Here is a 57,579-nt window from a genome sequence, read left to right on the forward strand (position 1 = left end):
TTCTTAAAAATTAACATTCTAAAATTATGAACTGCAAAGTATTAAATCACATGATCAGCGACATGGATGTCGCTCGTTGGATTGAGGTACAGGATGTACCTTCAATCCAACAAAAGATTTTTGTTACTTTTGATCTTTCAAAAGTAAAAGCTCACGTTAAATACTAAAATTTAAAAACTCAAATTTTATTCCACAAACAGCAAGGCCAAACGTACCTGATCATAACCCATACGCGGACTGGTCAATTCCACAATCGGACGTAATTTAATACTGCCATCATCATTAAAATGATCTGAGTTTTGACGTTTGGTTAGACGTTTATAAATCTTGCGGACTTGTTCAACGACTTCTTCACCCGGATGAGCCACTGAGATATCCAGCCCTTGCTCCTTATGCAAACGCCCCAGATGGTTAATGATGGTTGCCGGCGTTAAACCACGTTCAGTGGCAATATCGGAAATCTCATAACCTTCTTCAAACAGTTCACGGGTTTCATCCAAGGTTGCAGTCGCGTAGTTTTGCTTGCCACCATTTTTGGCAATTTTCTTCTCATTGCGCTGGATCTCGACTTCGTTCAAAGTGCCACCACAATGACGGATAAAGGCCTTATGCTGTACAGTCAAATCCACGTTTTCAAAATTCGCTTCTGCTTCATCTGACAGTTCCTGAAAACGGCGATCAGCCTTAATGGCAAGACTATCAAGTTCCAGAGCCTGTTCATTAAAGCCTTTTAGACGTAATCCATTTAAGCTTTTCAAACGGGATAATGCTACATAACCTTGACCTTTTTCAAAGGTATGGCTCAGGTCAATCTCAGCAGCTTCTAGCGTCATGCCTTGAGACTTATGAATGGTAATCGCCCAAGCCAGACGTAGTGGAATCTGCTGGAAACTGGCAATGGTTTTGCCTGCTTCATTATCCACTGACCAGGTTTCAGGCTCTACAATTAATGTAGTTCCATCTGTCAGTTTGACCTTTGGCAGCACGCCATGCTCATCATCATCTTCAAAGCCAATTACTTCGCCCAAGCTGCCATTGATATAGCCCATATCAAAGTTATTTTTCACGAACATGACCTTGGCATGTTTTTTCAGGGTTAAGGCTTCGGGTGCACGGACTGAAGACTTTAAGGTTTCAATCAGTTTTTCATTACCATCACATTGCGCATCAAACTGGCGGGGATCCTGATCAATTTCATTCAGATGCTTAAAGTTAATGCTGTCGACATCCATATTGTGGGTATAGAGACGTGTATAGGTATCGCCAATATCCTGCTGACGTGTACCCTGTAGCGCTGAACGATGTTCAGGTGAAATGGCCTGCGCACGAATGGCATTCAGAATATCATTCAGGTAGTCATTACCCTGACGATGCTGCTCAGTCAAGTAACAGACGCGGAACTTGGCTTCAACCCAGGCATCCGACATAAAACAGAATTTATCGCGGTTACGTTCATCATTTTTTCCAACAGGCGGTAACTGGAAAAAGTCTCCTGCAACAATGACTTGAATCCCGCCAAAAGCTTCATCGCTTTCCTTGAAATATTTTAGCACCTGATTGACTAGATTGAGCTGCTTGGCATGCAGCATGGAAATTTCATCAATAATCAGAACTTGCGCATTTTCCAAGTGTTCTTTCAGGTATTTACGCTCTTTCATCCGCTTCAGGTCTTCTTCAGACAAAAAGTCTTTGATCCCGATCCCTGCCCAAGTATGAATGGTCATACCATTCATATGCGTTGCCGCAATACCAGTCGATGCAGTAATCGCGACCGATACCTTACGGGCTTTCAGATAATTAATATATTGATTGAGCGTATAAGTTTTCCCTGCACCCGCAGAACCGGTTAAAAAGACATTTTCCCCTGCTTTTAAGAGCTTAAGTGCAGTTTCCTGTTTCATAAAAGAGATACCGTAAAAGAACGGCTATAGCCTAACGATTTTTGCCGGAAAAGTTAAGCTTCACGGACAGAAAAGCATTGAATCAGGTCAAGCCTGCAGGTTTAACCAGTTAATAAAATGCTGGGCAATATTGATATATTCAACTTCCGCTTTTTGATTATTTGGATACTCAAGCTGGTCAAAGATGACTTGGTCATTCTGCAACTGACAGCCTAAAATCAGAGGTAACTTGATGGCAGGATGTGACATGCGAAAAGCCACATATTCACCTTCGACTATACGCTGTGCATAACTTGCAGCCAGACAGTTCCGGAATATTCTGGCCTCTTCAATAATCCGCTCTAGTGTTTTCAACTCCTCAAAACGCCAATTAAAATACAGTAGAAAATGTGCTTGTGTGAGCGGCCTCCAGCTGGCAAGCGCAAAGTCTTTTTTGAGCTTGGCAATAATTTCCTGCTTCTGAATCTGCTCATGCCAGGCAACTGCCTGCATAAATAAACTGGTCCAGCTTAAATTCTTAGGCACTTCTGTTTGAGTAGAAAAATACTCCGGCAGATAATCGCGGATATAACCGTCAAAACAGGATTCCCGCACATGCCGGGCGTGTAAATAAAAACGCTTCCTGAACTCTACAAATGGAATCTGGTTACGTTGTAGCACGTTATAAAAATTACGGTCTTGCTGAGTTTGAGGCCGAATATAAGCCAGCACATCCTCAGGCAAATCACAGGTAATCTTATACAGATACTGCATATAAGCCTGTATCACCCGACTTAAGTTAGCATAGACCCTTTTAGTCATCTGATCATCCATTGCCACTACATCCCGCAATAATCCGATCCATTCATCCAGATATAGAATCGATGGACTAATCGCAATGCGATGATCCTCAATAGCCTGACGCGTTCCTTTGAGAACAACTGTTCGATTCAGCTCATGCTCAAACCAGTGATGCTGAAGGGCATATTGATGAACATCATCAATAAATAGACGTGCTGCGATATATTGAAAATATTGCAAGGTAGCTAAAACAATCTGCGGATGAATATGATGCGTATCGATAAAGCTTAAGGCTGTTGCTGCCACCCGCACACTGCTATGTTGAATACTGCCGCTCAGCCAATCTAAGATTTCCGCAGGCTGTTTAAATAACCAGTTCACTACCCGATGACAGTCAAATAAAGGAAGTTTGGCGACTTTTTTCTGCCATAAATAAGGATTATTTTCCAGAAAATTGCGTTTGGATAGCAGATCACTCCGATGCCAGCTATCACGATTCATCAGCCGGACAAAGCCCAGTAGATGACTTTGCTCTTCGGCATGCCGATACAGCAAACGGATATCGTCAATATGGTCATTCAGTTCATGCAGATTGAACCGGTTTTCAAAGGATAAAGAGATAATCCGGTAGGTCGCTGGGTGCAGAAACTCAGGCGCACTGAAACAGAATGCATCCAGACTGTCCATCACTGACTGAATCGATAGAAACTCATCTGGCTGCAAATATTGCAAGGAAAAGATTTGCTGTAGCTGTTTTAAAACATGCGCCGGAATCTCATGTCCACTTTGAAGACAATTACTGATACAAGGCTGAGTATAAACTTCGGCTTTAATCATAAAGGAGTCGATGATTTCAGCCTGCACAAGCGACATCTGTTTTAAGCAATTAGCAACTCGGTCAGGCGCATTAACCCATATATAGACTTGATCAATAATAAGTTGACGGAGCTGTTTGGCTTTATCACGTAAAAACAGGGAATGCTGGGGCTTTAAATCGCCAGTCAGAAAGTAAATATCCTGAAAGAAAAACTCTTCCAAAGCCTCTGCTTTAGCCAGCCTGGAATCAATCTGCATTTCTGCTAAGGCATGGGGACTTTCCAGATTTAAATCTTGAGGTGTATATAGCTGTATATTTAATAAGCCATTAAGCAGATCAATTCGATGCTCATCCTGATGAATCCTGAACAAATTCTGGGCATTCACATGACCAATAAGCGCCATTTGATCCAGATACAGCTGATTTAACTCAGGAAAAATAATGAGGCATTGTTCAGCGAGCTGTCTGAATGGCAGTAACAAACCCTCCTGTTCCATATTTCCCCCTTCGTTTTAACCCTATTGAGTTACAGACCTACTGAATTTCAATCCTTTAAAATCGCTTTTTCCTTTCTATTACAGAAATTGAAGCATGGTGATTTTTTAGACGATTCGATCTCAATGTAAAGCAAAGCAGGAATGATGAAAAGACCTAGACTTCATCTTGCCGACGTCTGTCAGCCAACAGTTCTAGCCCCTGATAAATCTTGTGTTGTAAATACTCACGAAAATCAATCAGATCATTCTCGTGCTGCACATGATGAATTGGCTGCCGCGGCATAAACTGAAAATAAAAAGGCAAGCGTTTGGGAAACAGATTTTTAGGTAAGGAAGGAATCACGTCACCATGACGTAATAATTTATTGAGTTGGGGAATTTTTAATAATTTTTGAAAATACTTATGTTGAATGATCTTATTGGCATCAAATCCAATCTCATAGATTTCATCACCGCCCAGTGCAGCAAAAGGGACTATATCGTATTGAAACTCTTGAGCCAGCTTAAGGAAGCCATAACGCTCTTTCCAAATCAGCTGATACTGCTCACCTTCCCGTTTCAGCACTTCACGGCCACCCCCCGGAAAGACCAGAATCGAGTAGCCTTGCTGCATGGCCGAGCGGACATAGTCCTGTATGCCATCAATAGCACCAAATTTCTTCACTGCTTCACGCCATAGCGGCACATAAAAATGGCTATGATCAGCAATACTGACCACAGCCACTTGATGTTCATTGTACAGGTAATCAATCAGCATTGGCGCATCAAAGATGCCATACATGGAATGATTACCGACATACATTGCAGGTCGACTGGCATCAATATTTTCAGCCCCTAAAAAAGTAGGCGTGAAATACAGTTTGGATAAGGCACTTAAGCGCCTGATCCATGCTCCGTCATGCTTGACCTGCAAAATATGCTCCCGGCTTATGCCACGCGTTTTTGTACCAGGATTGAACCCACTGAATAGCCTGCACCAAATGAACACAGTACGCCATATTCGCCGTCTTCAACTTCATTTGCAGTACGATGTAAGGCAATAATGACACCTGCGGAAGAAGTATTGGCAAACTCATTCAGAATGATAGGTACCAGACCTGGTTTGGCATTTTCTTTACCCACTACCAGTTTCAGAATCAATTCATTCATGCTGGCATTGGCTTGGTGCAACCAGAAGCGTTTTACATCTGTAGGTGCAATATGATTTTTCTCAAGTTGAGCAGTAATCATCTTGGCAACCAGTGGACACACTTCTTTAAATACCTTACGACCGTCCTGACGGAAACGTTTGTCGTCAATATCTGCATTTTCAGACGTATTCAGGAAGCCGAAGTTATTACGGATATTGTTTGAGAACTGGGTAAATAATGATGTATCCAGAATCTCGAAACCGGTTTTAGTTTCAGTATCTTCAATGATCGATGCAGTTGCGACATCACCAAAAATAAAGTGACAGTCACGTGAACGGAAATCGGTATGTGCAGAGGTAATTTCGACATTTACCAGCAATACACGACGTGCACCTGCTTTGATGGCATCGGCAGCCTGTTTTAAACCAAAAGTTGCTGCTGAACATGCGACGTTCATGTCATACGCATAACCTTGAATACCCAGAGCAGTCTGGATTTCAATCGCAACCGCAGGATAAGCACGTTGCAGATTTGAACATGACAGGATCACAACATCGATATCTTCAGCAGTGACACCAGCATTTTCCATCGCCTGTTTTGCTGCGATCACGCCCCATTCTGCCTGAAGGGAAATTTCATCATCTGAACGTTCACGTAGATTTGGACGTAAACGTTTTGGATCGAGGATGCCAGTTTTTTCTGACACATAACGGCGTTGTACGCCTGACGCTTTTTCAATAAATTCTGCGCTAGAACCACGACGCGCATCTAATTCGCCTGCAGCGATTTTATCTGCATTTTCGTGATTATACAGTTCCACATAAGCATTTAAACTTTCAACTAACTCTTCATTGGTAATGACATCTTCCGGATGGAACAAGCCAGTACCCGTAATACGGATGCCCATGTAAAACTCCTTCTCAAAATGACCTATATCTTAACTGATTCCAAGACGTTCCCATACTTTTTGCAGGCGAGTTGGAGAAATGGGTGTTTTCGTTTTCATCGGTTGAGAAAACAATGAGATCCTTAACTCCTCAACCATAAAATACAATTCTTTAAGGCGAGCGTCATTTTTAAACTTAAATAATTTTTCCATCCACGGATCAATTTGGTCAATGGCGGAATCATCCCTCTGTAGGTTATTTGGCAAGCGCTCTAAACGCAAGATCAGGGCTTTCAAATAACGTGGAAATTCTGACCATACGTCGGAAGGTTTCCGATAAACGAAGTCAGAAAGACTCATCAAATCAAGCTGATCCTCAATATCATCAATATTTTTTCCAAATATAGATGGGTCTAAAACCAGTAATTTACGACGAATTTCCTGCCACTGGATATAAATATCCGTGATTTCTTTCAGTGCAGTCTGGCCATGAGTCAGGAAAGATTTTTTTACATCCTCTACCAACTTTTGGAACTCTTGCATATTGACAGGCAGCTCATTAATTGACAGGTGCAGTGTGGCATAAACTAACATTTGCTCCAGTTGGGCCTTATCGCCAAGCGGTGAATATGCCAGTGCCAGCGGTTTGGAAATCTGTTTTTTCAGCTGACGCACCAGATCTCCGAGCTGCATATGCACCAGCCGAATGATCCCTTCACGATGCTGTTTGACGGCTTCAGCCTGATCATTAAAGGTCTGAATCACGACACCAGATTCATCTTTCTGTTCCAGTGCAGCAAAGTCTTTGGTCGGAACCAGTGCCTGATATTGCTTAACGACTACACCCGTCACTTTCTGCGATGCTTCAAAGACAAAGTTTTCCGGGAAGGTTTTAAATTCACCTTTTAACTGTTTCACCGGGCTATGAGTTTCAGTACGGCAACGGGCTTTTAGCTCGGCCAGATCACGGCCTTGTTCAATCACGTGACCTTTTTCATCTATCACCTTGATCAAAGGCAAGAGATATTGCTCAACCCGATCCAGACTAAAATCTTTTTCTGTAATCTGCTCGCCACGCAACTGGAAAGCCAGAAAACTGAAAATATGCTCACGTAAATTTACCGCATCAATACGGGCTGCTAGCTTTTTCGCAGTATCTGGAATCGGCACCAGACTACGGCGTTTATCTTTAGGCAAAGTCTTTAATAAAGCTTCGATCAGCTCCAGACGCCAGCCCGGAATCCCCCATGACCAGATATTTTCATCGACCTGCGGCAAAGCCTGCAGCGGAATTTTAACCGTTGCACCATCTTCATCATGACTTGGGTCAAAACGATAGCTGGTCGCCAGACGCAATTCACCATTACGTAAATAATCCGGAAACTGTTGTGTGGTTGGACGATCATTCAGCCACAGCGCATCATCATCAATAAACAGATAACGTGGATCATGTGGCTCTACTGTGGCACGCCAGTCCTCAAAACTGCGGCGACTAGCTACTTCAGGTGGCACTTTGGAGGCATAGAACTGGTAAATGGTTTCTTCATCCACCACCAGATCACGACGGCGCAGTTTATCTTCTACCCGTTCCACTTCTTCCAGTTTCAGCAAATTATGCTTCAGGAAGGGTGGATTAATACCGAGATTGCCAGTAGTCAGTGCATCACGCAGGAAGATTTCATGCGCAGCCGGCTGATCCACTTTTTCATAATTGACCGGACGTTTCGGCTCGATGATCAGGCCGAATAATGAAATCTGATCGTATGCATTTACGACACCCGCTTTTTTCGACCAGTGCGGTTCGAAATAATGATGTTTCAGTAAGTCTCGCGCAGCCAGCAGAATCCATTCCGGCTCAATTTTCGCTAGAGTCCGTAAATACACCTGCGAGGTTTCAACCATTTCAAAAGCCATCACCCATGGGGTATTGGTTTTGTGCAGCGTTGATGCCGGGAAAATCCGTGCTTTCTGCTGACGGACTGCCATAAACACATTACGTTCATCAGTCTTGTTGGCAATAAAAGATAGCAAGCCAGTTAACAAGGCACGGTGCAGGTTTTCATAACTGGCTTTCTTTTCATTAAAGGATAATTTTAAGCCTTTAGCCAGATCCACCAGCTGCTCATGAGTTTTCTTCCATTCACGCAGACGTAACCAGCTCAGGAAATGATTCCGTGCAAAAGTACGACGTTTGTTTTCGCTCATACTTTCACGGTTATTATGCAAGGTATCCCAAAGCTTGATATAAAACAGGAAATCTGAATCTGCTTCACGGAACAAGGCATGTTTCTGATCAGCCTGCATCTGCTTATCCGCAGGACGTTCACGTGGGTCTTGTACTGCCAGCGCCGCGACAATCACCAAAGCTTCATTCAGCGCACCAAAATGGGCACCGCCAAGAATCATTCGCGCCAGACGTGGATCAATTGGCATTTTTGCCATTTGCTGACCGATTTTAGTTAGAGAATCTCCCTTGCCTTGAAGTCCTCCTTTCGTAAAGGAGGATTTAGGAGGATTAGTAGAATCTCCCCCAACCCCTCTTTCAGAAAGAGGGGCTTTACTCTTCTCCACCATTGCCCCAAGCTCAATCAAGAGCTTGCGACCATCATTGACCAGACGGTGATCTGGCGGTTCAATGAAATCAAAATCTTCCAGTGAACCTAGGCCCAGACTTTGCATCTGTAAAATGACGGATGCCAGATTGGTCCGTTTAATCTCAGGTTCGGTAAATTCAGGACGACTTAAAAAGTCCTCTTCACTATACAGACGAACACAGACACCTGGCGCAATACGACCACAACGACCTTTACGCTGATTGGCAGCAGCTTGAGAAACTGCTTCGATCGGTAAGCGCTGCACCCGTGAACGATAGTTATAACGGGAAATACGGGCAAAACCGCTATCAATCACATAACGGATATTCGGCACAGTCAGTGCAGTTTCTGCTACGTTGGTGGCGATAATAATCCGCCGACCGCCACCGGATGGATTAAAGATCTTTTGCTGTTCTGCTAATGCTAATCGTGCGTAAAGTGGTAACACTTCAGTATGGCGTGGACCATGCTTGATCAGGGTTTCCTGCAGTTCACGAATTTCCTGTTCGGTACTGGCAAAAATCAGGATATCGGCATGTTCTGGATGGCCTCTCTCTTGTGCATCCTGAAAACATTCTTCTACTGCTGCAACCACTGCGCGTGGCAGATTTTCTTCAAAATCATCAAACTCGTCGTCATCACTGCCGACAATGCTCATTTCAGAAATTGGACGATAACGCACTTCTACCGGATAGCTACGTCCTTCCACTTCATAGATCGGCGCACCATTGAAGTAGTTACTAAAACGGTTTACGTCCAGCGTTGCCGAGGTAATGATCACTTTTAAATCTTTACGACGCGGCAACAGCTGCTTGAGATAACCCATGATGAAATCGATATTCAGCGAGCGTTCATGGGCTTCATCAATAATGATGGTGTCGTATTTGGTCAGGAACCGGTCATTGGCCAACTCTGCCAATAAAATACCATCCGTCATCAAACGGACGATCGAATCCTGTGAGCCCTGTTCATTAAAACGGACTTTAAAGGAAATTGATTCACCCAGTTTCTCGCCAACTTCTTCTGCAATACGCTGTGAGACGCTACGCGCAGCTAGACGACGTGGCTGGGTATGGCCAATCAGACCAGTCAGGCCTCGACCTGCCAGCATGGCGATTTGTGGTAATTGCGTAGTTTTACCGGAACCGGTTTCACCAGCCACAATAATGACCTGATGTTGCTGGATCGCTTCAATCAGCTTGTCTGCATACTGGGTAACAGGCAGATCCTGATTCAGCTTGATATTGGGAATGCGTTCGATACGCTGCATGACTTTGGCATGCGATTTTTCAAATAATTCTTGATATTGCTTTTGGTTGGCATCTTTACCTTTTTGGAGTCGATTTAAACGATGACGGTCACGCGCCATAACGAGCTGATCTACATTTAAAGGACTCTGCACTGAGAAAACACCTGATATAAAAAAAGACAATAGGCAGCTATTTTACGCTGTATTGCCCCTAAGCGAAAGAACGGCCATTTTGAATATTTTTATAATTTTTTAATTTTTGCCCTTGAATTTTACTGCTTGCGGCATCATGTCTGAAGAGGCATTAAATCGGGGTGAGTCTTGTCATGATGTATTCACCATTCTACGGTTGAATCATTTATATCAAGAGCAATGCTGTTTGTGCTGATGGTGTTTTATTTTTAGCTTAATTCGGTTTTTCCGATGTATGTTATGTAAAAATACTGTTTCAGCAAGAAAAATAATTTCTGTACCCTATTGGATATTAAATACAAACCTCAATCATGGAGACAATGATGAGCTTAATTAATACTGAAGTTAAACCGTTCAAAACAACTGCGTTCCAAAATGGTAAATTCATCGAAGTGACAGAAGCTGATCTTAAAGGTAAATGGTCTGTAGTATTCTTCTACCCAGCTGACTTCACTTTCGTTTGCCCAACTGAACTTGGCGACCTTGCTGACAACTACGAAGAATTCAAAAAATTAGGCGTTGAAATCTACTCAGTTTCTACTGACACTCACTTCACTCACAAAGCTTGGCACGATTCTTCTGAAGAAATCAAAAAAATCCAATACGTAATGGTTGGCGATCCTACTTGGACTCTTGCTAAAAACTTCGACGTACTAATCGAAGCTGACGGCCTTGCTGACCGTGGTACTTTCGTGATCGATCCAGAAGGTAAAATCCAAATCGTTGAAATCAACGCTGGCGGTATCGGTCGTGATGCTCAAGAACTTCTTCGTAAAGTTAAAGCAGCTCAATACGTACACGCTCACCCAGGCGAAGTTTGCCCAGCTAAATGGAAAGAAGGCGACGCAACTCTTGCTCCTTCAATCGACCTAGTTGGTAAAATCTAATCTGCATTAGATTGAACTGATTCAAAAAAACCACGCTTTTAGCGTGGTTTTTTTATTTGAACATTTATTTGATTGCTCTATTGGCCAAACATTTTAATTTCCCTTTTCTTCTATCTAAAGCTATCCTACCAAATCTTTATTTTTCACTTTAAAGATCATATAAAAATCAGGCATGCATATTGCATCCTCTTCATAACAATCCCCTACTTATGCTTACAATTCAGTTATACATCTTCAATGTCAGTTGGCATAAGTTCAAGACATAAGATAATAATATTCAGTGGAGGAAAACGTATGCAAAAACTGCTAACCGTGATCTCATGGGCTTATAGTCCTTCTAGCCGCCACCTGAAAATCATTTATAGCAATGGCGATATAGAACTCTACCATCCTGTTCCCGAATTTGTTTATGACAACCTGTTAAGACGACAAGATAAAATGGCCTTTGTACAGAAATATCTTGAATACAACTTACATTTCGACCGAGTTTGCCTGTTTTAATTTAACTAATTTCTGCTTAACGATAAGTCACCATGAGTAAGCCAGCTCCAATCGGCAACGTACTCATGATAAAACGTGAATCCTGCTGGATCAGCTGAATAAATTCTTCTACTTCCGCAGCATGTGAAATCACATTATCCACCAGTAATACTCCACCTTTTGGCTTGAGTAATCGGGCCAAATGGGTCCAATAATCCACATAAGCATCACGTTCCGCATCTAACAATATAAAATCAAATACGTCCTGCTCAGCGTGTAGATAATGCAATGCATCTGTCACTTTAAAATCAATCAAATTATCCAGACCTAGCAGATTTGCATACTGCTTGGCTTGATTAACTCTTTCTGCATCTATTTCTAATGTTGTAATCGTCGCTTGAGTCTGCCGGGCAGCTTCGGCCAACCATAAAGTGGAATAACCCGTAGAAGTCCCGATTTCCAGAATACGTTTGGACTGCTGGGCACGAATGAGTAATGATAAAAATCGACCTGATTCAGGCTCAATATTTCGATAGCGTTGCAGACGTTCAGTTTGCTGAAGATCATGCGCATGCAAGGTCTTATACAGCTCCTGCATGAAACTTTCAAAATGTTGTAATTGATTCATTGCTCTTCCCTGAGGTGATCTAAATAAATTTTTTATGGATTGATTAAAGTGCCTGAACCAATTTAAAGCGTTCTACTTCACGATCATCACTGGTGATAATACGTTCAGTAAACATGGATAGTGGTCGTACCCAAATTGAATAGTCCCCATAAAGGCATTGATAAACCACTAGTTTTTCTTCTGTTTCACTATGCCTTGCCATATGCAGGACCTGATAAAGCTTGCCTTTATAATGTTGATAAATACCGCGTTGTAATTCCATCGTTCAACTCTCAAATGCAGAATTCCAATCTTAACCGAAAAAGAGCAATATCATTCTAAACTACTTGAAAATTCATGCTAAGCACCCAGATATAAGCTTGAAATTAATCATGAATTTTTCAATACATTTGCAAAACCGATTAAATTTATAAAAACAAACTGTTTTATCTATTTATCGATTTAGCTTAGTATCTACTTATCGAATGAATTCTTACTCCTTTGGAGACGTTAGCAATGTTAGATCAAAATACTTTAGCTCAATTAAAAACACTACTTGAACGTTTGGAAGGCCCGATTGAATTAGTGGCAACTCTGGATGGCTCTGACAAATCAGCCAAAATCAAAGAACTGGTTGAGGAAATCGCCCAGCTTTCTGATCTAGTGACTGCCCGTTTTGACGGTACCAACAAACGTGCACCAAGCTTTGGTGTGGCAAAAGCCGGTGAACAGCCTCGTGTGTTCTTTGCAGGCTTGCCGATGGGTCATGAGTTTACTTCCCTGATTCTGGCATTGTTACAAACTTCAGGCTATGCACCAAAAGTCTCTGCCGAAGTTCTGGAATCAATTAAAGGTTTGGGCATCAAATCTGACTTTGATGTATTCGTATCACTCAGCTGTCATAACTGTCCGGATGTCGTTCAGGCATTGAACCTGATTGCCATCTATAACCCGGGTACCACAGCAACCATGATCGATGGTGCTTTCTTTCAGGACGAAGTGGAAGAACGCAAAATCATGGCCGTACCAATGGTCTTCCAGGACAATGAACATATCGGTCAGGGTCGTATGACACTGGAAGAAATCATTGCCAAATTGGATACCAATGCCGCAGCCAAAGCTGCTGAAAAACTGAATGCCAAAGATGCATTTGATATCCTAGTGATTGGTGGTGGACCTGCAGGGAATACTGCAGCGATCTATGCAGCACGTAAAGGCATCAAAACTGGCATCGTGGCTGAACGCATGGGCGGTCAGGTGATGGATACCATGGACATCGAAAACTATACCTCAGTGCAAAAAACCCAAGGTCCGAAATTTGCCGCTGAAATGGAAGCACACGTGCGTGAATACGGTGTTGACATCATGAATCTGCAACGCGTGTCTGACATCAAAGGTGCAGATAGCACAGCCAATGGTCTGGTAGAAGTGACTTTAGAAAATGGTGCGAAACTTGAATCTAAAACAGTCATTCTGTCTACCGGTGCACGCTGGAGAGAAATGAATGTTCCAGGTGAGGCAGAATACAAAACTCGTGGCGTTGCATACTGCCCACACTGTGATGGTCCATTATTCAAAGGTAAACGTGTTGCGGTAATTGGTGGTGGTAACTCCGGTGTAGAAGCTGCGATTGACCTTGCGGGTATTGTTGAGCATGTAACCTTGGTTGAATTTGATACCAAACTGCGTGCGGACCAGGTATTGCAGGACAAACTGAACAGCTTGCCAAACACCACTGTAATCAAAAATGCACTTTCTACCGAAGTGATCGGTGACGGTTCACAAGTCACAGCGTTGAAATACAAAGACCGTGCAACTGATGAAGAGCACACAGTAGAACTTGCAGGGATCTTCGTTCAGATCGGCTTGTTACCAAACACTGATTTCTTGAAATCAACCAAAGTGGAATTAACTCCACGTGGCGAGATTGTGATTAACGAGCGCAATGAAACCAATGTGAAAGGTGTGTTTGCTGCAGGTGACTGTACCACTGTTCCTTACAAACAGATCATCATCGCGACTGGTGAAGGTGCCAAAGCATCATTATCTGCCTTCGACTACATCATCCGTTCTGGTCAGTAATCCTTAAAATTCATGAATTAAAAAAGCCCGCGTAATGCGGGCTTTTTTATATCTTAAAGCTGATTTATTCCTGTAGTAATTGAGCAGCCAGTTTTTCAATATTTCCCATTTCAGGATGTACAGCAGCAACATTAGCTAAAATCGTGACCGCCTTTTTCTTGTTTAAATCGATCATCAAAATAGCAGAATGCCCTGCGGTATTCCCGCCATGCCAGATGATTTTGGTGCCATTGTCCTGTTCTCGTATAAACCAGCCCAATCCCAATTGGTAGCTACCTGCTTTTTCTGTGGTTGCTTGCTGAGTTAATTGTATTGCTGCATTTTTTGCATCGAACTGGGCTTGTGCAAATCTGGTTAAATCTGAAGCTGTTGAGAATACGCCGCCCGCGGGTAAAAAGGTATTAAATGACCAAGTGGTAATTTCTTTTCCCTTGGCATCAAATGCAGGTACAAGCTGCTTAGCTGCTTGATCAGGCGAGGTATAGCTATTTTTCATTCCATACTTTTTAAAGACATATACATTGAGTAACTCAACAAAATCCTTATTTTGCGATTGACTCAAACTCTGTCCCAATAAAGCCACAGCCAAATTAGAATAATGTGGCACTTTTCCACTGTTATTTGCATGTTCAAGCTCTAAGGAATTTTTTAAATATTCTTCCAGTTTAGCTGCATCATATTCCTTATATGGATCAGTATCATCATCTACTTCCAAATTACTCGGTAGTCGTGGCAGTCCAGACGTATGATTGGCTAAATCCTGAAAGCGAACCTGGATATTGTCCTTGAATGGAAAGGCATAATAAGGATTAATCTTGTCATCCAGTTTAATTTTATTTTGTGTCACCAGTTCAGCCAATATGGTTGATGTCATCACTTTGGTCAGAGAACCAATTGCAAAGATTTTATCCTGATTGGCCTTGGCCTGGATTTTGTCCTTATGCTTCTGTACTCCATAGTAATGGGGTTTGTCCTGATCTAATACCGCTATCGCTACTTGAGTTTGTTCTGGAAAAGTACGAGTAGCCTGATAAATTTTCTCTGCAATCGCTTTTGGATAGCCTTGAATAGCATTGACTGTCTTATTATTTGCTGCGGTAGATTCGATATAGGGCGTAAATAAAAGGCCGGAAATCTGTTGATCATTATTCAAACTCATGCTGAGTTTCAGACGGTCTTTTTCAAAGTTGGCCTTATAGACTGCAGTCTCTTTACCTTTAGACTCTATATACTTAAGACTTTGTATTTTGCCGAGTTGCTGCTGTAAGTCTTTAGAGACTTTTTCAAACATATTTAAAGGAATCGCCTTTTTCGCTTCAGGTGAAAACTTTTCAAAAATTGCTGCATAATTTTGCGCATTAAAATCCTGCTGAAACTGGGCAATAACTTCCTTTTCAATATCCGATTGTGCATAAAGACTGCTCATATAGAGCAAGGATGATAAAAACAGTGATATTTTCTTCATGAGATCAGTATTGTTCCTTAAGTTTATAATGCACTTTCATAAAAATTATTGAAATTAAACATTTTTATAGACTTAATACAGTGCAACGAATAGTTAAAAAATAAGCAAAATATATTCCATATCATTCTTTTTTGTAGGGCAGATTAAGCCATATAAGTTCTTGCCCTGTCTATTTGCCATTTTATACTTGTTGCTCTTAAGCTTAACTAGTACTGGTTCAAAAATTGCTTATGAATTGATAGATAGCATAGTTAATTATTTCAGAGAATTTTCTTGAAATAATCTAACGATGTTATGTACTTAGCCAATTATTATTTGTTTTCCTCACTGAGACTTGGGTAACTTTTTGTTATATGACTTGTCAGCGTCTAATTGCCTCATTAACATGAAATGCAGACCTGAAATAAAAGTCCGTGAAAGATAACAAAAAAAATATCAGAAATGTAATGGAGCTTAGCAATGTACTATCAATATCACTGTGCGTGCTGCGATAAAGTTGTGGAAGCTGGCCAAAAAGAATGTCATGCCTGTGGCTCACATAATATTCGCAGCCCTTATGGTTTTTGGATTTTATGTCTGGTGGCCTGTCTGGTTACTGCAATCGCGTTCAAGGTAATGCATGTTTATATCCAGTCACAGCAGCAGGAAGTGCCAGCTCAGTCGTCTTTATTTGATGTGCTGCAACAAGATAATAAACGTCCGCGCTAATTTTTTATCCTCCAGCAAGACCTGACTTGGATCAGGTCTTTTTTATGCGTTTTTAACTTGAATATGAAACGCTGCCAGAATAGAAAATTTGAATTACAATAAGTCATCTTGCAATGAGAGATGAAAATGGTTCAGTTAATTAAAAAAGGCGGCTTACGTGAGCGTGCCAATCGCAGTCGCAGTTATCAGGGTTCGGAAAATACTGAGGCCACCCTTAAACCGAATCGTTATCAGTCTCCAGTGCAGAAACAGGATCATCCAGTTTCTGACGCTTCCGCTGCACAGCAGCTTTCTAACGAAAACTCCTCTGTCACTCCATCAAATTAAGATTTTTAGTTCATTAGAACTAGCGCGTCATACCATAACCAGACTGCAAAAATCAGGAATAATCCGCCTGAAATCATATCGATATAACTTCCTGATCGCTGGTAAGCCTCTTTAATTTTAGGATGGGAAATTAATAGCATTAGTAAAGTAAAAGTGATAAATGTTTGCAGTGGAATAATCACTGCCAGTTGTGCTTTTAAATAATCAGAAGCTGATGAACTCAGTGCAAGTGAAAATACGCTACTGAAATAGATCAGGGTTTTAGGATTCGACAGATTAGTCAATAAACCCTGCATAAAATAACTTTTTGGTGCTTCTACCGTATTTAAATCATCTTGAGTTTGATGTCTGTTCTGAAAACTTTGCCAGCCACTTTTTAGCATGGCCCAGCCCATTTTGGCCAAAAATAGCCCACCGATGACCATCAATACTTGCTGAATCCAGGGAAACTGATCGATCAGTACGGTAAAGCCAGCTAGCGTCAATATCACCCAAACCACGATCCCCGCTGAAATTCCGGCAATCACCTTTAAGGCATTCATACGTGTCGTAGAAGCAGCACTTTTTGCGATAAGTAAAATGTCAGGACCCGGGCTTAATTGAGCAACAAAATGCAGAAAACAGATGGTAAAAAGCAAGGACATTTAAAAAAGATCAAATGGTAAAAAAACTATTATAACTTTTGTTTAATGAAATTAGAAAGTTCCAATAAAAAAGCCGAATCATGAGATTCGGCTTGAAGCATTTATATTGAAAGCGTGATTTTATTTCTTGTTCACATCTTTCATTTCAATTTTCTTGGCTTCCGGGGTCACTTCACGAGCTTCACCATCAATAATGGTTGAATCGCCATGCCCCCCCTGCTGGTTCTGCATATCCTGCATTTGACGCATCATTTCAGCAAACGGGTTTTGGCCTGCACCACCACCGACATCGCCCATCATGCCACCCATCATTTTTTCCATCATGGCTTGCTGACGTTTCATCATCATTTTCATCATGGCTGCCTGGAAAGCACGTTGTACAGGTGGAATCAGCATTAATACCGCAAGCACATCACTAATCAAACCAGGAATCAGCAGGAAAAAGCCGGCTAAGATTTTAGGCAAATTATTTGATAATGCTGGATCTGCACTCATCTGTCCCATCTGCATTTGCTGCATTTGTGGCATTACACCGGCCGAATATTTCCGGATCAGGTTCATACCGATAAAGAAAGCCGCCACGAACCAGAAAAATACGTACCACATGCTCCCGACAAGGTCACCCACGCCAATCCATACAAATACTTCGAGGACTAAGCCGGCCAGGATAATAAGAAATAATTTCATGAAAATTAATCTAATCTCAGTAAAATAAATATTAGGATGCTGTAATCAACTGCTTCATCAGGATCAAGCTTTTTTGATACGCTTATGTAACAATATGGGCATTATTTTATTTTTAAAGTGCAGGCATGTCATTAATTATTGGGATTGATCCCGGTTCGCGTCTAACAGGTTACGGTATCATCCAAAAAGAAGGTTCAAAACTCACTTTTGTTGATGCAGGAACGATTAGAACTGAAACAGCGGAAATGCCTGAACGTTTAAAACGAATCTTTGCTGGTGTCGAACGGATTGTCAAATTTTACGGCCCGACCGAGGCTGCGGTGGAACAGGTGTTTATGGCACAAAATCCGGATTCTGCTCTCAAACTGGGTCAGGCTCGTGGTGCGGCAGTCGCAGCCTTGGTGAATCTGGATCTGAAAGTTGCCGAATATACGGCACGGCAGATCAAACAGTCTGTTGTGGGCTATGGCGCTGCAGACAAAGAACAGGTTCAGATGATGGTTATGCGTATTCTGAACCTGACAATCAAACCGCAACAAGATGCTGCCGATGCACTTGCTGCTGCGATTTGTCATGCTCATGCTTCAGGCAGCATGAGTAAAATGGCCGTATTGAATGCCTTAGGCGGTATGGCACGCGGACGCAGCCGGGTCAGCACCCGTCGTCGTTAGTCTTTAGTTAATACTTTAAAATCCTGAAAATCCGCGTCTTGAAGATTCAAACTCTGCTGATGAATTGCAGTGACTTCTGCACGTTGTGATCCAGTTCTGCTGAGCTGGATCATGTCCTGAACAATCGCTTCCTTCCCAACAATGACAGCCTCGACTTCGCCTGTTTCCAGATTACGCACAAAACCCTTTAAACCTAATTGAATTGCTTGTTGTTCAAACCAGCGACGGTAGCCCACGCCCTGCACTTTGCCCTGAATGATCAAATGAATGGCCTGCATTTTTATTTTCCTTAGTGGTTCACAACCTGGTAAATGGCATGTTTCATATCTTGTGCCTGCAAGCCGCGCTCCCCATTTTTTGCCAGCAAATCGCCTGCAAGTGCGTGCAAAGTTACGATCTCATGTAAATGAATGGCATCTTTAAATTGGGCTTTCAAACTTGCGATCATGCCAGCAAGTACATCTCCCATTCCTCCGGTTCCCATACCGGCATTGCCTGCGGTACAGATGAAAAGAGCATCTTCTAAAATCAGGCTACCTGAACCTTTGAGCACCCATTGTCCCTGATATTTTTGCTGGAGCTGTTGAATTGCCTGAATACGATCTGCTTCGACTTCTGATGCTTTCATTTCTAACAAAGTAGCCGCTTCACCCGGATGTGGTGTTGCATAAGTATGGGCATTCAACTTTTGTGGTGATTTTGCCAGAAACCACAAGGCGTCTGCATCGAGAACTGTCTCCAGTTCTGATTGCTGAATCAGGTCAAACCAGTATTTATATTGCTGTTCAGCCCAAGTATCTCGTCCTAACCCCATACCAAAACAGACAGCATCCACATGACGAACTAAAGCTTGGCGTTGCTCAGCATCTAGCGCATTAATATCACGCAGCATGATATTCGGAGCACGTGACAAAATGGCAGTATGATGTTTGGTATCACAAACCACAGTGACCTTACCTGCACCGGCAGCAAAGGCTGCCTCAGCTGCCATAATGACCGCACCGCCCATATCGGCATGCCCCCCAATTACGAGCACATGCCCATAACTGCCCTTATGTCCAAAAGCTTCACGTTTAGGCAGATGAATTTGAGTCGAGGAAATTTGAGCTATCGGCACAAGTTCAGCATCGGGAGGAATAACCGAGATGACCTCTACCTTGCCGGCATATTCTTTGCCTCGTCCGGTAAATAGTCCCGCCTTTAAACCTAAAACAGTAAAACTATGATCTGCCTTAATGGCAACCGGCAAAGACTGGCCTGTATTGGCATGCAGTCCGCTTGGAATATCCACTGCAATTTTAAGACCTTGCTGGGCATTAATGCTTTGAATAATCTGTTGCCAATTTTCATTCAGATCACGGTTCAAGCCGATCCCAAATAAGGCATCAATATAGACATCATATTGTTTCTGAAAATTAAAACCTGAATAAGTGGGTATACCGATTTGCTGAGTTTCCCGGATTGCTTGAGCCAGATCCTGTGATGGATCGGGTTCTGCTGCATAAATATCTATTTCAAAACCGGCCTGTTTTAAATATTTACCTATCAGATAACCATCACCGGCATTATTACCCTGACCGCAACACACAGCGATTCGGGTCAATTGCTGTTGTTCCAACAAAGGGATGAGTCGCTGCGCAATCGACCATGCTACCTGTTGCATCAAACCATAAGAACTATTTTGCTTGCCAAACCAGCGCTGCTCCCATGCTTGTATATTGCGGCTATGATAAACTTGCTGCTGCATTTCTTATTTCCTGTTTCTGGTTTATGACAACACCCGATTCCCAAGCGCAAATCCAAGTTTATCAACAAGATCCCCATGAACTGAAAGCGTGGATCAAAGCGCAGGCACGAGAACTGGGTTTTTCTGATTGTGTCATTGCCCAACCGGATGCTCAAGCAGAATTAGTCCGCTTGCAGGAATATTTAGACCGCGGCTATCACGGTGATATGAAGTTTTTGGAAGAAAATCTGGAAAAACGTGCCGATCCCACACTGCTTATTCCCAATACCAAATCCGTGATCTGTGTACGAATGGATTATCTGGTCGACCTTCCAGAACCGCGTCTAGTGCCCTATGCACCAAATTCTGCGATTATTGCCCGTTATGCCCGTGGTCGTGACTATCATAAGACCATGCGCGGGCGCCTAAAAATGCTGGCTTCTAAAATTCGGGAAAAAGTCGGTGAATTTGAATCCCGCCCCTTTGCAGACTCTGCTCCTGTATTTGAAAAATCCCTGGCCGAAAGTGCGGGCATGGGCTGGACCGGTAAACATACTTTATTAATCCATAAAAAATCCGGGTCTTTCTTTGTTTTAGGTGAGCTGTTTAGCTCACTGGAACTGCCCTTTGATGAGCCTGCAAGCAAACATTGTGGTTCATGCACAGCCTGTATTGATATTTGCCCGACACAGGCTATTGTTGAACCGTATATGCTGGATGCACGTCGTTGTATTGCTTATTTAACCATTGAGTATAAAGGGATCATTCCAGAGGAGTTACGTCGAGGGATTGGTAACCGGGTCTTCGGTTGCGATGATTGTCAGTTGATTTGTCCGTGGAACAGCTTTGCTCAAAAAACTAATATTGAAGATTTTCACCCCCGACATGGACTGGATCAAGTGAGTTTACTGGATCTCTGGCAATGGGATGAAGCTACATTTTTAAGCTCAACTGAAGGCAGTCCATTACGCCGTACCGGCTATCAGAGCTTTATACGCAATATTGCGATCGGCTTGGGTAATGCGCCTTTTGATCCACAGATTGTCCAGGCATTACAAGCTCAGCAGAATCAACATGATGAGATTGTACAAGTTCATATTGACTGGGCCATACAGGAACAACTGGCAAAATCCCGGTAATTTTCAATTTTTACTTCGGTTCACATTTTCTCGTCAAAGCCTTACACAGTTACTGTGCAAGCTATGGCATAAAGGAAAAAGAATAGAAATAAAGCCGGAGGTGGATATGCAAAAGTCATCTGATACACAACATCAAAATCAGGAACAGCTTGAAGAGTTGCAACATCAACACCAGAAGCAGCAACAACAGCAACAGCAGCAGTCACAACATGGCCCGCTTGGCTCTCCAAAAAATAACCAGCACGAACAAGATGAACGTGTATTAAACAAGCAACATCGTAGTGATTTACAAAACCAGAATATTCACGGAAATCATCGTGAATAAACTCCGATCAAGAGTTCAACTACAAAGCTCACCTTGTGTGGGTTTTGTTTTTTCTATAAGGTCATATTTTGCTAATGAAGATGGCGATACTTTTACTTAAGATGGAGCCTGATAAATAAATATGAACAAGGATGGACAGATGAACAGTATTGATCCGATACGTAATGATTGGTCTCGTGCAGAAATTGAGGCCCTGTATCAACAACCTTTAATGGATTTGCTCTTTCAGGCTCAACAGGTTCATCGTCAATATTTTGATGCCAATGCCGTTCAGGTCAGTACCCTGCTCTCTATTAAAACCGGTAAATGCCCAGAAGATTGCAAATACTGTTCTCAGTCCGCACATTATGACTCCAAACTCGAAGCGGAAAAACGAATCGCAGTAGAAAAAGTAATTCAGGAAGCAAAAGAAGCTCTTGCCTCTGGCAGTTCACGTTTCTGTATGGGAGCAGCGTGGCGTAATCCGCATGAACGTGATATGCCTTATGTACTGGACATGGTACGTGAAGTCAAAGCACTGGGACTCGAAACTTGTATGACTTTAGGCATGCTGAATGCCTCACAGGCAGAACGCCTGAAAGATGCAGGACTGGATTATTACAACCACAATCTGGATACGTCACGTGAATACTATTCACATATTATCAGTACCCGCAGTTTTGATGACCGATTGGATACACTGGATCATGTGCGTCAAGCGGGTTTAAAAGTGTGTAGTGGTGGCATTGTCGGCTTAGGTGAAAGTCGTAATGACCGGATCGGTTTATTGTTTGAGCTTTCTACCCTTCCAATTCATCCGGAATCTGTGCCTATCAATATGCTGGTGCCAATCGAAGGCACACCGATGGCAGATGTTGAAAAACTGGATGTGATTGAATGGATTCGAACTATTGCAGTGGCCCGCATTCTGATGCCAAAAAGTTATATTCGTCTTTCGGCAGGCCGTGAATCACTGACTGACTCAGATCAGGCATTAGCATTTATGGCGGGTGCCAACTCGATTTTCTCAGGCGAAAAACTGCTAACGACTCCAAATACAGCCAAAGGTCGTGACCAGCAGCTCTTTGAAAAATTGGGACTGGTAGCAGAACAACCTAAGCCAAGCATCCGCGCATTGGCGACTGATGCAATGGCAAGTTAATTGAAATAATTCAAGATGCTGAAAAGTTATGTGCAGTAATTAAAATGCCATAACTGGCATTGAGATAATCACCGATCCGGATCTGGTCTGTTCCATTGGCATGATGTACGACCAGTTCCTGCGTCAGTGCATCAAAACTAAAAGAGTCATAACAGTCCTGATGCAGGCTTAACCAGTGTAAAGTGTCAGCCAGATTTTCATCTACAATATAGGTTTTGGCATGGAAATCTTTGCTCATTTAAGCCTTCTCATCATGTGGTACTGGTAATGATTTTAATGGATATGAGTTTAGATTAAATATAATGGATATAAAAAAGTGAGCATATCGCTCACTTTTTCTTGCAGTATTTTTTAATCTCTTTGGGTACCACATTTGCGGCATTCCCAATCTGCCCCAATTTCCTCCATTTGCTGGTATTCATAAATGTGCAGACAAAATATTTTTTTTAATAATTGAAGCATTGCTAAAACTCCTGTAATTATTTTTTATCAGCTTCCTGATCTTTCTTCCTGAAACATCCATGATTTTTGGTTTAAAAATCATATTATATTTATTAACATATTTTTACATTCTGTCAAATACACTTCGTCTGCTTTTTAAAGTTTTCTTTCTATTCAAATATCATCATTTCATAGGTTACTGATTTATAGAAGTTATCTTTAATCAATAAGGTTTTTACAAGACAATAAATTGAACTTTAAACTATTCTATAGGCTATATAACGCCTGATTCAGTCAATATCAGGCTTAGAGAGATTCGAAAAAAACTGAAGATAGATTCAGGCTTTCTATAAATTCGTTCAAATAATTTTGCCGGCATCATTACAGTGCAGCTAACTACTAGCCAGTATTTAATGCTTTTAGAAATTCCTTAAATTTTCTATATAAAATTGAAATTTGAAAGCTGCTTTTTAGTTTGAAAAAGATCATAAAAAAGTGAACCAGAATCTGCTTTAGTACTTACTAAGAAGAAATGATCAAAATATTTTTCGCCTTTACTTAGAATGATCTATTACCCACTAAAAGATTTTTCTAATAAATTTTTAGACTAAGCGAATTCGGATCAATATCATGCATATCTATTTCCTTAGCCTATTTTAATGTGATGAAATTGCATCTACAGCTATGGTATAAGGTACTTTTTCACACCATTAGATTAATATAATCGTCATAAAGTTAGAAAAGATTTGAAATACGACAGGTTTACATTTCTTTTGATTCTTCATAAAAACAATAATAATTACAATGGGTGTAAATCATGAATTATTGTGAGAATAAGGAATGATGACAGAGCAAAATCTGATACTACACAGACAAAAAATTGATCAGCTACGCCAAAGCAGTAGTTTGTCGCTATCTCATGCTGCACAACTAGAACAGAGCATTGTCAGTTCATGGCAGCGCTCGTCTGTAGCTCATATCCCCAAAGATCGTTTAGCTGCCCCACTCCTCGATCTCAAGAAAGTGCGTTCACCCTCAACTTTAAGTCATGCTTTGCAATATTGCGCTGAGAACCTTAAACACATTGCCGAACAGTCTTCTATGGTATTAGCTCTAGGAGATGTAGGTAGCACTGTAGTGTGGACAGCATCCAGTCCTGAAATGCGTAAGGTGGCTGAAAATGTGCATCTCATTGAAGGTGGTCAGTGGCGTGAAGAACTGGTTGGCACCAATGCTCTCGCGCTGTCGATCAAAACCCAACAGTCTAGCTGTGTGTTTTCTAGCGAACATTACATGCCATCGGTCCAAGATATGGCCTGTTATGCTGCACCCATTATTGATCCGTATTCCAAACACATTCTGGGTGTAATTGCCTTGTCCACTGAATGGCAAAAGCATAATAGTTTTGGACTACTGGCAGCAGAACGCTGTGCCTCCATTATTCAATCTGCTTTATTGGAATCACAAAGACAGCATTTATATATTCGTGCCTTTTCTGTCCCGCAGGTCATTTTTAATGGTAAAGCTCTAACAATTACGCCACGTCAGACTGAAATTCTTGCGATTTTAGCTTTATGTCCACAAGGTTTAAGTCTGGATAATCTGCATCAGGCCCTCTATGGCGAACGCAAAGTGAGTATGGGCACCTTAAAAGCAGAAATGTCACAACTTAGAGATCTATTAGGTGGCATGCTGGGTTCACGGCCTTATCGTATACTCGCTCATGTAGAAGCTGATTTCCTGCAAACAGAACAGTCTCTGGATGCCGGTTATATCGATTCTGCTTTGAAACTATATACAGGTGTATTCTTGGCAAAGACTGAAAGTCCATTTCTATGTGCTTGGCGGAATTGTCTGGAACTACGACTCAGTGATGCTATTTTTAAAGCCAATGAAACGGATATATTGCTTAAACATGTAGCACGTTTCCCAGAAGCAATTGATGCAGTAAAACGCTTAATTGAACTGATGCCAAAGAGTCAGTCAGTGCATCAGGTATTACTTAAAGTTCAGAAACTTTAAATATTAGACTTTATTTAATTTTAATTTTTAAACTTGTAATAAATTTCAATTGAACTAAAAATTAAAAATCCTAAAGAACCTTAACACTATAATTTTTATATATTTCCATTTAATAAATTGAGGACAGAAATCACTTATAGCAAGATATATGATTCTATTCTAAAATAAAAATATTTAGTTCCTGTTTTGAGCTCATTAAAATTTTGAAAAAAGAACAACGCCTGCTCCTTATCCTCTCAAGGATTTAGGATAAGCCAAAAGCTCGTATGGGGATACGTTTTCTTGGCCCGCTTTCAAAAAGCGTGAGCAGGGTTGTAAAAAAATGTAAGTCCATCGAGTGGAGAGTTGACTTACATAGAGGCTTACAGCGCCGTTTTAAAGATTTTGACTACTTGTGTATCTCTATTTTTATAAAATAAACATAAGGGATAAGTAAACCGTTTTTTTAATCTGTAATTTCCTTAAAAGCTATGGTTTGATTCCTTCTACCATTTCTCTATTATTACTAGGGGCTCTCACCGTAATAGAAGTATGGAATAAATCTATAGAGAAGACTACCTACCAAAATCCTACCTTTTATGAAGTTATTCTATTTCCTATATAGACGGAAAATATACATGGCTCTGCTTCTATGCTTTATTTTAATTAATTACATAGTGCTTACATAGAATCTGGAATTAAAAAAGCACCTAGAAGTAATGCTTCTAAGTGCTTGATAAATTTGGTGGGCCCAGACAGACTTGAACTGTCGACCAACGGATTATGAGTCCGCTGCTCTAACCAACTGAGCTATAGGCCCTATATAGACTGAATTTGTTATATTTCAACTAGTTCAGGCGCATTGAATACTAGCCAAGATTAGATCAAAAAACAAGTACTTTTCTTGCTGCTTGCACACTTAGCCAGCAACCATTTTTTATCCTTAATAACTGCCCTGTTTAGGATTTAAGACTTCAGTCTAATTTGAGTTAGCAAAGCCCTAATATGACATCTATATTTTCTATCTAAAATAAAGAGAGCTACGCTAATTATTCGAATATCAAATCGATAAATTGATCGCTTTTACGTCTCAATATATCCATAATCAATAAAAATACCAACTATTATATATGGAAATATAATCACAGGAAATATTCTTTAAAAATCTATAAAGGCTAAAATTCTGATTCCAATTTCTCGTCTTTACGCAAATCCATATAGATTTCGATTAAAGACCATACAATAACCAGTGCTAAAAGAAGCATTGAGAACATGAAAGCTGTAATATACGTCATAGGTTTCAATCTCAGAGAGAAAATGACCAGAAAATAGAAAAGACACAATTTCTTCTTTTCTTCGACAAAAGTCTAATAACTAAAATTTGTGCTGGATAGTCATTTTTTCATCATTTTAAGACTTATTTTATATAAGACGATATTTCCTAAGGATTATTAAGTATTTATTTATATCTTTCAGGTCTTAAAAAACTATTTAATATACATTTTTAATTTTGGATTTTTTATATTATTAATGAATTTTAATTAAAGCCTATTGACTGTGAATAAGAACAGGAAGAAATTATGCAGTTCATACCGTTAGCTCTTATTTCTTTCTACTTATGCTAAACAAATTTATTGGCGAATCTGCATTTAAACTTGCCGGTTGGCAATATCATGTCGAACCCGATGTACTCGAAGATAAACAGGTCATTGTCGGATTTGAACATACATCCATGATGGATGCAGTTCTATCTTTGGCACTCTTTAAAATGTATGACATCAAAATTCATACCCTGATCAAGAAAGAACTGTTCAAAGGCCCAATGAAACCAATTCTGGAAGCCATGGGTGGTATCGCGGTCGACCGTAAAGCCAATAAAGATATTGTCAGTATAATGGTTGAACATTTTCAGAATAATGAAAAATTCAATCTGGTGATCGCACCTGAAGCCACCCGTGCCAAAAATGGTGAAGCGCGTAAACCGATCCGTACCGGTTTCTGGCATATTGCCAAAGCTGCCAATGTGCCAATTGTGCTTATGTACGCCAATTCCAAGACCAAGCAAGGCGGGATTTTTGGCAAAATCTACCCGACTGATCTCGCGCATGATCTGGCTTTAATCAAGCAGCTCTATAAAGAGAATGTTGGTCTGGATATCATTATCCCGGAATAAACTTTCCATAAAAGGGCTTGAGAATAATGTTTCACCTGCCCTTTTATTATTTAGGCATTTTCTCAGCAAACATTTTCTTAAGTTTTTATTTACATTTATTGCTTTGCCTTTCTATTTTATTGCCTATTTTTTTGGCATTATCATTAAATCTCAAATCCAGACTCTTTTTTCAAAAAAAGAGCTTATGGTAGAATCGGCGCAATTCGATAGGCATACAGCCAATCTACAAGGAGCATATTTCGCATGGCGGGTCATTCCAAGTGGGCCAATATTAAGCATCGTAAAGCAAAACAAGATGCCAGTCGTGGTAAGTTGTTTACCAAATACATTCGTGAATTAACAACTGCTGCCAAACTCGGTGGCGCTGATGCGGGTAGTAATCCTCGTCTACGTGCTGTTGTAGAAAAAGCATTATCTGTAAACATGACACGTGATGTGATCAACCGTGCAATTCAGCGTGGTGCCGGTGGTGAAGATAACGATGATCTGAAAGAAGTAACCTATGAAGGTTATGGCGTAGGCGGCGTTGCGGTTATTGTTGAAACCATGACAGATAACCTGAACCGTACGGTTCCTGATGTACGTCACTGCTTTACTAAAACTGATGGTAACCTCGGTACCAACGGTTCAGTATCCTTCCTATTCACTAAACGTGGCGAAATTACTTTTGAAGATGTGTCTTTAGAAGATCAAATCATGGAAGTGGCGCTTGAAGCGGGTGCTGAAGACATCGAAGTGGATGAAGATGAAATCCTGGTGATCACTACGCCTGAAAGCTTCGGTACAGTACAAGATGCTTTAGCTGCTGCAGGTTTAAAATCTGATAACGCTGAAGTGGTGATGAGCCCGTCTACCAAAGCTGAAATCACAGATATCGACCAAGCGAAAAAAATCATGAAAATGATCGATATGCTTGAAGACCTAGACGATGTTCAAAACGTTTATACCAACGTTGAATTCTCTGATGAAGTTTTAGCGCAACTCGATGCCTAATCTTCTATGAGATCAAAACGCACCTTCGGGTGCGTTTTTTATATGTGTTAAAAAATGCCTGGAATTTTAAACCTTATTTAAAAGACCACTACAGTTAAAAACATTATATTCCTTGATCACAAAGCTGGAATGCAGTGCTACGACATGCTCGATCTTGCCGATTCGGCTTAATAGAATCTGACTATAATTTTCCATATCACGTGCCACAACTTCAACAATAAAATCTGCAGACTGCCCTGTCACCAGGAAAGCGTTAATGACTTCCGGAATATTTTCTAATTCTTCTAAAAATTTGGCAAAAGTATCGCTATCATGCTTGCTTAAGGAAACCTGCAACAGCACATGCAGGCTAAAGCCCAATTTTTGATAATTAATCTCGCGCTTCAAGCCACTGATAATATTATGATCGATCAAATGCTTGATCCTGCGGTGTACCGAACTCACAGATAAATTTACTCTCTCCGAGAGTTCATTCAGATTGACATCTTCATGGGTCAAAATTTCAAGAATGTGCTTATCAAAACGATCTAATTCCATCTTTAATCTCTTGCCATTTTATTCAAATACATCATTGTTTTGCTGATAGTATTGATAAATTTTTCATAAATTACCAGTTATTTGAAAAAAAATGCCAGACCCCTCTCAATGACCAGTTTTAAGTCATGCTTATGGTCATTCGTCGTATAAAACAAATTTTCGATAAACGTCGCTTTTAAATAAATCATTCTTATTTATCACTAAACTATTTATGAATAAAACCTATGGCGCTGATAACTGGATTTTCAAAGCATGATTAATCCAACTTAGATTTACACTTGTATAGAAATTGAATAAGAATTGAGCGGTTTATCTAAAACACACAACAAACATAACAAGATAAAAATTCGCAAGGAACGGTTATGGCTTTTAGTATTCTTAGTTCAATTAAAACTAAACTCAGTCCAGTGCTCACGACAGAGATACAAAATACGAGTTTACTTGGTGGTTTATTGGGTGGCAGTCTTTCTGGCATTATTGGTTCTATTACAGGTTCTACCCCCTCTACCCCTTCCCTAGATTCTCTCTTAAACAGCCTGCTTTCTGGCAAAAGTTTAAATTCCAGTTCCCTCACTGATTTAATTAGCCAATTTACAGGCTCAAATGCTTCTAAACTTGATATCAACAGTTTAATTAGCCAATTAACGAAAGCCAATGGTGGCGGTTTTGACATAGGTTCAATCAGCAATCTGCTTGGCAGTTTAATGGGTGGTAATACATCAACCCTGGATTTAAATGCAGTTATCAAATTGGTCAGCGGATTGATGGGTGGCAGTACTGGTAATCTAGATCTTAGTAAAATTGCTGAACTGGCTGGCAACTTATTGCAAGGTGGCGACCTTGATCTTACCCAAATCACTCAACTGCTGAGTGGACTGATTGGAGGTACTGCTGGTCTTGGCGGAACAGACATTGGGGTCATCGTCGGTATCGTCAGTGGTCTCATTCAAGGTGGTGATATTGATATCGCACAAATTGCTGAACTGGTTAGTGGCTTAATTGGTGGTTCTGGCGGACTTGGCGATGTAGATATTGGTCAAATTGCCAATCTAGTCGGTGGTCTCATCAGTGGCAATGCCGCTAGTGATCTCGACATCGGTGCAATTGTTGACTTGATCAGCGGATTGATCGGTGGCTCAACAGGTAGTTTAGATACCAGTTCAGTCAATCTGTTAGCCAGTAACTTAATAAGCAATGCAAGCAGTGACCTTGATATCGGTGCTATTACCAATTTGCTCAGTGGTCTAATCAGCAATTCAGGCAAAATCGATACGGGCACCATTGCGCAAACTGTAACGCAAAGCCTGATGCCACTGCTTGCATCGATTGATACAGGTAACTCATCCATTGATATGGAGCAGCTTACCCAAGTTTTACCAACAGTGGTTGGTAGTGTGACTACATTGGTATCTGCAATCAGTTCTGCAGGTTCAGGTAATGTGCCAGACACCATCGCAGATGTACTAAAAGGCATCAATCCACTGTTGAATCTATTAGCGAATAGTGACGTTCTTGACGCTGATCAGGCAGAAATCGTGAATTCTCTTTACGATGTCTTGAATGGCGTACAAGTGGTGCTGGATTTTGTGAATAACCCATTACTGCTCACCTTATCCAGCGACCTCAACAATGTGATTACAGCACTAAAACCAGTGATTGCGCTGATTGATAGCGAAGGTCAATTCTCGGATCTTCTGGATGGTGTTCAGTTTCCTGAAATTGGCGACCTGCTCGGGTCACTCGGTTCTGGCGTGCCAAGCTTAGAGGGTTTAGGTCTGGATGCATTCACGGATAGTCTTGGCAATTTAGTCGGTAACAACTCGTCCCTACAACTGCCTGATCTTAGCGAATTGATTTCCGGCATTAGTAATACTGATACGGCTACGAATATCAGCATTACTGAAATCCTCCCAACCATTAAAGAAACTATTACCAATATCTCAAGTGGTAGTTCCCTGCCGAAGTTTGACTTTAGCTCACTGCTCAGTGGCTTCAGTAAAACAAGTGATATTGATCAAACCAGCCCTTGGAGTTAATTCTAATCTCATAAAAAAAAGCGCTTTATGCGCGTTTTTTTATTTCATTTTTAATTTTATACACCGCGCCAATCAACACGGGCATTGCGCTCATTACGATACATCTTTTGAATATATTGCCCTAATGGCAACTCAGCCAGATGACTTTGATATTCCCGGTATTCATCCGACATCGATTCAAAGCTTTCCCTCTCCCACGGCGTTCCCGGAATAGCCAATAGAGGGGCCAGAATCGAACAAACCGCAATATCGGCCAGAGAGAAACGCGAACCGACGAGATAAGGTCCTTCTTTTTCCATACGGATCTGATTAAGCTGCTCAACCGAATCCTTGATAAATTGTTTGGACTGTTCCAGTGTTTCTTCAGTCAAGGCATAACCCTTGGTCAAAATGGTTTTTAGCAATGGCTTGGAGAATTTTTCAAACTGGCGCAGATAGCCTTTTTCTCCAATCAGAATATCCATCGATTCATGGTCATGCGATAAAGCCTGAGCCAGCATCCAGCGACGCACATGGCGGCCTAATTCCTGGGTGATTTCATCAATATCTAGTGCCTGCTGACGCAAGCTTGCTTCTGCAGGTAGCAGACGGTGTTCAGGATATTGCTCATCCAGATATAGAGCGATTTTGGTCGAATCCGCAATCCACCGTTCCTGATCACGCAGAATCGGTAAACGGTTTTGTCCAGTTTTCAGGCGGGCAAAGGCACGATGGGCACCCGGCATGAGGTTTTGCGCGACATATTCCAGCTCTTTGTAATCCAGCATCCAGCGTGCCTTTTCACAAAAATGAGAAAGTGGAAACTGGTATAAGATGCGCATAAATTCTCCATGCTTGTTTTTAGGTTAGATCGCATTAAAACCATCTAATTTAGTCGGATACTTTAGTCACCCCAGACTGGAAATACAATGAACTTTTTATTCAAAATAAAGATGTTGCTTATTCAACACGGCGATGAGTATTTTTATACATTTTTTTGTCTTGATTATCTATAAAGCAGATATGCACTGCTTTAAAAACATCTATTAAAATTAAGAAATTATTCAAAATCTATTTAATTTTAATCAGTTACTATATTCCAAATTTATAAGAATCTAGCAGTTTTTATCTTAAAGAGCTTTTTTTATAAGCTTTGCAAAAGCAATTGCTTAATTACATAAAGCTTTCGCTGTAACGTTTTGGCATCGATTTAGGATGTCATTATGTCTCGTTTAACTTCTGAAAAAGTTCATATCATCGAAAATGATCTCGACGCGATTAATGCTGCTTATCAGGTTGCAGACTTTGCCCTGGAAGGCCGTAATCAGCGTGATCAGCAACGTCTATTACCTTTTGCTGAGATTGACCTGTTCAGCCAGAAAGGCCTGGGCGGCATGCGTATTCCGAAACAGTACGGCGGTGCATTTGTTGCCAATAAAACCCTGGCTCATGTATTCCGGATTATTAATAAGGCTGACTCAAGTGTCGGGCAAATTCCGCAGAACCAGATCGCATTACTCAACATGATCGAGATCATGGGCACAGAAGAACAAAAACAGTTTATTTATAACGAAATTCTAAAAGGTAAGCGTCTGGCGAATGGCGGTCCAGAGCGCAATACCAAAGATACCAAGACGCTTGTCACCACTTTAACATTTGAAAATGGCCGCTATTTTGTGGATGGCGAGAAATTCTATTCAACTGGTAGTAGCTTCGCGCACTGGTTAGCGATTAAAGCGATTCATCCAGAAGGCCATGTAGTACTAACCATTGTCGATCGCAATGCTGAAGGTGTGGAAGTGATCGACAATTGGAATGGCTTTGGTCAACGCACGACTTCGAGTGGTACCGTCAAACTTCAGCATGTCGAAGTTGATCCGCTATTGATTTTTGATGAGCGTCTGTTAGGAAATCAACCAAGCTACCGCGGTGCCTATTCCCAATTGATGCAGGTCGCGATTGATGTCGGCATTGCCGAAGCTGCTTTTGCCGATACGCTGACTGCCGTACAAAAAGCACGTCCAATTGTCGATGCTCAAGTCGAAAAAGCCAGCTTAGAACATTATACCCTGCAGGAAGTTGGCAAATCTTCTGTGCTGCTCGATGCCGCGATTTTACTGCTGGATGAAGCCGCTGAATATCTGGATGAACTGGATCAGCTGGAATCTGTGACTGATGAGCAGGCAGCCAAAGCCTCAATTCTAGTGGCTGAAGCCAAGGTCTATGCCAACGATGCTGCGCTACATATCTCGGAAAAATTACTGGAATTGGGTGGAAGTCGCTCCAGCCTCAGTCAGCACAATCTGGATCAGCATTGGCGTAATGCCCGTGTGCATACCTTGCATGACCCGATCCGCTGGAAGCTGCATGCACTTGGGGATTATTACCTAAATCATAAACTCCCTGCCCGCCACGCCTGGATTTAAGGATATTTGCCATGACTTCATTTCAAAACATTAGTCCATTGCAGTCAGAACAGCTGGCACATGCGCACATCATCAAATCTGATGAAGAAGCACTAGAAATTGCCCATAATCTGGCAGAGCAGTTCAAGATTAATTCAGTACAACGTGATGCTGAACGTATTCTGCCTTTCGAAGAAATCGAGGCTTATAGCCAGTCCGGGCTCTGGGCGATTACTGTACCTAAAGAATATGGTGGTGCAGAAGTATCTAGCTATACGGTGGCACAAGTGATTGCCCTGATGAGCGGTGTGGATGGATCAATCGGTCAGATTCCGCAAAACCATTTCTATGGTCTCGAAATCCTGCGCAATAACGGCACGGAGGAACAAAAACAGAAACTCTATGCCGAAGTCTTAAAAGGTGCTCGTTTTGGTAATGCCCTAGCTGAATTCAAGACCAAGACTGCTGCACAGCGCCAAACTGCGATTCGCAAAACCGAGCAAGGTTATGTCATTAACGGCGAAAAATTCTATTGCACCGGCAGCCTGTTTGCGCACCGCATTCCGACACTGGTCGTGCATGAAAGCGAACAGCAATTCCTGGCCTTTGTCCCACGTGACAGTGAAGGTCTGACCCTGATTGATGACTGGAGCGGTTTTGGCCAGCGTACCACTGGCAGCGGCACGGTGAAATTCGACAACGTGCAGGTGCTTGAGGAAGATGTGGTACGTTTTGATACGGCCTATTCCCGCCCAACCATTTCCGGTCCTTTCGCACAATTGCTACATGCCTCCATTGAAACCGGCATTGCCCGTGCTGCATTTGAGGAAACCTTGGACCGTGTACGTCAGGCGCGTCCGTGGATTGATTCTGGTGTGGACAAGGCCACCGATGATCCGCTGACCAAACTTGAACTGGGCCGTGTGGTAGCTGATGTGCGTGCTTCTGAAGTGTTACTCAAACAGGCCGCACGTTCTGTTGATGCCGCCAAGGTTGCTCCGACTGAGGTCAGTGTTGCCAAAGCCTCTCTAGATGTAGCCAAAGTACGTGCACACAGTTCTGAAACCGCATTAAAAGCATCATCGAAGCTGATTGAACTGGCTGGCAGTCGTGGTAGCCAGCGCGAAGATGGCTTAGACCGCTTCTGGCGTAATGCCCGCGTGCATACCCTGCATGATGCTTCACGATGGAAATACTATTTTATCGCCAATTATTTGCTGAATGGTGTTCTGCCTCCACGCCGGGGGACATTGTAATGACAAAGACTACAACAAACTCGAAAACTAAAAAAATCCTGCTGAACGCTTTTGATATGAACTGCGTGGGTCATATCAATCATGGCTTGTGGGCTCATCCGCGGGATGAATCACACCGTTTTAATGAACTGAGCTACTGGACTGATCTGGCGAAAACGCTGGAAAAAGGTCTGTTTGACGGCCTGTTCATTGCCGACATTACCGGAGTCTATGATGTCTATCAGAACGGCATTGACCTGACTCTAAGAGAATCCATTCAGTTACCCAGCCATGACCCAAGCACGTTGGTATCTGCCATGGCAGCAGTCACTGAGAATCTCGGTTTTGGTGTCACGGTGAATCTCAGCTATGAATCGCCATATCAGTTCGCCCGCCGTTTTGCCAGTCTGGATCACCTGACCCATGGCCGTATCGGCTGGAATATTGTCACCGGTTATCTGGACAGTGCACAACGTCTGATTGGTGAAAATGGCCTGAAAGACCATGATCTGCGCTATGAACAGGCCGAGGAATTTTTACAGCTGTGCTACAAGTTCTGGGAAAGCTCCTGGGAAGATGATGCTGTCTTAAAAGATAAGCAGCAGCGTATCTTTACTGATCCAGCCAAGGTGCATCAGATCAATCACCAAGGCCAGTTTTATCGCAGTCAGGGCGTATTCCAGGTTTCCCCTTCTGTTCAGCGTACGCCGGTACTATTCCAGGCTGGTGCATCACCGCGTGGTATGGCTTTCGCTACCCAGCATGCTGAAGGCATGTTTATTGGTGGTGAACATCCAGACAAGATCAAGAAACAGGTCGATCAGATTCGTCGTCAAGCGGTTGAACAAGGCCGTGATCCTGAAGCAATCAAAATTTTTGTCGGCATTACCGTCGTGACTGCAGCAACGGATGAACTAGCGCAGCAAAAGCTGGATGAATATCGCACCTATGCCAGCCCTGAAGCAGGTCTTGCACATTATTCCAGCTCAGTTGGCATTGACCTGTCCAAATTTGCTGATGATGAACCAATTCCTTACAAGAAGACCAATAGTATTGCGACGGTTAATGACAAATTCAAAGAGCAGCAGATCACACCCAATGACCTAAAAGCGCAACATGAGCTGGGTGGTCGTTATCCACTGATCGTAGGTAGTGGCGCAACGGCGGCAGAAAAACTGATTCAGCTGATTGATGAAACTGGTATTGATGGCTTCAACCTGACCCGCACGGTGGCACCTGAATCGCATCAGGATTTTATCCAATTTGTGATTCCTGAATTACAGCAGCGCGGACGCTATAAAACTGAATATGAACAAGGCAGTTTCAGACACAAACTGTTTCAGCAAGGTGACCGCTTACCTAGCGCGCATCCAGTACAGCAATTCCGATGTCAAAACTCTGCCTCTACCGCGAACACAAACTTAAAGCAAAAACAATCAGCATAAATTTATTTTGAGGTGCAACATGGCACAAACAGCTAAAACAAAATTCACCATGATTGGGGTGATTATTGCCGCCGTGATTATCGGCTTGGTGATCTGGAATCAACAAAAGAAATCCGGTTCGGATGAACTGGTGATTGGGATCAGCCCGTCCTTCGCTAAACCTTTACAAGTCGCAGCCGAAGAGGCCAAACAGCAAGACATCAATGTCAAACTGGTCGAGTTCTCAGACTGGAACACACCAAACATCACCCTGAATCATGGTGACATTGATGCTAACTTCTTCCAGCATCAGCCATTTTTGGATAATGCGAAGAAAGAAACTGATTTTAAAATCAAGGCGTTTGCCAAAGGTGCAGCAACTCATGTTGGTCTATATTCCAAGAAAATTAAGAGTCTGGATGAACTTAAAGACGGCGCGAAAGTTGTAGTGCCAAACGATCCAGTCAACCAAGGCCGTGCTCTATTGTTATTACAACAGGCTAAACTGGTGACTTTAAAAGATCCGAATAACCACCTTTCTAGCCTAAAAGATATTGCAGTGAATCCGAAAAATCTGCAATTCGTTGAGGTTGAAGGTCCGCAAACTGCACGTGCCATTGATGATGTTGATCTGGCTTTCGGTTACCCGCACTATCTACGTCTGGCTAAAACAGCTGATCCAGAACAAGCGTTGTTATTTGACTCTAACAAAGACAACCGTTACGCGATCCTATTTGCGGTACGTGAGGACTATCAGGACAAAAATGACAAGCTGAAAAAATTTGTTGAAATCTATCAGAACTCACCTCGCGTGAAGGAAGCATTAGATGCTGACTTCGGTGCGAAACTCTGGTTCCCAGGTTGGAAATAAGGTGCGATGATGACACAAGTAAATTCGTCAAATTCGAATGCAAAGAAGTGGATCATTGACGGTGTCATTTTGGCACTGATTCTCGGTCTGGCGGCTTACCGTTGGACCAAGGGTCAGCAGCAGGAGGATGTACTGACCATTGGCATTAGCCCACCTTATGCAGACTTATTGCAAAGTGTGGCTGATGAACTGAAACCGCAAGGTATTAATGTGAAACTGGTTGAATTTTCCGACTGGCATGCACCCAATGTCGCGGTACAGAATGGCGACATCGATGCTAACTTTTTCCAGCAAAGTGTGTACTTAGGAAATGTCATTCGCGAAACCAACTTCGATCTACATAGTTTCGCGCCCGGTACGGGTAGCCATGTCGGTTTATATTCTAAGAAATATAAATCGCTGGATGAGTTACCACAAAATGCCCGTGTGGTCATTCCAAATGATCCGGTGAATCTGGCACGTGCCTTGATCCTTCTTAACCGTGCAAAACTGATTGAACTGAAAAATATCAACAATGAATTATCAACCGTTAAAGACATCAAGAATAATCCTAAACAGTTGCAGTTTATTGAAGTTGAAGGCCCACAAACGGCACATGCCTTGAATGAAGCTGATCTGATCTTTGGTTATCCACATTATCTAAAACTTGCTAAAGCAGCAGATCCACATGATGCTCTGTTCCTGGATCCAATCGACAAGAAATACGCCATTCTGTTTGTGACACGCAAAGACTACGAAGATAAAAACCAGAAACTGGCGACTTTCGTAAAAGCTTTCCAGAATTCTGAAAAAGTCAAAGCAATTCTGGACCAGGATTTTGGTACTGGTATGTGGTTTGAAGGCTAGAAATAAGGTGAATACTATGGTGAGTTTTGGTTCTCAGATGGCGTTTTCCGTCCCACATATCAAAATCCGTGACCTGAATAAATACTATGAGGTACAAGGCAAATCGGTACATGCCTTGAAAAACATCAATCTGGATATTCCTGAAGGCAAGATCTTCGGGATTATCGGGAAAAGTGGTGCGGGGAAATCCTCGCTGCTACGTACCCTAAATGGTCTGGAACAGATCAGCGAAGGTCATATCCATATCCATCAGCAGGATTTGGCTGGCTTAACCCATGCTGAACTGATCCAGCTTCGTCAGCGTATTGGCATGATTTTTCAGCACTTCAACCTGATGTCTGCCAAAACCGTCTGGGAAAATGTAGCTCTGCCTTTAAAAGTTGCAAATTATAAAAAATCAGACATTGATGCGCGTGTAAACGAAGTGCTGCAACTGGTCGGCTTAAGCGATAAGGCTCAGAACTACCCTTCTCAGCTATCCGGTGGCCAAAAACAGCGTGTCGGTATTGCCCGCGCGCTGGTGCATCACCCGGAAATTCTACTCTGTGATGAAGCCACTTCTGCACTGGATCCGGAAAGCACTTCCGTGGTGTTATCACTGTTAAAAGAAATCAATCAGAAACTTGGTATTACCATTGTGCTGATCACCCATGAAATGCAAGTGATCCGTGAAATTTGCGATCAAGTCGTCGTGATTGAAAAAGGTGAAATTGTCGAATCCGGTGAAGTCTGGTCTGTATTCTCTAACCCACAGCAACAGATCACCCAGGAACTGCTGAATCTGGAACAACTGGAATTACCATTTGCGATTAGTCCTGAAGTAACAACAGATACCACGCATAGCATTATCAAACTGCGCTATGCCTCTAGTGTTCAGCATTCCCCAGATTTGAAAGTGATTTTCGAACAGTTCGAGCATCCGGTGCATCTCTATCAAAGTCATATCGACAGCATCCAAAATCATCTGGTCGGTAGCCTGATTGTCGCAGTTGCCGATCTAAACCTGGATACTGACTTACTTCAGCAAAAACTAAAACAACACATTGCACAGATTGAGGTGATTGGCTATGCACGACCAACTCATTGATTTATTACTAACAGGAACCACCGATACCCTCATCATGGTTGGTGTATCCGCAATCGTTGCCTTTCTGATTGGTTTACCGATGGCAGTAGTACTGGTCAGTACATCTGAACACGGGATCTATCCATCCAAACCCATTAATCAGGCTCTGGGCTGGATTGTAAATATTACCCGTTCGGTGCCTTTCCTGATTTTAATGGTCGCTTTAATTCCCCTTACCCGCTGGATTGTAGGCACCAGCTATGGCGTCTGGGCAGCAGTTGTACCTTTAACGTTGGCCGCGACTCCTTTCTTTGCGCGTATTGCTGAAGTGAGTTTACGTGAAGTCGATCAGGGACTGATTGAAGCGGCTCAAGCGATTGGCTGTAACCGTAAGCAAATTATCTGGTATGTGCTATTACCTGAAGCTTTACCAGGGATTGTGGCCGGTTTTACCGTCACTTTGGTGACCATGATTAACTCATCAGCAATTGCCGGTGCTATTGGTGCCGGTGGTCTGGGCGACATTGCCTACCGTTATGGCTATCAGCGTTTTGACATGCAGATCATGCTGGCGGTGATTGTGGTGCTGGTGATTCTGGTCATGCTGGTTCAGGCCACTGGTGACACCCTATCGAATCAGCTCGATAAACGTAAAATTTAAAAACATCTATTTCATAAGTTTTCAACAAAGCACCCAGCCATGACCTGACTTTGTCATGGCTTTCATGTAAAATCACTGGCAATTTTTATATAACGCTTTGTGAGTTATTTCATGGGTTTTAATTGTGGTATTGTAGGCCTGCCTAACGTTGGTAAATCTACGCTTTTCAATGCATTAACTAAAGCTGCAATTGCTGCGGAAAACTTCCCATTCTGTACGATTGAACCAAACACCGGTATCGTGCCTGTACCAGATCCACGCTTGGATAAACTTGCTGAAATCGTAAAACCACAACGCGTGGTACCAACTACCATGGAATTCGTGGACATCGCGGGTCTGGTTGCTGGTGCATCTAAAGGCGAAGGTCTGGGTAACCAGTTCCTGGCGAATATCCGTGAAACTGATGCAATTGCTCATGTTGTTCGTTGTTTCGAAGATGAAAACGTGATTCACGTCAACGGTAAAATTGATCCGCTTGATGACATCGCAACGATTAACACTGAACTTGCTCTAGCTGACCTTGAAACTGTGACTAAAGCAGTGACTCGTCTGGCAAAGTCTGCAAAAGGTGGCGATAAAGAAGCTGTAGCCACTAAAGCCGTTCTTGAAAAAATCCTACCTCTTCTAGATGAAGGCAAACCTGCCCGTGCAGCAAATCTGGATGATGATGAACGTAAACTGGTTCGTGGCTTTGGTCTATTAACACTTAAACCAACGATGTACATCGCTAACGTGGCAGAAGACGGTTTTGAAAATAATCCGCACCTCGATGCGGTACGTGAACTGGCAGCTGCTGAAAATGCAATCGTGGTTCCGCTTTGCAACCAGATTGAAGCTGAAATTTCATTGCTTGAAGATGAAGACCGTGCTGAATTCCTGGAAGCAATGGGTATGGAAGAGCCAGGTCTGAACGTGGTAATCCGCGCAGGTTATTCACTGCTTGGCCTACAAACTTACTTCACTGCCGGTGTACAGGAAGTTCGCGCCTGGACGGTTAAAGTCGGCGCTACTGCGCCTCAGGCAGCGGGTGTCATTCACACTGACTTCGAAAAAGGCTTTATCCGTGCAGAATGTATTGCTTATGATGATTTTGTACAGTATAACGGCGAAGCTGGCGCTAAAGAAGCAGGTAAATGGCGTCTAGAGGGTAAAACTTATATCGTTCAGGACGGTGACGTTCTGCACTTCCGTTTCAACGTATAAGTTGAAGCCAAAGAAAAGCCCCAAATCTGGGGCTTTTTTGTTACTAAATTTGGCTTCTTGCTATTCTCATACGCATCTTTACATCCTATTTATAAAAATCTCTTCCCATAACATTAATGATAATAATTCTCATTGTATTTAATACAACTCAAGCGTATTTTAAAATTTAGTCGAGAATTCCACTCACTCAATCACGCTTAAGGACAATTAAAAATGAGCTATACCCTTCCCGAACTCCCTTATGCTTATGATGCATTGGAACCGCATATTGATGCTAAAACCATGGAAATCCACCATGCCAAGCACCATCAAACTTATATCAACAACATCAATGCAGGTATTGAAGGCACAGAATGGGAAGATCTTTCTGTAGAAGAACTGGTGAGCAAAGCCAATCAGGTACCTGAAGATTTGAAAAATAATGTGATTAATAATGGCGGCGGTCATGCCAACCATTCCCTGTTCTGGACAGTAATGAGTCCAAGTGGAGGTGGCAATCCTCAAGGTGAAATTGCACAGGCGATCGACAAGGAGCTTGGCGGCTTTGAAGCCTTTAAAGAAGCTTTTACCAAGGCAGCCCTGACCCGTTTTGGTAGCGGATGGGCCTGGCTCAGCGTGGCACCTGATCAAACCATTATCATAGAAAGCAGCGCCAATCAGGACTCACCACTCATGCATGGCAATACCCCGATTCTAGGTCTGGATGTCTGGGAACATGCGTACTATTTGAAATACCAGAACCGTCGTCCTGAATATATTGCCGCTTTCTTTAATGTTGTGAACTGGAAGGAAGTGAATCGCCGTTATCTAGAAGCACTTTCAACATAAATGAACACAGTAGGACGTAATCTCATGTCTTGGCACTCTTTACGTTTGCTCTGCGGCCTCAGTATACTTTTGGGCGGAGCAGTGTTGTATCTAGAACGTCTGTTCATGTTGCTTTAAGACATGATCGTCTATTGTATGGGAAGCCTTATTCTGAGGCTTCTTTTAATTTTTGCTGTTTAATTTTTTCTATAGGGAGATGGATTTAAAATTTAAGAACGCAATTCACAGACATTGACGCTATCGAAGCCATTGGTACATGGTGCCACTTCACACGCATGAGAAGCTTGTACTCCACTTACTAAAACAGCACTCATACTTATCGCTAAAAACAATTTATTAAACATTTAAAATGACTCCAAAAATTAACTTTTATCTCTAAATCGCTTGATTATGAGTTAATTATAGGACTTTTTTAATGATTCAGGGCAATCTTTTTGATTTTAATTATTGTTTATTTATATAAATAGAATCGTTTTTTATAACAAAAAAGCGGAACCGAAGTCCCGCCTGAAGATTATAAAACCCGATTAAGACTGTTCAGCTACTGCATTACCTTTCTGCTTTGGATCAGTATTTCCCAGTTCAGGATGAGCAATAGCTCCCTGACATTGCTGTTTATCACGCTCATAGTCGGCCTGTTTCTGTGCCACGCTACTGCTATTTTCAACGGTGCTACGTGCCCAGATTTCCAGACTGGTTAACGCCTTGCGACATAAGGCATATTTTCCTTCCGTCACTGAGTCAGTCATTTTCACATTAATGCGCCAGTCAGTACTCAATTTACGGGCCGGTTGACGTACCTGAGCATCTATCTGTTCCATTTCCTTGTTATAAACCAGCGGATCGACTTCATTCATGAATTGCCATGCAGCATTGGCATAAGTGGTCGCATCATTGGAGAGTTTAGGTGCCGCTTTAATTTCGGCTTTTGGCGCTTGACTGTCATTTCCACAAGCTTGAAGAAATAAGGTGCTGCCGATTAAAACACCGACCAGCATTGCACGTGTCTTGAACATCAACATATCAGAATCGCCAGTTAAACATTTCGGCACTATGCTAGTAAATTCGCGTACAATACACAATCTTGATTTAATCCCTGTTTTAACTCTCTCCCTCAAGGTGTTTTGTGTCTGACCACAATCCAGTAGCGATGCAACCTGCCGGTTTCTGGCAAGGTGCCAAAGATAGCCAGGCCATTATATTTACTTACCTTCCGGTCTCCTTTGCCTTTGGCGTTTCTGCCACCCAGTTCGGCTTTACTGCCTGGGAAGCCTTATTTCTGTCCTGCTCCATGTATGCCGGTGCCAGTCAGTTTTTAGTTGTAGCGTTACTTGGTAGCGGTACTTCGATCTGGATGACTGCATTGACCGTGATTGCTTTGGACATTCGCCATCTTTTATACGGCCCAGCTTTACAAAACCTGATCCAAGATCGTTTAAACCTGAAGAAAACCGCAGTCTGGGCTTGGGGTCTTACTGATGAAGTCTTTGCTTCAGGTATGATCAAGCTGTCGCAACGGCGCCAAGAATGGTCAGAATCATGGATGTTAGGTCTAAGTCTGTTTAGCTGGCTGTCTTGGGCGACAGGTTCATTTTTAGGTGGATTATTTGCTGATCAGGTCAGTAATTTGCCACAATTCTTGCAGGCGGCTTTAGATTTCCTGCTACCTGCCCTGTTCTTAAGTTTCTTATTGGCAGCCTTTGAAAAGAAACACACCTTTGTGGTGACCATCACGATTATTGTCTCAGCAGTTGCCTGTTATTTTATCGATCTGTCCGCTGCGATCTTTATCGGCATCAGTTCCGGCATTTTGGCCGGCCTGTTCAAGCACTATGTGCTGAAAAAACCAGATCCTGAATATGCAGGAGATCAATCATGAATCTTGAAATTATTTTGGTCGGGATTATTGTCGGGATTGCCAATTTTGCCTCACGTTTTGGTCCATTCTATGTGATTCAAAAATTTCAGCAGGGTTCGCAAAAACGTGGTGCGCTATGGTTGAAAATTGCCTTGGGTTCGATTGGAATTGCTGCCATCAGTTCCATGCTGGTTGTGGCGACCTTACCGCCCTTATTGGAAACGCCAGATAAAAGCTTTGCCATGCTGATCGGTTTTATTGTACTCGCTGGACTGTATTTCAAGTTCAAGAAAATTGTCATGGCGACCTTAACTGCTGCTTTAACCTATGGTCTGATTTATACCTATATCCCCATGCCTTTTTAAGCCTTTTAGTAAATTAGAAATCTCATTCAAGACTTATGCTAAATTAAATGCATAAGTCTTTTTGATATAAGAAGAAAAATAAGGAAAATATTGGCATGTTCGAGCCAAAGCAAATGATTGAAGGGAAAATTTTTATTCATCATCGACGTGATGAAATGTTAGCTATTTTTAATCAATACGAATTACCCGGCTGTTATTTTGAATGTTTTATCAATGCACAGAATTTTACTGGTCATTTTGTAGAAGTGGTTGCTGAACCCTCAGATCATGTCCGTGTCATTTATATTCAGAAGCATGGCAAAAATAAAATCGTTGTCCTATATAACCAGACTCAACAGGTGATCCATCTGCATCCTAAACAAATCATTTTTAGCCGATGGAGCCTGTTACATAAAGGCATTCCAAATCTCATTTATGTATTTTGCTTTAGTATAATTTTACTGTTTCTATTTTTTGCACTTGTCGCAGTGTCAAATCATCAATTCCACTTTTTCACTGTATTCTTAGATGCACTGCAATTTTCAGGATTTGGTTTATTGCTATGGATATTTGGTTTTATCTGTCCTTTTGTCATTCCCTTTTATGCCTTTAAGAGAATACAAAGTCTGAAACTTCTCTATCAACTTCAGCTCAATGACAAGCAAATTTTGCATATGGAAAAACTCAATCCGCAAAACCGGATTTATCATTTAAACCCGGTGAAAAATACAGTAAAGCGAACTGCCTGATTTCAGATGCAATTCTCTATAAACTTTTATAAATAAAACTGCTGGCTAATATCACAATTTTGTATGAAACTCGGCTTATCTCGGCATTGAGTTCTGTTATGCTAAAAGTCCATAAAATCAAGCATGGATAATACACATGAACGTGACTATTGGTACTCCTCTTCAATCTTCAGCTTTTAAAGTTCTATTGCTAGGTTCAGGAGAACTAGGTAAGGAAGTGGTGATTTCCTTGCAACGTTTAGGTGTAGAAGTTCATGCTGCAGATCGTTATGCAGATGCTCCTGCCATGCAGGTGGCACATTTTTCTTATGCCTTAAATATGGCAGATGCAGCGGAACTCAAACAGCTTATTCAAAAAATTCAGCCGCATCTCATTGTTCCTGAAATTGAAGCGATTGCGACCGAAGTGCTGGTTGAAATTGAAGAACAGAATATTGCAACCGTAATTCCTTCAGCTAAAGCAGTGAACCTGACCATGAACCGTGAAGGCATTCGTCGTCTGGCGGCTGAAGAACTAGGCTTACCGACCTCTGCTTATCGCTTTGCCGATTCTCTGGAATCTTTCCGCGCAGCCTGTGATGACATTGGTTATCCAAACTTTGTGAAGCCGGTGATGTCTTCTTCAGGTAAAGGCCAATCTCGCGTGAAAAGTTTTGAAGAAGTCGATGCTGCTTGGGAATATGCGCAAACAGGTGGTCGAGTTAATCAGGGCAAAGTGATTGTCGAATCACAGATTGATTTTGATTTTGAAATTACCCTGCTTACTGTGCGGGCTAAGAATCCTCAAACTGGCGAAATCGAAACCTCATACTGTGATCCAATCGGACACCGTCAGGACTCAGGCGACTATGTAGAAAGCTGGCAGCCTCAGCCAATGAGCCCAGCTGCTCTGGAAGAATCAAAACGTATCGCCAATAAAGTCACCACGGCATTGGGCGGTTGCGGCATTTTTGGTGTAGAACTCTTTGTCAAAGGCGACAAAGTATGGTTTAGTGAGGTTTCACCTCGCCCGCATGACACTGGTCTGGTCACTTTGGCTTCCCAGTTCCAGAGTGAATTTGAACTGCATGCCCGTGCTATTTTAGGCTTACCAGTCAATACAGCTCGCCATAGTGTGGCTGCCAGTGCCGTGATTTACGCAGGTGTCGATGATCGCAATCTTTCATTTTCTGGCCTGAATCTTGCTTTAGCCCATGCCGATACCGATTTACGCCTGTTTGGTAAACCTGAAGGTTTTAAACGCCGCCGTATGGGTGTCGCGACTGCGCGTGCTGAAAGCATTGAACAGGCTCGCGAGCTGGCTCAACAGGTTGCTGACCAAGTTAATGTGAATCAAAATTAAGTAAATAAAACGGACCCCTGTTCATGATCAATACCTCCCCGCTGCTGAATTACATAAAAAGTCACAATGACATCAAAGCGATCAATCAATGGCGTAGCGATGTAGAAAATCAGCTTCAGGAATGTTTTGAAAATGGACAGTCCATCCGTGACATCATTCAGGCCCGTTCTAACCTGATTGATGAAGCTCTGCAATTCTTATGGAATCATGCTGGACTGGATCAGACTGATTTGGCGCTTTTTGCAGTCGGCGGTTATGGCCGCCGCGAAATGCTGCCATATTCAGATGTCGATATCATGATCCTCTCAGAAGATGATTTCACTTCAGAGCAGGAAAAGCTGATCTCCAGCTTTATTTCTTCGCTTTGGGATGTCGGTAATTTCAAACCGGGCATCAGTGTCCGTACTATCAATGAATGTGTCAATCAGGCCAGCAGTGACCTTACTGTAGCGACGTCCTTAATCGAGGCACGTCTAATCATTGGTAATGAAAATTTAACCAAGTGGCCACGCCGGATCGTGTCACAAACCTGGACAGATAAAACCTTTTTTGATGCGAAAATGGACGAGCAGCACAAACGCTATGCTCAGCACAATAATACTGAAAGCAATCTGGAACCGGATATTAAAAATGCACCGGGCGGTATCCGTGATATTAATCAGATTGGCTGGATTGCCAAACGTCATTTCCGTGTCAACCGTATTTATGACCTGGTGCATCTGGGCTTTATTTCAGAGTTTGAACTTGCCGTACTCGAAGAAGCTGAAAGCTTTCTCTGGGAAATTCGTCATCATTTACACCGCCTGACCAAGCGCGATGAAAACCGCTTGCTGTTTGATTATCAACGGGATATTGCAGCGATGTTTGGCTATACCCGTGAAGAAGGTCAGTCACCGAACTATCCAATCGAACAGTTCATGAAGCGCTATTACCGTAGCGCGCAGCAGGTTTCGACTCTGAATGAAATGCTACTGGCTTATTTTAATGAATCAGTCATTACCCCACGTTTACCCCAATATGAACGCCAGATTGAAGAAATTAATGAAAACTTTAAACTGGTCGATGGCAAGTTAGCAGTTCAACATCACAAGATTTTCTCGGAAAAGCCAAGTGCCATTCTGGAAATCTTCTATTTGCTGGCCAATCGTCCTGAAATTGAGGGTATTCGCGCGCGTACTTTACGTCTGCTTACTCTGGCAGCTAAACGTATTGATCAGGATTTCCGTGATAATCCGGTACACCAAGCCCTGTTTATGGCCATCATTCGTTCACCGCATCGCCTGTACGAAACGCTAGTTGCGATGAAACGTTATGGTGTTCTGGGCAAATATATTCCGGCTTTCGGACAGATTACCGGCTTGATGCAATATGACCTGTTCCATATCTATACCGTGGATGCACATACCCTGCTCTTGATCCGCAATCTGAACCGCTTCAAAGAACCCGAATTTGCCAAAGAATTCCCAGTGGTCAGCTCCGTGTTCCAGCGTCTGGCACGTCGTGACATTGTTTATCTAGCGGCTATTTTCCATGACATTGCCAAAGGTCGTGGCGGTGATCATAGTGAGCTTGGTGCAGCCGATGCGATTCAGTTCTGCCGTACCCATGGCTTTACCGAACGTGAATGCAATCTGGTTGCCTGGCTGATTGAAAACCATTTGTCCATGTCAGTGACCTCACAGAAAAAAGACATTTCCGATCCGGATGTGGTCAAAGAATTTGCTGAAAAAATGGGAGATATGGAGCATCTGGATTATCTGTATACCCTAACCGTGGCAGATATTAATGCGACCAATCCAAAACTCTGGAATACCTGGCGTTCATCTTTGATGCGTCAACTCTATACGCATGCGCGTGATGTCATCCGTTCCGGTCTTGGTCGTCCGGTTGATTATCAGATGCTGATTGAAGATACCAAATTCGAAGCCAGTGAACGTCTGGTAGAACATTTCTCGCTTTATGACGTTGAAAAAGTCTGGCAGGAACTGGGCGATGACTACTTCCTGAAAGAATCTGCCGATGAAATCGCCTGGCATACCCGCGCCATTCTGGAACATGGCGATAATCCTGCACCATTGGTATTAATGCGTGCACATCGTAAATATGCACAGGATGCCGTGCAGATCTTCATCTATACCCAAGACAAACCAAATCTGTTCGCTACCACGGTTGCTGTTCTGGATCGCATGAATCTGGACGTTCAGGATGCCCGGATTATTACCGCAACCAAAGCTTTCAGTCTGGATACCTATGTTGTCCTTGACCGTTTTGGCACCCTTCTGACCGATCCGGAACGTGAAGCTACCGTCATTGAAGCCTTACAGGATGCCTTAAGTCATTCTGATGAATATCCAGGTCTGATGCAGCGCCGGATTCCGCGTCAGTTACGTCATTTTGATATTGAAAATACCGTCGATATCACCCTTAATGAAGCTTTAAACCAGAATATGGTTGAAATTGCGACACTTGACCATCCTGGTTTACTTGCGAAAATTGGCGGTTTATTTATGATGCAGGGTCTGGATATTCACTCTGCCAAAATTGCTACGCTTGGCGAACGTGCTGAAGATATTTTCTTTGTCACCAAAAAAGATGGCAGCCCAATGACCCAAATAGAGTCTGACAATTTTGCAGCGGCATTAAAAGCTGCTCTAGATGAGGCCTCACATCAGGTCAATGCTCAACACTAACACACTGCTCGGTAACACATTCATGAACTCTAGCTTGTCTTTATTGCATCCATATCCGTTTGAAAAGTTGAATAAACTTTTTGCGGATATCCAGCCTGCGAATATGCCTTTGATTCCCCTTTCAATTGGTGAACCAAAGCATCCAGCACCCGAGTTTGTGAAACAGGCGATTATTGATAATTTTCAGCATCTATCGACTTATCCGAACAGCAAAGGCTTACCTGAATTACGAGAAAGCATTGCCAACTGGCTGACTCGTCGTTTTAAACTGAATAGCATCAGTGCAGACAGCAATGTATTACCGGTCTCTGGTACCCGTGAAGCAATCTTTTCTTTTGTTCAGGCGCTGATTAATCGTGAAGATGCGCCTTATGTGGTGATGCCAAACCCTTTCTACCAGATTTATGAAGGTGCTACCCTGCTTGCAGGTGCAAAACCTTATTTCATTAACTGTACTGAAGAAAATGACTACTTAGGCGACTTTGATTCAGTTCCGGCTGAAGTCTGGGAAAAAACTGCCCTGTTATTTGTGTGTACACCGGGCAACCCAACAGGTGCTGTTCTTTCTAAAGAGCAGTTTAAAAAGCTGATTGCACTGTCAGACAAATATGATTTTGTCATTGCTTCTGATGAATGCTATTCAGAACTCTGGTTTAATGAAGCACCGACAGGTTTACTGGAAGTGTGTGCCGAGATTGGCCGAGATGACTATAAAAACTGTGTCGTTTTCCATTCTCTATCTAAACGCTCCAACCTGCCAGGCATGCGTTCAGGCTTTGTTGCAGGTGATGCCACTTTACTCAAACCTTATCTGCAATACCGTACTTATCACGGTGCAGCGATGCCGGTGCAACACCAGTTAGCATCAATTGCAGCCTGGAGTGATGAAGCGCATGTAGAAGAAAACCGGGTACAGTATCGTGCCAAGTTCGATCTGTTCCAGAAAGAATTGGGGCACTTGCTTCCGCTGAAAAAACCGGATGCGGGTTTCTACTATTGGCTCAAAGTGGACAATGATGAAGCTTTTGCCAAAATGTTGATGGAAAAAGCGCATATCAAAGTATTGCCAGGCCGTTATCTGTCTCGTGAAACTACGCAAGGTAACCCGGGTGAAAATCATGTGCGTCTGGCATTGGTGGCTGATCTGGCACAATGTGAACAGGTAATTCAGCGTTTAAAAGCGATTCTTTAATCTTTTAAGATCTAAACACAAATAAAAAACCCACTTTCCAGAAGTGGGTTTTTTATGGATTTTGGCTACAAATTATTCTTCTATTTCACTTATTTTCTATTCATTAGAAATTAGACATTTCAAATAAACTTATAAAACCTTTTCAATTTCTGTTTCGAGATCTTCAGGTTTGGTGGTAGGTGCAAAACGGTTTAATACCTTGCCATCACGACCAATCAGAAATTTGGTGAAATTCCACTTAATGCCATTTCCTAGAATTCCTTTGGAATTATTGGTCAAGTAACGGAAGATTGCATGCGCTTCCGGACCTTTAACATCTACCTTGGAAAACATTGGGAAAGAAACCCCATAATTTTTCTGACAAAATTCCCCGATCTGTTCATTTGAACCTGGATCCTGTCCGCCAAACTGATTGCATGGAAAACCTAAAACTTCCAGTCCCTGCTCTTTATATTTCTGGTAAAGCTTTTCCAGACCTGCAAATTGTGGAGTGAAACCACATTTACTCGCGGTATTTACGATTAAAAGTACTTTTCCTTCATAATCTGCAAGCCGTTTGTTTTTCCCATCTAACAACTCAGCTTCAAACTGATAAATGCTGGTCATGGATAAGTTTCCTCGTCAGTTTTTTCTTGTGTTTGTAATTCTAAAGAGGCCGAGTTTACACAATAACGTAAGCCAGTCGGTTCCGGACCATCCGGGAAAACGTGCCCCAAATGTGCATCACAATGATGGCAAACAATTTCTGTTCTCACCATACCATGTGAAGTATCAGGTAATTCTTCTACAACTGAGCTGCTCACAGGACGATAGAAACTTGGCCAGCCGCAACCGCTGTCATATTTAGTGGTTGAAGAAAACAGTGGTGTACCACAGCAACGGCAGACATAAGTCCCTTCCTGTTTTGTATTCCAGTACTTACCTGTGAATGCCGGTTCAGTTCCTTTTTCACGCGTAATGCGAAACTCTTCTGGTGATAACTCTCTTTGCCATTCCCGGTCTGTTTTATTGAGTTTTCCCATCACTAACTCCTTTAAATCTTTGACATTCAATGTCATGCTTCAGTACTTCCATATTTACGCTAGAGATGAAAAAATTTCTAGCGAAATTTCAGCATAGATTGTGATATTTGCGTAATCTATAGGTTTAACTTAAAAATTAATTGGATGGAATTATGTCCGGTATTGGTAACACCCCCCCTCGCGAGATCAAGAAATCGTCTAAGCTTGAGCATGTTTGCTACGACATTCGCGGACCAGTGTTACGAGCGGCCAACGAGATGGAAGAAGCCGGACATAAAATTATCAAACTGAATATCGGAAATCCCGCCCCATTCGGCTTTGAAGCCCCGCAAGAAATCATTAATGATGTTGCACTGAACCTGCCAAATGCAATTGGTTATACGGATTCCAAAGGAATTTTCCCGGCACGTAAAGCGATCTGCCAGTATTACCAGCAAAAAGGCATTCTGGATATGCACGTGAACGACGTGTATGTCGGCAATGGCGTATCTGAGCTGATTGTAATGGCGATGCAAGGCCTGCTGGATGATGGCGATGAGATGCTGATTCCAATGCCGGATTATCCATTATGGACTGCGGCAGTGAACCTGTCTGGCGGTACTGCGATTCACTATAAATGTGATGAAGAAGATCACTGGTATCCTGATATTGCGGATATGGAAAGCAAAATCACGCCAAATACCCGCGGGATCGTGATTATCAACCCGAATAATCCAACTGGGTCGGTTTATCCGCGTCATGTATTACAGCAAATCGTTGATTTGGCGAAGAAATATGACTTAATCCTGTTTGCAGACGAAATCTATGACAAGATCGTTTACGATGGCATTGAACATGTGTCAGTAGCTTCACTCGCAGGCAAGCAATTATGTGTATCGTTCAACGGTTTATCTAAGGCCTATCGTATTGCTGGCTATCGCTCAGGCTGGATGGCGATTACTGGTGATAAATCACGGGCAATGGACTACATTGAAGGCCTAGATATGCTGGCTTCAATGCGTCTTTGCGCGAATCACCAAGCACAATATGCAATTCAGACTGCACTCGGTGGCTATCAGTCTATTAATGACCTGATCCGCCCAGGTGGCCGCCTATATGAACAGCGCAATATTGCCTGGGAAATGCTGAACGAGATTCCAGGGGTATCTTGTGTAAAACCTGAAGGTGCGATGTACTGTTTCCCTCGTCTTGATCCTGAAATCTATCCAGTTGAGGATGACGAGAAACTGATGCTTGATCTGTTACGTGCCGAAAAAGTTCTATTGGTTCAAGGTACTGGCTTCAACTGGCCAACACCGGATCACTTCCGTGTGGTATTCCTGCCAGCAGAAAATGAACTGCGTGAAGCGATTACCCGTTTAGGTCGTTTCCTGGCAAAAATGCGTTAATTTATAAAATTAATTCCAAAAAACCGCATTCATGAATGCGGTTTTTTATTGTCTAAAAAGTTCCGCGCTAAGCTTTACAGATATTTACAATAGAAGCATGCTGTTAATCTAGAGTTTCTTTTTTTAATAAAATCTATTCAGCCTTTTCTCCTTTAGCTTGATGATTCATGCTATTTTTTGAACAAATATAAAAATCCAAGAGTACATGGATGTCCTCAAATACGGTCAAGCTTAGCCTTTTTCTCTGCCTGAGTATGTGCTTAGGCATCGGCATTCTGCGTTTTTCCTATACCGCCCTGTTACCTGGTACACGTGAAGCCTTTGCCTGGAGCGCGAGTTTTGCCAGTCTTTTAGGTAGTGCCAATCTGCTGGGCTATTTAATGGGTGCTTTTGCAGCGATGCGCTTGCCCCAAGACCGAAGCATGAGTACTTATATCCAGCTTGCTGCAATAGCTGGAATGGTTAGCCTATTCTGTTGCGCTTTTTCAGGGTTTTCTGAAATCTGGTATATCAGCTGGCGCGTGATTTCCGGTATTAGTGGTGGCCTGCTCATGATTTTGTCACCAAGTGTCGTGGCTCAGTGCTGTGATTTAAAAGACCGTTTTAAAATCAATTTTATTGGTTTTAGCGGGATTGGATTAGGGGTTTTATTAGCTACCCTGTTTTTGCCTTATCTTGACCAGATTTCCATACGTACGGCCTGGCTGATCTTATGTGGGTTTGCCCTGATGATTTGTATCTGCTTAAGCCTACTGATACCACAATTTAAACCATATCTAGCTAAACAATCTGTTTCTCATCATGCTCAAGTACCTTTAAATACAGTCTTTTATAGTTTACTGGCGGTTTATGCCTGTAGTGCATTTGCCTATATTCCGCATTCCCTGTTCTGGATTGACTATCTCAGCCATGAACTAGGATTAAGCTTATTCTGGATTAACTTTAACTGGATTCTATATGGATTAGGCAGTGCCTTAGGTGCTTTTTCTGCTTATGTCCTGGCAAGAAAATTTGGCAATTTTACTGCCCTAAAGATTCTTTATAGTGTATATATTCTGGCGATTTTTATCGCGACTTTAAATGCTAACCCGTTCCTCACTTTCAGTTCTTCTTTTTTTACCGGAATGTTGAATCCCGCTGTAGTTTTCCTTACCTCTTATACCATTTTGCAACTGTATGGACTGGCCTATAAAAAGCTCTGGAGTATTGCGACTCTATGTTTTGCCTCTGTTCAGCTGATTGGAGGATTAAGTTTTAGCGCCCTGCAATATCTAGGATTGAACTATCATCAACAGTTTATGCTGGCCGCTTTAGTTTTATTAGCCGGAACTTTGCAATTGGTCTGGAATACACGTTCCTCCAAATATAAGACGAATGAGCAACCGGTTTCTATTCAAGAAGAAAAGAATTAAATAAAGATTAAAATCGGTCAATGCCCCAAATCCCAATTGATAAAACCACATTATTAAACGTGGTTTTATTCCATTTAATCTTTCTTCAAATCTTTAAGCGGGTTACCAAACTGTTTTAGATATTCAACGCCTAATTGCCGTGAACCCTGATCATTAAGATGATTATCATCCTTAAAACGATACAAAGGCACATCATTCAGCATCGTTTTACATGCCTGCTGATCACAGATGACTTTGGTTGGATCAACGATTTTCAATTGCGGATATTTCAGTTTTGCTTCTGCCAAAATCTGATTGAATTGCTTTAAATGTGCTTCATAACTTTTTCGAGAAACTGTACATGAAGCGTCTCGATGAAGAATCTCTTTACGAATATTACAATCAGATGGAATCCCTTCCCAGTCTAGATGTGGTACATCATTAATTAGCACCACCTGATCACTAGATTGATGGGCAATTTCTAAGGCTTTTATCAAACCTGCTTTAAATATCTCTTCCTCAGTATGATGGACACTATCTTTAAGTTTTACATCATCGTCAAAATACTGCGCATAAGATCCCGCCAGAATAATCATTGGATAATGGGTTTCTTTAAGATGTGCAGTAATAGCATCATTACGTTTTTGGAATTTGGTCAGTTCTTTCCATTGATTCAGCTTTAACTCAAATCGCTGCACACCTGGCAGATAAAAGGTCGAACTTTGCGTTGCATCATAACCGCGTAAATTGGCGTCCTTTGCCCATTCATCCAGCATTGCAGTATAAGCATTGGCATGCGAATCGCCAATCAACAGGAAATCAATATCTTCTTTAGATTGTCCTAAGACACAATCTTGAGCATTGGGTAAAACATTTGGATCCGCGGTATCCATGCAGTTACTACGAATCACATGTGCATACGTGTGTAATGCTTCCTGTTTGTCATGCACCGATTTTGGAAAACGCTCCGGGAAACCTTCATGTGTTTTGATGGTTTGGGCGATCGCAATAAAACTGACTGCAGGTAACAGAAATCCAAGAATAATCACTTTATAATTTGCAGCCATCACAAAGCGTTTCAGGGGTGTTTCAGCCAGTTTATAAGTCAGAAATGCACATATAAGTGATAGGAAAACAATAATAATCTGATTTTCCAGATTCAAGGGCAGCATATAAATGCCAAAGAACACGATTATCGGCCAGTGCCATAGATACAGAGGATATGAAATTTTACCAATCCATGTACTAAGACGATTACTCAATAATAAATTACTTGAAGCTATGGATTGTCCCAGATAAATAATCAGTGCTGTTGCAAGACACGGGATCAATGCCATCAGTCCTGGGAATGGGGTTTGCTGATCAAAATAAATTGCAGTTGCAAATAGAACACTTACCCCAGCCCAGACCAATCCCTGTAATAGTTTTTTTGGCAGATTTGGTTTTGGCAAGCAGCTAATCAATGCACCAATCAACAACTCAAATGCTCGTACCGGCATACTATAATAAGCTTTGGCCGGATTATGAGTCAGTTGCTGCTGGGCATATAGAACCAAAGCGACAATGAATACACTAATGACAACCCAAAGATATTTACGCGAGGTCTTACTCAAGAATAGCCATAGCAAGAGCGGCCAGAAAATATAAAACTGCTCTTCTACGCCCAATGACCATAAATGTAATAACGGCACATTTTCTACATTCGGGCTGAAATAATCTCCTACCTCATTCCGCATATACAGATTGGCAATAAGCACAGTCGCATACATGACGCTTTTAAAATATTCCGTCAGCTCACCCGGCAACATCACCTGCCAGGCAATTAGGCTGACAATTGCCAGTACAGTAAAATATGCAGGTGCCAGACGGATCACCCGTTTCTTATAAAACCGCGCAATTGAAAATTGCTGCAACTCAATATCGCGCGTCAGAATGGTCGTGATGAGATAGCCGGAAATGACAAAGAAAATATCAACACCAATATAGCCGCCAGAAAATAATGACCAGCCGAGATGATTGAAAATAACCAATGATACTGCAATAGCTCTCAGGCCATCGATATCTGGTCGATAAGCAAAACTCATAAAAACAGGAAAAGCGGGAGATACGCTATTTTATGCTTTTCATTCTTTAGATGGCGATCTTTTACATTTTTTTTACATTCACCTGCACTTATTCCAATTCTTCTACCTTTAAATAAGGATAAGGATTGGTTGCACCTTCCCCACTGAGATAAATCCCATAATGCAAATGTGGTGGTGTATTTTTCGCATTACCGGTATTACCGACATAGGCAATGATTTCACCTGCTTCTACCCAGTCTCCTTCCTGAATATGTTCAGCATAATCCTCCAGATGTGCATAATAATGTTGGCTTAAATTCGGACCAGTAATCCAGATAACTTTACCTCCTAAATTATTGGTTCCAATCTTGCGGACGATCCCTTGGGTCGCACTGACTACCGGTGTACCTCGTTGAGCAAAAATATCAGTCCCCTCATGTTTGCGACCTTCACTCCGTGCTCCACCCCAAGTATCCTGAATCTGACGTGCTGTTACTCCTTGTACAGGAATTTCTATTGGTCTAATCAGCTCAGCTTTTTTTAATTGCCAGTACAGATACGGGCTTTTCCAGCCCGCTGGCTCACCTGATGGCGGTGGCTGACAGGCAGTAAGTAATATACTTAAGGAAAATATTAAAAGCAGGATTTTGGGAATTTTCACAATAGCTCGCATTGCCGTTTAATGAGTGGTTCGTTTTATCTTAAGGAATACAGAAAAATTTAAAGTCAAAATCCTGTTATTTTTAGTGATATTTTTTCCAGATTATTTGTCGGAAACAGTCTTAAAAATAACAAAACCCTCAGCTGAGGGTTTTGTTGAATCAAGTCTAAATTTTATTTACGCTTTTTCGCACGAGATGGTTTAGAGGGTTGCTGCTGTTGCTGTTGTTGCTCTTCATTTTGAGCACTGTCCTTTTTATCCTTTTGCTGAACCTGCTTGTGTTTTGCTCTTGATTTAGCCATAGAATAAACTCCTTTGGAGAACTGTCTCTATCACTGGAAGTTGCATTAATCACTCTAACCTTTATATAAAATAAGCCAATCGCTGAGCTGTATCCAAATACGTCAATGTAAAAGCATCTTTAGTTAAGTCATTCAATTCTGATTAGATCTTTATTCGAGGTATTTACATCGCTTACATAGCGTTGCATGTTGATACCTGTTTTAACTCTGAATATAAATATGGTTTTCTGAATAAAACCCTTCAAAAAATCTAACAATAGATGTGGATCCAACGTGATGATCCAAATTTAGCATTGATGTATCAACGTTCACAAAGTTTCCAGTTCAGACTCAGACCAACACAGTAATAGTATATTTAGCATGAGAGGCTACAAAAATGTAGACCACAGTTTTCGCAGTCAAGGAATAACTGGATGATAAGGTAAATTGAATATTAGATCTGTATTCAGAGTCATCTTGTCACAATTTTGAAGTTTAACAATTTATTAATTTTGATTGTGCTACTACTTGCATAGAATCTGCTAAGGTTCAAATATTCTTAGCTCTATAATATTTTTATTGTTCCTATTTGAACTATTTTTTAATCCACATTATTTTATTCAATAAATAGTTAGATTTTCTTTAAAGGAATTAAATTCTAAGGTTATAAAATTTATATCTTCCAAGTTATAAATTTAAGAACATTTCTTTAATTAATTCTACAAAATAATTCATAAGATAATTGTTCTTACATAACCCGAATCCTGCTTAAGCCGATGACTTCATAATTTGAATTGTTGGCTTATTTTTATGGATCAGTTGATATGCACACAAGGGCGCGTAAATCCCTCCTAGAAATCCATGAACACTACGTGCTTTGCTTGTCACTAAATTGTACTGACCTTTCAATAAACTGAATAAAGTCTCTATCTTATTGCGCTGTTTTAAGTGATATTTATCTGAC

51 protein-coding genes, 1 tRNA gene and 1 pseudogene are annotated in these 57,579 nt (G+C 41.9%); 30 read left to right on the forward strand and 23 right to left on the reverse strand.

Annotated features, from left to right (window positions below):
- Nucleotides 1–185: 185 nt before the first annotated feature.
- The 5 genes from FTV25_RS03790 to hrpA all read right to left on the reverse strand — a co-directional run bounded on the left by FTV25_RS03790 (nt 186) and on the right by hrpA (nt 10,007).
- Nucleotides 186–1,901 carry an AAA family ATPase gene (locus FTV25_RS03790; protein ID WP_180002187.1) on the reverse strand — a complete coding sequence of 572 codons (1,716 nt, stop codon included), beginning with the start codon at nt 1,899–1,901 and terminating at the stop codon, nt 186–188.
- An 87-nt stretch (nt 1,902–1,988) separates the two neighbouring features.
- Nucleotides 1,989–3,995: a hypothetical protein gene (locus FTV25_RS03795; protein ID WP_180002186.1), complete on the reverse strand. Its 2,007-nt coding sequence runs from the start codon at nt 3,993–3,995 to the stop codon at nt 1,989–1,991.
- Nucleotides 3,996–4,149: 154 nt separating this feature from the next.
- Nucleotides 4,150–4,908, reverse strand: a complete 759-nt coding sequence (locus FTV25_RS03800; RefSeq protein ID WP_180002185.1) for a 1-acyl-sn-glycerol-3-phosphate acyltransferase — start codon at nt 4,906–4,908, stop codon at nt 4,150–4,152.
- A 14-nt stretch (nt 4,909–4,922) separates the two neighbouring features.
- Nucleotides 4,923–6,032 (reverse strand): beta-ketoacyl-ACP synthase III, encoded by a 1,110-nt coding sequence (locus tag FTV25_RS03805; protein WP_004784039.1) that lies wholly within the window; start codon nt 6,030–6,032, stop codon nt 4,923–4,925.
- A gap of 30 nt (nt 6,033–6,062) precedes the next feature.
- The gene (gene hrpA, locus FTV25_RS03810) at nt 6,063–10,007 is read right to left on the reverse strand and encodes an ATP-dependent RNA helicase HrpA (RefSeq protein ID WP_180002184.1); all 3,945 of its coding nucleotides are present in this window, start codon (nt 10,005–10,007) and stop codon (nt 6,063–6,065) included.
- 362 nt (nt 10,008–10,369) lie between these two features.
- Here hrpA and ahpC point away from each other — a divergent pair, with 362 nt between their 5' ends.
- The gene (gene ahpC / locus FTV25_RS03815; protein ID WP_004784041.1) at nt 10,370–10,933 is read left to right on the forward strand and encodes an alkyl hydroperoxide reductase subunit C; all 564 of its coding nucleotides are present in this window, start codon (nt 10,370–10,372) and stop codon (nt 10,931–10,933) included.
- A gap of 294 nt (nt 10,934–11,227) precedes the next feature.
- Entirely contained in the window at nt 11,228–11,434 is a 207-nt protein-coding gene (locus FTV25_RS03820; protein ID WP_004784043.1) for a KTSC domain-containing protein, read from the forward strand.
- A 16-nt stretch (nt 11,435–11,450) separates the two neighbouring features.
- Here the strand turns inward: FTV25_RS03820 and FTV25_RS03825 are convergent, their stop codons facing one another.
- Nucleotides 11,451–12,041, reverse strand: coding sequence for an O-methyltransferase (locus FTV25_RS03825; RefSeq protein ID WP_180002183.1), 591 nt, complete (start codon nt 12,039–12,041; stop codon nt 11,451–11,453).
- A gap of 43 nt (nt 12,042–12,084) precedes the next feature.
- On the reverse strand, nt 12,085–12,303 hold the full coding sequence (locus tag FTV25_RS03830; RefSeq protein WP_166139403.1) for a DUF1653 domain-containing protein: 219 nt from the start codon (nt 12,301–12,303) through the stop codon (nt 12,085–12,087).
- Nucleotides 12,304–12,536: 233 nt separating this feature from the next.
- On the opposite strand from FTV25_RS03830, the gene ahpF reads away from it, so the two are divergent.
- On the forward strand, nt 12,537–14,102 hold the full coding sequence (gene ahpF, locus FTV25_RS03835; protein WP_180002182.1) for an alkyl hydroperoxide reductase subunit F: 1,566 nt from the start codon (nt 12,537–12,539) through the stop codon (nt 14,100–14,102).
- 64 nt (nt 14,103–14,166) lie between these two features.
- Here the strand turns inward: ahpF and FTV25_RS03840 are convergent, their stop codons facing one another.
- Complete coding sequence (locus tag FTV25_RS03840; protein ID WP_180002181.1) at nt 14,167–15,567, reverse strand: serine hydrolase; 1,401 nt, start codon at nt 15,565–15,567, stop codon at nt 14,167–14,169.
- A gap of 459 nt (nt 15,568–16,026) precedes the next feature.
- Here FTV25_RS03840 and FTV25_RS03845 point away from each other — a divergent pair, with 459 nt between their 5' ends.
- Together FTV25_RS03845 and FTV25_RS03850 are read left to right on the forward strand one after the other, a co-directional pair.
- Nucleotides 16,027–16,275 carry a hypothetical protein gene (locus tag FTV25_RS03845; RefSeq protein ID WP_004784054.1) on the forward strand — a complete coding sequence of 83 codons (249 nt, stop codon included), beginning with the start codon at nt 16,027–16,029 and terminating at the stop codon, nt 16,273–16,275.
- A 126-nt stretch (nt 16,276–16,401) separates the two neighbouring features.
- Nucleotides 16,402–16,602, forward strand: a complete 201-nt coding sequence (locus FTV25_RS03850; RefSeq protein ID WP_005236199.1) for a hypothetical protein — start codon at nt 16,402–16,404, stop codon at nt 16,600–16,602.
- A gap of 5 nt (nt 16,603–16,607) precedes the next feature.
- On the opposite strand, the gene FTV25_RS03855 is transcribed toward FTV25_RS03850, so the two are convergent.
- On the reverse strand, nt 16,608–17,246 hold the full coding sequence (locus FTV25_RS03855) for a LysE family transporter (protein ID WP_159124496.1): 639 nt from the start codon (nt 17,244–17,246) through the stop codon (nt 16,608–16,610).
- A gap of 120 nt (nt 17,247–17,366) precedes the next feature.
- Complete coding sequence (locus FTV25_RS03860; RefSeq protein WP_159124495.1) at nt 17,367–17,933, reverse strand: FxsA family protein; 567 nt, start codon at nt 17,931–17,933, stop codon at nt 17,367–17,369.
- A gap of 125 nt (nt 17,934–18,058) precedes the next feature.
- Between FTV25_RS03860 and ruvC the strand changes: the two genes are divergently transcribed.
- Nucleotides 18,059–18,604, forward strand: a complete 546-nt coding sequence (ruvC, locus tag FTV25_RS03865; protein WP_004784062.1) for a crossover junction endodeoxyribonuclease RuvC — start codon at nt 18,059–18,061, stop codon at nt 18,602–18,604.
- Here the strand turns inward: ruvC and FTV25_RS03870 are convergent.
- Together FTV25_RS03870 and FTV25_RS03875 are read right to left on the reverse strand one after the other, a co-directional pair.
- Nucleotides 18,601–18,882: an acylphosphatase gene (locus FTV25_RS03870; protein ID WP_180002180.1), complete on the reverse strand. Its 282-nt coding sequence runs from the start codon at nt 18,880–18,882 to the stop codon at nt 18,601–18,603. The two genes, ruvC and FTV25_RS03870, sit on opposite strands and share 4 nt — an antisense overlap.
- A gap of 11 nt (nt 18,883–18,893) precedes the next feature.
- Nucleotides 18,894–20,351 (reverse strand): NAD(P)H-hydrate dehydratase, encoded by a 1,458-nt coding sequence (locus FTV25_RS03875; protein WP_180002179.1) that lies wholly within the window; start codon nt 20,349–20,351, stop codon nt 18,894–18,896.
- 23 nt (nt 20,352–20,374) lie between these two features.
- Here FTV25_RS03875 and queG point away from each other — a divergent pair, with 23 nt between their 5' ends.
- The 3 genes from queG to bioB all read left to right on the forward strand — a co-directional run bounded on the left by queG (nt 20,375) and on the right by bioB (nt 22,935).
- Nucleotides 20,375–21,469, forward strand: coding sequence for a tRNA epoxyqueuosine(34) reductase QueG (gene queG / locus FTV25_RS03880; RefSeq protein ID WP_180002178.1), 1,095 nt, complete (start codon nt 20,375–20,377; stop codon nt 21,467–21,469).
- Between the two features lie 106 nt (nt 21,470–21,575).
- Nucleotides 21,576–21,794, forward strand: coding sequence for a hypothetical protein (locus FTV25_RS03885; protein ID WP_005236211.1), 219 nt, complete (start codon nt 21,576–21,578; stop codon nt 21,792–21,794).
- Nucleotides 21,795–21,933: 139 nt separating this feature from the next.
- Nucleotides 21,934–22,935, forward strand: coding sequence for a biotin synthase BioB (gene bioB / locus FTV25_RS03890; protein WP_179993091.1), 1,002 nt, complete (start codon nt 21,934–21,936; stop codon nt 22,933–22,935).
- Between the two features lie 10 nt (nt 22,936–22,945).
- On the opposite strand, the gene FTV25_RS03895 is transcribed toward bioB, so the two are convergent.
- Nucleotides 22,946–23,173 (reverse strand): hypothetical protein, encoded by a 228-nt coding sequence (locus FTV25_RS03895; protein ID WP_125279759.1) that lies wholly within the window; start codon nt 23,171–23,173, stop codon nt 22,946–22,948.
- 1,043 nt (nt 23,174–24,216) lie between these two features.
- Here FTV25_RS03895 and FTV25_RS03900 point away from each other — a divergent pair.
- Nucleotides 24,217–25,398, forward strand: a complete 1,182-nt coding sequence (locus FTV25_RS03900) for a transcriptional regulator (protein ID WP_180002177.1) — start codon at nt 24,217–24,219, stop codon at nt 25,396–25,398.
- Nucleotides 25,399–26,120: 722 nt separating this feature from the next.
- On the opposite strand, the gene FTV25_RS03905 is transcribed toward FTV25_RS03900, so the two are convergent.
- A tRNA-Ile gene (locus FTV25_RS03905) sits at nt 26,121–26,197 on the reverse strand.
- A 798-nt stretch (nt 26,198–26,995) separates the two neighbouring features.
- On the opposite strand from FTV25_RS03905, the gene FTV25_RS03910 reads away from it, so the two are divergent.
- Together FTV25_RS03910 and FTV25_RS03915 are read left to right on the forward strand one after the other, a co-directional pair.
- Nucleotides 26,996–27,550, forward strand: a complete 555-nt coding sequence (locus FTV25_RS03910) for a 1-acyl-sn-glycerol-3-phosphate acyltransferase (RefSeq protein ID WP_180002176.1) — start codon at nt 26,996–26,998, stop codon at nt 27,548–27,550.
- Nucleotides 27,551–27,793: 243 nt separating this feature from the next.
- Nucleotides 27,794–28,543 (forward strand): YebC/PmpR family DNA-binding transcriptional regulator, encoded by a 750-nt coding sequence (locus tag FTV25_RS03915; RefSeq protein WP_004784089.1) that lies wholly within the window; start codon nt 27,794–27,796, stop codon nt 28,541–28,543.
- 66 nt (nt 28,544–28,609) lie between these two features.
- On the opposite strand, the gene FTV25_RS03920 is transcribed toward FTV25_RS03915, so the two are convergent.
- Nucleotides 28,610–29,080 (reverse strand): Lrp/AsnC family transcriptional regulator, encoded by a 471-nt coding sequence (locus tag FTV25_RS03920; RefSeq protein ID WP_004784091.1) that lies wholly within the window; start codon nt 29,078–29,080, stop codon nt 28,610–28,612.
- A gap of 362 nt (nt 29,081–29,442) precedes the next feature.
- Here FTV25_RS03920 and FTV25_RS03925 point away from each other — a divergent pair, with 362 nt between their 5' ends.
- Nucleotides 29,443–31,116, forward strand: a complete 1,674-nt coding sequence (locus tag FTV25_RS03925; protein ID WP_180002175.1) for a hypothetical protein — start codon at nt 29,443–29,445, stop codon at nt 31,114–31,116.
- 56 nt (nt 31,117–31,172) lie between these two features.
- Here the strand turns inward: FTV25_RS03925 and FTV25_RS03930 are convergent, their stop codons facing one another.
- A complete protein-coding gene (locus tag FTV25_RS03930; RefSeq protein WP_166136146.1) occupies nt 31,173–31,937 on the reverse strand; it encodes a glutathione S-transferase family protein in 765 nt (254 codons plus the stop codon).
- A gap of 381 nt (nt 31,938–32,318) precedes the next feature.
- On the opposite strand from FTV25_RS03930, the gene FTV25_RS03935 reads away from it, so the two are divergent.
- From FTV25_RS03935 to FTV25_RS03975, 9 genes are all read left to right on the forward strand, one after another.
- Nucleotides 32,319–33,521: an SfnB family sulfur acquisition oxidoreductase gene (locus tag FTV25_RS03935; RefSeq protein WP_180002174.1), complete on the forward strand. Its 1,203-nt coding sequence runs from the start codon at nt 32,319–32,321 to the stop codon at nt 33,519–33,521.
- Between the two features lie 11 nt (nt 33,522–33,532).
- Entirely contained in the window at nt 33,533–34,756 is a 1,224-nt protein-coding gene (locus FTV25_RS03940) for an SfnB family sulfur acquisition oxidoreductase (protein ID WP_180002173.1), read from the forward strand.
- Entirely contained in the window at nt 34,756–36,180 is a 1,425-nt protein-coding gene (locus FTV25_RS03945; RefSeq protein ID WP_180002172.1) for an LLM class flavin-dependent oxidoreductase, read from the forward strand. Before FTV25_RS03940 ends, FTV25_RS03945 begins: the two co-directional genes overlap by 1 nt.
- A 19-nt stretch (nt 36,181–36,199) precedes the next feature.
- Entirely contained in the window at nt 36,200–37,030 is an 831-nt protein-coding gene (locus tag FTV25_RS03950; RefSeq protein ID WP_180002171.1) for a MetQ/NlpA family ABC transporter substrate-binding protein, read from the forward strand.
- 9 nt (nt 37,031–37,039) lie between these two features.
- Complete coding sequence (locus FTV25_RS03955) at nt 37,040–37,876, forward strand: MetQ/NlpA family ABC transporter substrate-binding protein (protein ID WP_180002170.1); 837 nt, start codon at nt 37,040–37,042, stop codon at nt 37,874–37,876.
- A gap of 16 nt (nt 37,877–37,892) precedes the next feature.
- Entirely contained in the window at nt 37,893–38,963 is a 1,071-nt protein-coding gene (locus FTV25_RS03960; protein WP_180002243.1) for a methionine ABC transporter ATP-binding protein, read from the forward strand.
- Nucleotides 38,944–39,603 (forward strand): methionine ABC transporter permease, encoded by a 660-nt coding sequence (locus FTV25_RS03965; protein ID WP_163169519.1) that lies wholly within the window; start codon nt 38,944–38,946, stop codon nt 39,601–39,603. Before FTV25_RS03960 ends, FTV25_RS03965 begins: the two co-directional genes overlap by 20 nt.
- Before the next feature lie 111 nt (nt 39,604–39,714).
- Entirely contained in the window at nt 39,715–40,806 is a 1,092-nt protein-coding gene (ychF, locus tag FTV25_RS03970; protein WP_179993080.1) for a redox-regulated ATPase YchF, read from the forward strand.
- Between the two features lie 213 nt (nt 40,807–41,019).
- Nucleotides 41,020–41,634 carry a superoxide dismutase gene (locus tag FTV25_RS03975; RefSeq protein WP_180002169.1) on the forward strand — a complete coding sequence of 205 codons (615 nt, stop codon included), beginning with the start codon at nt 41,020–41,022 and terminating at the stop codon, nt 41,632–41,634.
- A 527-nt stretch (nt 41,635–42,161) separates the two neighbouring features.
- Here FTV25_RS03975 and FTV25_RS03980 read toward each other — a convergent pair.
- A complete protein-coding gene (locus FTV25_RS03980; protein WP_159123256.1) occupies nt 42,162–42,656 on the reverse strand; it encodes a hypothetical protein in 495 nt (164 codons plus the stop codon).
- Nucleotides 42,657–42,784: 128 nt separating this feature from the next.
- On the opposite strand from FTV25_RS03980, the gene FTV25_RS03985 reads away from it, so the two are divergent.
- The 6 genes from FTV25_RS03985 to dapC all read left to right on the forward strand — a co-directional run bounded on the left by FTV25_RS03985 (nt 42,785) and on the right by dapC (nt 49,809).
- On the forward strand, nt 42,785–43,513 hold the full coding sequence (locus FTV25_RS03985; RefSeq protein ID WP_171505577.1) for an AzlC family ABC transporter permease: 729 nt from the start codon (nt 42,785–42,787) through the stop codon (nt 43,511–43,513).
- Complete coding sequence (gene ygaH, locus FTV25_RS03990) at nt 43,510–43,857, forward strand: L-valine transporter subunit YgaH (protein ID WP_163169516.1); 348 nt, start codon at nt 43,510–43,512, stop codon at nt 43,855–43,857. Before FTV25_RS03985 ends, ygaH begins: the two co-directional genes overlap by 4 nt.
- 95 nt (nt 43,858–43,952) lie before the next feature.
- On the forward strand, nt 43,953–44,585 hold the full coding sequence (locus tag FTV25_RS03995) for a hypothetical protein (RefSeq protein WP_218947786.1): 633 nt from the start codon (nt 43,953–43,955) through the stop codon (nt 44,583–44,585).
- Between the two features lie 127 nt (nt 44,586–44,712).
- On the forward strand, nt 44,713–45,927 hold the full coding sequence (purT, locus tag FTV25_RS04000; protein WP_180002242.1) for a formate-dependent phosphoribosylglycinamide formyltransferase: 1,215 nt from the start codon (nt 44,713–44,715) through the stop codon (nt 45,925–45,927).
- A 23-nt stretch (nt 45,928–45,950) separates the two neighbouring features.
- Nucleotides 45,951–48,617, forward strand: coding sequence for a [protein-PII] uridylyltransferase (gene glnD, locus FTV25_RS04005; protein WP_180002167.1), 2,667 nt, complete (start codon nt 45,951–45,953; stop codon nt 48,615–48,617).
- Between the two features lie 22 nt (nt 48,618–48,639).
- Entirely contained in the window at nt 48,640–49,809 is a 1,170-nt protein-coding gene (gene dapC / locus FTV25_RS04010) for a succinyldiaminopimelate transaminase (protein WP_180002166.1), read from the forward strand.
- Between the two features lie 129 nt (nt 49,810–49,938).
- On the opposite strand, the gene FTV25_RS04015 is transcribed toward dapC, so the two are convergent.
- Both FTV25_RS04015 and msrB read right to left on the reverse strand, forming a co-directional pair.
- Nucleotides 49,939–50,415 carry a glutathione peroxidase gene (locus FTV25_RS04015; protein ID WP_004784130.1) on the reverse strand — a complete coding sequence of 159 codons (477 nt, stop codon included), beginning with the start codon at nt 50,413–50,415 and terminating at the stop codon, nt 49,939–49,941.
- Nucleotides 50,412–50,831, reverse strand: a complete 420-nt coding sequence (gene msrB, locus FTV25_RS04020) for a peptide-methionine (R)-S-oxide reductase MsrB (protein WP_004784131.1) — start codon at nt 50,829–50,831, stop codon at nt 50,412–50,414. The genes FTV25_RS04015 and msrB overlap by 4 nt, the downstream gene beginning before the upstream one ends.
- Nucleotides 50,832–50,983: 152 nt before the next feature.
- Between msrB and FTV25_RS04025 the strand changes: the two genes are divergently transcribed.
- Nucleotides 50,984–52,219 carry a pyridoxal phosphate-dependent aminotransferase gene (locus tag FTV25_RS04025; protein WP_004784132.1) on the forward strand — a complete coding sequence of 412 codons (1,236 nt, stop codon included), beginning with the start codon at nt 50,984–50,986 and terminating at the stop codon, nt 52,217–52,219.
- A 209-nt stretch (nt 52,220–52,428) separates the two neighbouring features.
- The gene (locus FTV25_RS04030) at nt 52,429–53,631 is read left to right on the forward strand and encodes a YbfB/YjiJ family MFS transporter (RefSeq protein ID WP_180002165.1); all 1,203 of its coding nucleotides are present in this window, start codon (nt 52,429–52,431) and stop codon (nt 53,629–53,631) included.
- 74 nt (nt 53,632–53,705) lie between these two features.
- Here FTV25_RS04030 and FTV25_RS04035 read toward each other — a convergent pair whose 3' ends face one another.
- The 4 genes and pseudogenes from FTV25_RS04035 to FTV25_RS04045 form a co-directional block, all read right to left on the reverse strand.
- Nucleotides 53,706–55,694 carry an acyltransferase family protein gene (locus tag FTV25_RS04035; RefSeq protein ID WP_180002164.1) on the reverse strand — a complete coding sequence of 663 codons (1,989 nt, stop codon included), beginning with the start codon at nt 55,692–55,694 and terminating at the stop codon, nt 53,706–53,708.
- An 88-nt stretch (nt 55,695–55,782) separates the two neighbouring features.
- Nucleotides 55,783–56,346, reverse strand: a complete 564-nt coding sequence (locus FTV25_RS04040; RefSeq protein WP_180002163.1) for a M23 family metallopeptidase — start codon at nt 56,344–56,346, stop codon at nt 55,783–55,785.
- A gap of 161 nt (nt 56,347–56,507) precedes the next feature.
- Complete coding sequence (locus tag FTV25_RS16040; RefSeq protein ID WP_004784138.1) at nt 56,508–56,636, reverse strand: hypothetical protein; 129 nt, start codon at nt 56,634–56,636, stop codon at nt 56,508–56,510.
- A 747-nt stretch (nt 56,637–57,383) separates the two neighbouring features.
- A pseudogene (locus FTV25_RS04045) lies at nt 57,384–57,579 on the reverse strand (IS982 family transposase); the annotation flags it as partial.

Source organism: Acinetobacter sp. YH12249 (genome assembly GCF_013417475.1).
Lineage (GTDB): Bacteria > Pseudomonadota > Gammaproteobacteria > Pseudomonadales > Moraxellaceae > Acinetobacter.

Bases quoted from the DNA above. Each gene is read 5' to 3' on its own strand.
- FTV25_RS03790 (WP_180002187.1), bottom strand. From the start codon at position 1,901: ATGAAACAGGAAACTGCACTTAAGCTCTTAAAAGCAGGGGAAAATGTC.
- FTV25_RS03795 (WP_180002186.1), bottom strand. From the start codon at position 3,995: ATGGAACAGGAGGGTTTGTTACTGCCATTCAGACAGCTCGCTGAACAA.
- FTV25_RS03805 (WP_004784039.1), bottom strand. From the start codon at position 6,032: ATGGGCATCCGTATTACGGGTACTGGCTTGTTCCATCCGGAAGATGTC.
- ahpC (WP_004784041.1), top strand. From the start codon at position 10,370: ATGAGCTTAATTAATACTGAAGTTAAACCGTTCAAAACAACTGCGTTC.
- FTV25_RS03820 (WP_004784043.1), top strand. From the start codon at position 11,228: ATGCAAAAACTGCTAACCGTGATCTCATGGGCTTATAGTCCTTCTAGC.
- FTV25_RS03825 (WP_180002183.1), bottom strand. From the start codon at position 12,041: ATGAATCAATTACAACATTTTGAAAGTTTCATGCAGGAGCTGTATAAG.
- FTV25_RS03830 (WP_166139403.1), bottom strand. From the start codon at position 12,303: ATGGAATTACAACGCGGTATTTATCAACATTATAAAGGCAAGCTTTAT.
- ahpF (WP_180002182.1), top strand. From the start codon at position 12,537: ATGTTAGATCAAAATACTTTAGCTCAATTAAAAACACTACTTGAACGT.
- FTV25_RS03840 (WP_180002181.1), bottom strand. From the start codon at position 15,567: ATGAAGAAAATATCACTGTTTTTATCATCCTTGCTCTATATGAGCAGT.
- FTV25_RS03845 (WP_004784054.1), top strand. From the start codon at position 16,027: ATGTACTATCAATATCACTGTGCGTGCTGCGATAAAGTTGTGGAAGCT.
- FTV25_RS03850 (WP_005236199.1), top strand. From the start codon at position 16,402: ATGGTTCAGTTAATTAAAAAAGGCGGCTTACGTGAGCGTGCCAATCGC.
- FTV25_RS03855 (WP_159124496.1), bottom strand. From the start codon at position 17,246: ATGTCCTTGCTTTTTACCATCTGTTTTCTGCATTTTGTTGCTCAATTA.
- FTV25_RS03860 (WP_159124495.1), bottom strand. From the start codon at position 17,933: ATGAAATTATTTCTTATTATCCTGGCCGGCTTAGTCCTCGAAGTATTT.
- ruvC (WP_004784062.1), top strand. From the start codon at position 18,059: ATGTCATTAATTATTGGGATTGATCCCGGTTCGCGTCTAACAGGTTAC.
- FTV25_RS03870 (WP_180002180.1), bottom strand. From the start codon at position 18,882: ATGCAGGCCATTCATTTGATCATTCAGGGCAAAGTGCAGGGCGTGGGC.
- FTV25_RS03875 (WP_180002179.1), bottom strand. From the start codon at position 20,351: ATGCAGCAGCAAGTTTATCATAGCCGCAATATACAAGCATGGGAGCAG.
- queG (WP_180002178.1), top strand. From the start codon at position 20,375: ATGACAACACCCGATTCCCAAGCGCAAATCCAAGTTTATCAACAAGAT.
- FTV25_RS03885 (WP_005236211.1), top strand. From the start codon at position 21,576: ATGCAAAAGTCATCTGATACACAACATCAAAATCAGGAACAGCTTGAA.
- bioB (WP_179993091.1), top strand. From the start codon at position 21,934: ATGAACAGTATTGATCCGATACGTAATGATTGGTCTCGTGCAGAAATT.
- FTV25_RS03895 (WP_125279759.1), bottom strand. From the start codon at position 23,173: ATGAGCAAAGATTTCCATGCCAAAACCTATATTGTAGATGAAAATCTG.
- FTV25_RS03900 (WP_180002177.1), top strand. From the start codon at position 24,217: ATGATGACAGAGCAAAATCTGATACTACACAGACAAAAAATTGATCAG.
- FTV25_RS03910 (WP_180002176.1), top strand. From the start codon at position 26,996: ATGCTAAACAAATTTATTGGCGAATCTGCATTTAAACTTGCCGGTTGG.
- FTV25_RS03915 (WP_004784089.1), top strand. From the start codon at position 27,794: ATGGCGGGTCATTCCAAGTGGGCCAATATTAAGCATCGTAAAGCAAAA.
- FTV25_RS03920 (WP_004784091.1), bottom strand. From the start codon at position 29,080: ATGGAATTAGATCGTTTTGATAAGCACATTCTTGAAATTTTGACCCAT.
- FTV25_RS03925 (WP_180002175.1), top strand. From the start codon at position 29,443: ATGGCTTTTAGTATTCTTAGTTCAATTAAAACTAAACTCAGTCCAGTG.
- FTV25_RS03930 (WP_166136146.1), bottom strand. From the start codon at position 31,937: ATGCGCATCTTATACCAGTTTCCACTTTCTCATTTTTGTGAAAAGGCA.
- FTV25_RS03935 (WP_180002174.1), top strand. From the start codon at position 32,319: ATGTCTCGTTTAACTTCTGAAAAAGTTCATATCATCGAAAATGATCTC.
- FTV25_RS03940 (WP_180002173.1), top strand. From the start codon at position 33,533: ATGACTTCATTTCAAAACATTAGTCCATTGCAGTCAGAACAGCTGGCA.
- FTV25_RS03945 (WP_180002172.1), top strand. From the start codon at position 34,756: ATGACAAAGACTACAACAAACTCGAAAACTAAAAAAATCCTGCTGAAC.
- FTV25_RS03950 (WP_180002171.1), top strand. From the start codon at position 36,200: ATGGCACAAACAGCTAAAACAAAATTCACCATGATTGGGGTGATTATT.
- FTV25_RS03955 (WP_180002170.1), top strand. From the start codon at position 37,040: ATGACACAAGTAAATTCGTCAAATTCGAATGCAAAGAAGTGGATCATT.
- FTV25_RS03960 (WP_180002243.1), top strand. From the start codon at position 37,893: ATGGTGAGTTTTGGTTCTCAGATGGCGTTTTCCGTCCCACATATCAAA.
- FTV25_RS03965 (WP_163169519.1), top strand. From the start codon at position 38,944: ATGCACGACCAACTCATTGATTTATTACTAACAGGAACCACCGATACC.
- ychF (WP_179993080.1), top strand. From the start codon at position 39,715: ATGGGTTTTAATTGTGGTATTGTAGGCCTGCCTAACGTTGGTAAATCT.
- FTV25_RS03975 (WP_180002169.1), top strand. From the start codon at position 41,020: ATGAGCTATACCCTTCCCGAACTCCCTTATGCTTATGATGCATTGGAA.
- FTV25_RS03980 (WP_159123256.1), bottom strand. From the start codon at position 42,656: ATGTTGATGTTCAAGACACGTGCAATGCTGGTCGGTGTTTTAATCGGC.
- FTV25_RS03985 (WP_171505577.1), top strand. From the start codon at position 42,785: ATGCAACCTGCCGGTTTCTGGCAAGGTGCCAAAGATAGCCAGGCCATT.
- ygaH (WP_163169516.1), top strand. From the start codon at position 43,510: ATGAATCTTGAAATTATTTTGGTCGGGATTATTGTCGGGATTGCCAAT.
- FTV25_RS03995 (WP_218947786.1), top strand. From the start codon at position 43,953: ATGTTCGAGCCAAAGCAAATGATTGAAGGGAAAATTTTTATTCATCAT.
- glnD (WP_180002167.1), top strand. From the start codon at position 45,951: ATGATCAATACCTCCCCGCTGCTGAATTACATAAAAAGTCACAATGAC.
- dapC (WP_180002166.1), top strand. From the start codon at position 48,640: ATGAACTCTAGCTTGTCTTTATTGCATCCATATCCGTTTGAAAAGTTG.
- FTV25_RS04015 (WP_004784130.1), bottom strand. From the start codon at position 50,415: ATGACCAGCATTTATCAGTTTGAAGCTGAGTTGTTAGATGGGAAAAAC.
- msrB (WP_004784131.1), bottom strand. From the start codon at position 50,831: ATGGGAAAACTCAATAAAACAGACCGGGAATGGCAAAGAGAGTTATCA.
- FTV25_RS04025 (WP_004784132.1), top strand. From the start codon at position 50,984: ATGTCCGGTATTGGTAACACCCCCCCTCGCGAGATCAAGAAATCGTCT.
- FTV25_RS04030 (WP_180002165.1), top strand. From the start codon at position 52,429: ATGTCCTCAAATACGGTCAAGCTTAGCCTTTTTCTCTGCCTGAGTATG.
- FTV25_RS04035 (WP_180002164.1), bottom strand. From the start codon at position 55,694: ATGAGTTTTGCTTATCGACCAGATATCGATGGCCTGAGAGCTATTGCA.
- FTV25_RS04040 (WP_180002163.1), bottom strand. From the start codon at position 56,346: ATGCGAGCTATTGTGAAAATTCCCAAAATCCTGCTTTTAATATTTTCC.
- FTV25_RS16040 (WP_004784138.1), bottom strand. From the start codon at position 56,636: ATGGCTAAATCAAGAGCAAAACACAAGCAGGTTCAGCAAAAGGATAAA.